Raw genomic sequence first — 57671 nt, forward strand, 5'->3', positions numbered from 1 at the left:
CGTTTCTCCCTGGACCTGTTCCGGCGACATGTAGGCGGCGGTACCGATTGTCGAACCCCGCTCGGTAATACTCTGGCTGCCGCGAAGAGTGGCCAGACCGAAATCCAGCAGTCGGGGACGGAGGTCTGAGTCCAAAACGATATTGGACGGTTTGATATCACGATGGACCACGCCGGCATCGTGCGCCTTGCCCAATCCGTCGCATATCTGAATAGCCAGATCAATAATCCTGTCGGTAGACAGCTTTTCGTCGGCCGTTACCGCAGACAGGGGCCTGCCCTCGACATATTCCATAGCCATGAACGGCCGTCCCCGATGCTCTGAGACTTCATGAACAGTGACTATGCTGGGATGGTTCAACTTGGCGGCGGCCTGAGCTTCCCGTTTGAAACGAGCCGCAAAGTCATCATCGGCGGTTAGGTGGGCCGGCAGGAATTTCAACGCGACTTTGCGATCAAGTTCGGTATCCTCGGCAAGGAACACCTCGCCCATACCACCGGCGCCGATTTTCTCTACGATCCGATAGTGGGCTACCAGCGCACCGGATACCGGCACGAAATGAGTTCGCGTATTGTCATCATGTTTTTCGTCAGACATACATAGTCCTGTACAAACATTGCGGGGTCCGTCGTGGGCGCACGGCCACAGGATACGCATCTATCGATTCGATTGGCAAGACCAAAAGTTCGCACAATCATATCGACGACTGCCGACATCCTGAGGCGCTCGGCCTTGGCGCCTGCGTTTAATTGTAGATACGAATGAGGACGGCCAAGGTTCGGCGGGAATTTTCAAGCCAGAGTTCCGGCCACAAAAAAAGCCCGGCGGGGCGAACCCACCGGGCTTGAATTTTACGAGAGTGTATCCACTACTATGGACATGGCGCCGGGGCCGGACCGGAATTGAACATCCAGTCCACCAGGTATACGAGATCGGCAATGTCGATATCACACTCGGCTTCACAATCCACCATACAACCGTAACTGCCGTTGATATTCCACTCTTCCACGCAACACGGACCGGGACCACTGTTGAACATCCAGTCCACAAAGGCGACCAGATCAGAAATATCGATCACGTCATCACCGTCACAGGCGAAATCGCCGCGCCCGGCACCCTTACAGCATACTTGCGACTCACCGGTGACAACGAATGACAGATCGAGCGAGTCACCGAAGAAACGTGATGGATATAGGTAACATCCCATTGTGTATCCCCCTCCATCGAACATCAATTGAATAAACTCCAAATCCGCGCCGTCTACCTCACAGTCGCTGTTGGCGTCTGCACCGGCATAGAACGGCGGATCGACCCCTGGTACAGTGTAGGGCGGCGGCGGGCCGCCGGTGGACAGAAAGTCAGACAGGTACACAAGATCGGACATATCGACCCAGCCTGAGCCGTCTGCATTGCCGGGGATGTAATCGTAAACAGCCGGCGGCACAGCCAGGCGCAACCAGTTGAACGGTGTATTTTCGGCCGCCATTGAAGCATCACCGGCTTGCAGGGCTGTGGACAGCCATCCCCACTGAGGGTCACCATCGCCGCTCACATAGGCCGACACCGACAGCCAGTATTCTACGCCACAGCCGACTTCGAACCACTGCTCCTGGGCCAACTGAACAATGTATTGAAAGTACTGCGAGTAGTCATCATCGGTGTAGGATTCCTGATATGGCTGGTGCCAGCCGTGTATTGCCGTAGGGTCAATCGTCAAGACTGCCACATTCGCAATTGGAATCACTGTCTCCCACAGTAGGGCGCTGGGCCAATCGTGCAACGACCCGGGATTGTTGCTGAACATACGCAAATGAAACGAGTCAATCTGCCCGGCCGTACCGTTCATCCATGATCCCCAAAACTGGAGTCCTTTGAGATTGCCGTTGACCTGGCTGGTCCAGTCGTCGGTCAGTATGAACGGATGAGTGCCGTTTATGCACCATCCGCTGTCGTCCGGTGTTTGTGGAGTGGCCATAATAGGATCATCCCAAGCCGCTCCACCAGCCAGACAAGAATTGGCTAGTGACAAGCAAATGACTGCTAACGTGGAAATCCTGTTGGAGCCGAGCACTCTGTTCAGCATGTCTCCTCCTCATGGTGACACTTCGTGGTTGCAAATCTCAAGGCGGCAAAGCGACTGCTCCGGATCAACAAAACGCAGAAACGAGAAATCGTGAGAATCACTTCTGCGTACGAAGAAATATACTTGCTAATCCACGATGTGTCAATAAAAACTCAGGGCCCAAGCGAGTCCTCGATAGGATGTCGGAGGTAAGTTTGTCCAGGCCCACACAAAAGAAGCCCGGCGGGGCGAACCCACCGGGCTGTTACTATCGATCTAATTGCTGACTAGCGAGCAGCACCCGTTCGACAGCCGGTCGCAGCAACCGCAGGAACGGCGTGTGAAGACCACTTGCGAACAGTCTCCTTGCCGATCTCTGAGGCGTCACTCGACTTACCACAATCCAGGCAATCACAGCGACATGGCTGCGGACCACCGGTGAACATATAGTCAACAACGTAAACGAGATCACTAATGTCGATTGATCCGTCACAGTTGACATCGACGTCCTCGAAGCAGCATGGCTGCGGGCCACCGGTAAACATGTAGTCTACCAGGTACACGAGGTCGGATATGTCGATACCGAGGAATCCGTCACAGTTGATGTCGCCGCGAATTCTATCCGGAGGCTGGCAGCAGCCACCCGGAGGAATCGGGGTGTGCTGTTTGCGAGTTTGTCCGATTACCGTACCGTTGTGGTCGAAGATCGGCACGATGCGCGGGTCAAAGTATGGGATATCGAACGGCGGGGTGAAGGCACCACCGGAGAACGGATCCCAGTTACCCGCACAGGACAGATGCATCTGGGCCGGATCGCCGAACAACGAGTCCATCGGGAACGGTAGAGTAGTCGTTATGACATAGAAGATGTCAAAGAAACTCTCCGCCCAGTTGTCGTTACAACTGTCGCACATCTGGATGTAACCACCCGATATCAGATTCGGATTGAGATGGATTTCGAACGGTCCACCTAATACCGGATCACTGCCGGCGCCGCTGAACTCGACTACCTGAGTACCCATACGGTAGAATCCAGGTGAGACCAGGAACGGCGCTGTACGCACCACCACCATGTTGTTACCTGTGGCCATCAGGGTAGTCAACAGGATAGTACCGGTGTTGTCGTACAGTTCGATCTCGAAGTCGTGTGTCGGGATCGTATCGACACCCGGTGTCCATCCGGTACCGCATCCGGTGTCACACGGATTCGGGACACAGACCGTGCCGTCACCGTTGTAGACGCCGCCGATAGCTTCACACTCAGCAGCCGTGGCGATAAAGCAGAGGATACCGCCCTGGGGTTCACAACAGGCACCCATCGGGTCTTTATCGACCCGGTGCTTCTTCCAGGTGTAACCGATGAGATTGCCGTCGGCGTCGTAGATCGGCACCTTGCGCGGATCAACATATTGGTGACCGTTCGGAGGTGTGAAGACACCACCAGGGAACGGATCCCACTGTTCCTCGCACGGCAGACGCATCTGGGCGTTGCCCTTCAGGATGTTCTCCGGAGGCGGCAGCGATGTCAGTATCCGGTAGTTGATATCGAAGAAGCTCTCAGCCCAGTTGTCGTTACAACTGTCGCACATCTGGATGAAGCCACCCGAAATCAGATCCGGATCGAGTTGTAAGGTGAAGGCGCCACCTGTAAGCGGACTGATACCATTACCACCGAATTGGAGAATATCGGTGTCCATACGCCATATACCAGAGCCAGGGACCGGCTCATAAGGCACTCCGCGCTGGACGATCATGTTGACTCCAAACGCGGTAAGCGTCCCGAGCGAGACGGTGCTGTCGGTCGGATCAAACAACTCGACCTCGAAGGTTGAGTACAGAATGGTATCGATTCCCGGCGTCCAGCCTGTGCAGATGCACGGGTTGGGGAAGCAGGTCGTGTTGGCGCCCTGCCAGGCTTCGGTTGCGGGATCGCAATCGGCTGCCGTGGTCATACGGCATGCACCGGTAGCCAGGTCACAACATGCGCCTAACTCATCGTCGGCTACATGGTGACGCTTCATGGTGTATCCGATGATCTCGCCGGCCGCGTTCAAGATCGGCACCTTGCGCGGATCATTATAGGTGTGACCGTGCGGAGGCGCGGACGGATCCCATCCTTCGGAGCAAGGCAGCTCCATCTGAGCGTTGCCGAAGAGCAGGTTATTCGGAGGAGCTTGAGTAGTCGAGAGCTGGTAATCGATATCGAAGAAGCTCTCGGCCCAGTTGTCGTTACAACTGTCGCACATCCGAATGTATCCACCCGCGTTCCCGTTGGGATCGAGTCCCACAGTAAACGCACCACTCAGAAGCGGGCTGTTGCCGGAGCCACTGAATTGAAGGATGTCGGTATCCATACGCCAGATACCCGGTGTCTCCAAATACGGGGCGTTGCGCTGGACGATCATCTCGGCGCCAAAGGCGTAAGCGGTACCGAGGTAGATAGTGTTGTCGTTGGGATCGAAGACATCAATCTCGAAGGCCGAGAATAGTATCGTATCGATACCCGGTGTCCAGCCAGTGGGACAGTCGTCGTCACACGGATTAGGAACGCAGGATGTTCCGTCGCCCTGATAGGTACCCTGCGCATCGGCACACTGTTGAGCAGTGGTGATAAAGCATAAACCGGTGCCCTGCTCACAACAAGCGCCCGTCGGTGTAGGCGGATTCACCCAGTGAATCGGCCGGGTCCATCCAAGGGTGTCACCGGCAGGATCTGAGGGATCGACCAAGGGATGCCAGTCGGGGGTAGTCAACTGGTTGTCGACCGGCGGAATCTCATTGATCACCGAAGCCATGCGAATAGGAGCCGGCGAGACTACATGATGTCCCAAACCGACCACCTCGACATCGAAGAAGACATCGAAGAAGGCGTCAGCCGGGAAGTCTGAACTCGGCGACTGAGACCTGATCTCGCCCGGAGACGGCAATGGCAGACTCAGAATGAGGTCACCTAACGATGGGCTGCTGCCGGAAAGGTCCATCGACAGCATCTCGGTCTGCACGGTGCGCTGACCGGTAGCCGGGTCAGTTTGCGGCGCCTGACGCTGGATTATCGCCTGGCCTGTCAATTCAACAGTCTCGTCCGGCGGTTGCGAAGGAGAAGGTTGGACCGGACCCATGATTAGCGGCATAATGCCAATAGTCGGAATTGTATCCGGTGGCGGTGGCGGGTCCGGCGGCGGTGGCAGTACCCAGTGAATAGGTATCACCCATCCGATAATCACGCCTGGACTCTGAGGGTCCTCGACCGGATGCGGTTCACCGTTGGTGGTCAACTGCGTGTTCGGCGGAGGAATTGCCTCAATTTGAGCCTGCATAACCGGTGGCTGCATGGGGATGATCGAATGCCCGAGTTCAGGGAAGAACACTTCATAGTCGACATCGAAGAAGACATCAGCCGGGAACATCTGAGGGCTTGGCAACTGTCCTCTTATCTCACCAGGAGCGGGCTGTGGCAGTTGCAGAATGGTCTGGCCAAACATGGGGCTCTGACCAACCAGATCCATCGAGAGAATCTCGGTCTGAATCGTGCGTTGACCGCTGGCCGGGTCAGTTTGCGGCGGATCGCGCTTAATTATGGCCTGACCTTCAAGCTCAATTACATCGTCGGCAGGCTGACCGGGGACAGGAGGATTAGGGCCAACCCAGACGTTCATTATTCCGGTAGTCGGAACGGTATCATTGGCCGAGTCGGGCGGGTTGACGTTATGTCGGTGCCAAACCCAACCGAGTGTGTCGCCGGTAACGGGATCGATAACCGGGCGTCTCCTCGGGTCCTTATAGACACGACCGTGCGGCGGAATCTGCCAGATCGTATCCACCAGGCGCGGCGGCTCGTCGGGTCTATAGTCTAAAGGAGTGCACTCAAGGGCAAACCAGTACTCATGGTTCTGACCGCAGTTGACCCCAGTGCCGGTATTCGGCGCGGCGAACACCCAGTAGGTGCCCGGTCCGGCTACGCGTGAAGTCGAGATGACATCGCACGCGGCACCGGCCACAGCCGGATCAACCGAGCTGGCCAGAGCGCAATCGGCAGTGTCGACAAAGCCGAGCACAAAATCGAAATCGGCTTGACCGGTAACGGTGATAAACACGGGTCCGGTAAGGGTGAATTCATACCAATCGGTATCACGTGATCCTCCATCGGCCCAGGCCGTGCCACAAATCGTGTCACCACAATCGATCGGTTCAAAAGTGGGTACCGGCATGTTACAGCCGCCGTTATCATCGCCTCCACACGGCTCGAGCTCCGGCTTCCACGATGACGAGCAATCGACGCAGAACGCAGAGCCATCCTTATTGGCTTCATAGGTCCCTGAATGCTCAGTCGAAAAACCGACCGACGTTGCCTTTGACAGCACCGCGGACTGACTCACTGGATCGTATTCCAAACTGCCGCGATACGTTGCTCCATCGTTGGGCCCCTGCCCTGGGCTGGGCGGATTTGGCGCCGAACCGAAAGTGAGCTTGTAATAGACATCAAAAAAGCTCTCGGCCGGGAAATCGACATGGGCCGTGATCTGATGTATCTGCCCGGTCGACAAGGGACCGCTCCGGTCCAGGGTGGCGAATATCGAATCACCCTGAGTGAGACTGAATCCGGCCAGCAACAGCGTATCCATGCGCGTGTCGATGGTCAGAATATCCCCGGCCGCGGTGTATGGATTGCCGCGGAAAATCACCGCGCGACCTTCCATTGCCACGACCTCGACCAAAACATTGGAGTCGGCCGGGTCGTAGATTGACACATCGGCTGTCGTGTTCACGACGTCGAAACCGGACGGCGGGTAGGCATCCTGCGCTACCGCTACCGATCCGACCATGGTACAGACGGCCAGTATCAAGATTGTTAGTTTTGTTTTTGACATTGTTTCCTCTAAATGAAAACTGAGAATTCCGACTTGTATTTTATAAGTCGGTCGAGACCTTGCCGATCCACATAGTCTATTTTGAAATCAGAGAATCGGCTCGGTTCTCGCTGTCTTACTTCCGGCTCAGGCGGAAGTTGTCAGGTTCTAATGGAGGATAGGCGGGGCTCGCCGGCTGGGTATTGTGGCCCAGCGTGGAGTTATCGGCAATACTTGATCGAAAATATTGACACGGCCCAACTCGGCGCGACGCACCGAACTGCGCCTTAGCAGGCGGCGCTGTATGAAGTGAGCCAGCAGGATAACCAAACCGTTGGCCATCAGGATTAAGGCGGACCCTAACAAAACGCCCATAAGCGAACCGAAACCGACCATCAACTCTCCCCCGGTCTGGCCGATCAACAGAGATTCGGACGGTCCGCCAAGTCCGGCCAACAAGAAGCCCAGCGGGAACCAAACCAGGGCGATCACCAGTGGATTGAATCCCATGCGCTTGCTAAGTTGGTTTATAGCCAGGCCGAAGAGGCCAAAGATCAGATTTATAGCCGCCAGTTTGTACACGAAAGCCAACGGCGCTACAGATAGTTCCCCGGCATTGGCCGCGACCATATAAACTGTCGCCAGCATCATACCCAGAAGCGGAGATTGCCCTCGGTTGAGCGACGGCAGCCGCCACAGGAAAGGGACCAGCGCAAACAAGGCCACAAACCATAAATGCGCATGGACATGAGCAAAAGTCAGCATTATGGCCGAACTTCCGGCACAAAGTAGGTTGGTACGAAGTTGGTTGTTGAGGCGCGAATTCATTTATGAACTTCCAAATGTCCTCAAACTGATGCAAAACTGACGGCACAGACAGACCAGTTGTGGTCTGCGTCTATTCCTGTCAATTGTTATCCTGTTGGTCAGCTTGAATATAGCCTACATGGGCCTTTGATGTCAAGGAAAAAATGGGACCGCGCACGTCTTTTTTCGGCTGGTGGCGGGCACAGAAAAGCCCGGTGGGGCGAACCCACCGGGCTTGGATTATCGGACTAAGTTAAGTCTAACGAGCGGCGCCCGTTCGACAGCTTGGCGGTACACTTCGCGGCGTGGTGTGTGAAGACCACTTGCGCAGGGTTTCCAGACCGACCTCGCTGGGGGTCTGGCCTCTCAAGCAGTCAAGACAGTCACAGCGGCATGGCTGCGGCCCACCCGTGAACATGTAATCAACCACGTAGACAAGATCGCTGATATCAATCGAGCCGTCGCAGTTAACATCCGCATCCTCAAAGCAGCATGGCTCTGGACCACCGGTAAACATGTAGTCTACCAGATACACGAGGTCGGAGATATCCATGCCGGGCACTCCATCGCAATTGATGTCGCCACGCATCCTCTCCGGCGGCTGGCAGCAGCCGTCATCCGGACGCGGGGTGTGCAACTTCATGGTAAAGCCGATGAGTTGGCCGTTGTTGTCGAATATCTCCACAAGTCGTGGATCATCGTAAGGCAGATCATACGGCGGCCTGAAGACGCCACCCGGGAACGGATTCCACTGGTGCCCACAGTTCAAGTGCATCTGTGCGGGCAGTCCGTGCAACACATCCATAGGCCAAGGCATCGATGTGGTTATGACCCAGTGTACATCGAAGAAACTCTCGGCCCAGTTGTCGTTGCAGGAATCGCACATCCGAATCCAACCACCCGAAGGTTGCGAAGGATCGAGTTGGATGACAAACGGTCCCAGCAGCACCGGATCATCTCCGGAGCCGTCCAGCTGAAGGATATCGGTATCCATCCGGAATATACCCGGCGACTCCTGGTACGGCGCATTGCGCTGGACAACCATGTTGTTACCGGTAGCGTGAAGCGTCGTTATCAACACACCGGTCGGATCGAACAGGTCGATTTGGAAGTCGTGCAACGGGATTATATCCTGACCCGGCAACCAACCGGTTTCGCAGGTATCACACGGATTCGGATCGCAACCCACATTGTCGCCCTGGTACGTACCACCAGAGGCTTCACAATCGGCCTGAGTCATGATGAAGCAGAGCTCGGTCTGCGCTTCACAACAAGCGCCCATCGGTTCCCTATCGACCTGGTGACGCTTCATGGTGTAGCCGATCACTTCACCGTTCTCGTTAAGTATGGGCACCTTGCGCGGATCAACATAGGTGTGTCCGTTGGGTGGATCGAAGTCTCCGGTACCACCCGAGTACGGATTCCATTGCTGGTCACAATTCAGGTCCATCAGAGCGTTGCCGTAGTAGAAGTTGTTCGGGAACGGCAACGAGGTGAGTATCCGATACTTGATATCGAAGTGACTCTCCGCCCAGAAGTCGTTACAGGAATCGCACATCTGGATATAGCCGGTAGAAGTCTCATTCGGGTCGAGGTCGATACTGAAGGCTCCACCCAAGAGCGGACTGTTGCCGGAGCCGGAGAAGGCCAGGATATCGGTATCCATCCGCCAGATGCCCGGCGAGACCTCGTAAGGCGCATTGCGCTGCACAACCATACCCACACCGAAGGCGTAAGCCGTACCGAGTAAGATAGTGTTGTTGTTCGGATCGTAGATGTCGACCTGGAACGACGTGTACGCAACATTGGAGATTCCTGGCAGCCAGCCGGTACACGGCTGCTCGCATGGGTTGGGCACACAGGTCGTTAAGTCGCCTTGGTATTCACGATTGGACGCTTCACAGTCGGTCTGGGTCGTGATGGCACAGAATCCTGTGTTAGTATCACAGCAGGCGCCCGTCGGAGGCGGCTGCACCCAGTGGACCGGCTGTATCCAACCGATAATACCACCAGTACCCTGCACATCCACTATGGGATGCCAGTCATCGGGCTGGTACTGGTTGTCCGTAGGCGGAATCTCGTTGATCTCAGTCTGCATACGAACCGGGTCTTCCGGCTGGATCACCTGGCCCTGATCGGGCAGTTCGACCTCGTAGTAGACGTCGAAGAACGACTCGGCCGGGAAGTCCGACCCTGGATTGACGGAAGTTATCAGACCAGGCGCGGCCTGCGGCAGCGAGAGAATGACACCACCGAACAGACTGCTTTCACCGGTCAGATCCATCTGGACCATCTCAGTCTGAATCTCGGTCTGGCCCTGATTATTGGTATACGGTGAACCACGCTGAATAACCGCGTCACCGCCCAGGAAGATAGTCTCATCCGGAGTCTGCCCGACAGCGGGCGGATCAGGTCCAACAATAACCGGCATAATACCGATAGTCGGAATCGGATCAGGCGGTGGTGGCGGTGGAGGCTGTACCCAGTGGATAGGCCAGACCCAACCTATGATGACGCCCGGATTCTGAATCTCGTACACCGGCTGCCAACCATCGGTCTCGTACTGCACGTTATTCGGCGGCACTTCGTTGATCTGCGCGTGCATGTGCGGCGGATCACCGTCAGGAGCAATCGTCTGCCCCTGATCGGGCAGTTCGACCTCGTAGTAGACGTCGAAGAACGACTCAGCCGGGAACAGAGGATCGCCGATCTGAGTGGTTATCTGACCCGGCGCCGGGAATGGCAGCGACAGAATTGTCGGGCCGAACAGTGAGCTTTCACCGGTCAGATCCATCTGGAGAATCTCGACTTCGACAATGTGCTGACCACTCGGCGGGTCGTCATATCCAACGCCGCGCTGGAGGATAACATCACCGGACAAATGAATAGTCTCATCCGGCTTCTGATCAGGCGCCGGCTGTGCCGGACCGATAATGACCGGCATAATTCCGATAGTCGGAATCGTATCCGGGTCAGGTGTTGGGTCAGGAGGATCCGGTGGTGGCTGTACCCAGTGAATCGGCAGTACCCAGCCAATAGGCACGCCCGGATTCTGGATATCGTGTATCGGATGCGGTTCGCCGCCCAGGTCGTTATACTGATTGTCGACCGGCGGCAACGCCTCGACTTGTGTTTGCATTCTCGGCGGCTGAATCGGTTCGATTGTTTGACCCTGCGCCGGGAGTTCGACTTGATAGTAAACATCAAAGAACGACTCAGCCGGGAAGTACGGACCGCCCGTATCCACCCCTGTCACCAGACCTGGTGCCGGGAAGGGCAGCGACAGAATCATGGGACCGAGCAGCGAAGACTCACCGGTCAGGTCCATCGAGAGTATCTCTGTCTGGATCGTGTGTCCGTTCTCCCCCTGTTCGACTGGTCCGCGATTGATGATCGCTTCACCGACCAACTCAACGGTCTCATCCGGCGGCTGAGTGCCACCCGGAGGATTGGGACCGACCCAGTAATTCATGATACCGATAGTCGGAACGGTATCCTCACCCGGATCGGGCGGATCAACAATATGCTCATGCCAGACCCAGGCGATAGTGTCGCCGGTAGCAGGATCGATTAATGGCGTCTTCCGAGGGTCGACATAGACACGACCATGTGGCGGAATCTGCCAGATAGTGTCGATCATGTGCGGCGGGTCCTCCGGAGTCGGGTCGCCGCCGAAACAACGAAGCTGGAAGAAATAATCGTTGTTGTCGGCACAGGGATAGTTGTTGTAGTCATTGACGGCCATAAAGACATAGTAGGTCCCTGGTCCCGCGACACGTGACACTGTCTGAGTGTCACAGGCCAGGCCGACCGCCACGGGGTCGACACTCGCTGCCAGAGCACAGTCGGAGGTGTCGACAAAGCCCAACACATACGGGAACTCGGCCGATCCCGTCAGCTCTATTGTCATCGTTGACGCGAGGGTAAACGAGTACCAGTCGGTGTCACGAGAACCACCGTCGGCCCAGGCCGTGCCGCAAACATCCATCCCGCATTGAATCGGCTCAAACTGATTGGGCGTCGAGTTACAACCGCCGTTGTCATCGTTGCCGCACGGTTCCGCCTCTTGATAGGCAGCAGCATCGCAATCGATGACACAGGGCACGCAGTTCTCGGCGTATTCCACCGACAGTTCGTAATCGCCGCAATCGGCGCCATAACCGTCAACGACAATGTAGTAAGTGGCGTTGGCCAAAACCGGCATGCAACTGATTATCGAGGTATAATCCGGACAGGCGTCGTCGTTGCAGGCGTAGGGCGCGCCGGGCGTGTACGTGTTTTCATACACATAGAGTTTGGTGTCAAACCCCCCGGGGAAACAGGTCGACAGGGTTATGAACGTGTCCAACGGCGGGTCGATTACGTAGACCACGTCGGGCGCGGTGCTCCCGGTGTAGGGACAAACCTCATCGTAATCGTTTGTATACCCGCAGGTGGTACCGACAGTCACAGTCGGAATCGTTGGCAGGAACACCGCCGAACCTATGTCCTCTCCCCCCTGGCGGGCGCCTTTGTCAGACGTCTCCTGAGCCGGGCGGGGCGCGGGTAGTTTATTCGTCAGCGGTGCAGCTTTGCCTGAGACTATAGAACCTGATTGGCTCTTTAGATCATAGTTGAAGCTGCCGTGACGAGTAGCATCGTCGTCGGGGCCATCACCCGGACTGGGATTGGCCGGTTCCGAACCGAAGTGCAATTTGTAATATACGTCGAAAAAGCTCTCGGCCGGGAAATCGGTTCCGGCTGTGAGTTGCCAAATCTGACCGGTCGACAACGGGCCGCTACGGTCCAGAACGGCAAATACCGAGTCGCCGAAATTCAGGCTGAAGCCACGTAGCAACAGCGTGTCCATACGGGTGTCGATGGTCATCACGCCGCCACCGGCATCGTAGGGATCACCCCGATAGATAACCGCGCGCCCATCCATTGATACAACCTCCAACAGCACGTTGGGATCAAGCGGATCATAGATGGATATGTTGGCGCTCGTGTTCACCACGTCGTAGCCGGCAGGTGGGTAGGCAAAAGCTACCACCGAACACAACAAGGTTGCCATCGCCGTCATTAGGATTATTGTTTTCACTCTTTGCATTTTTGTCCTCTCAATCAAAAATCTGAGAATACCAATCCATACAGTATGGAATCGGTAAAAATCGACTTAAGAGTAGTAGTTCTGGCCCAAGCTGTTCGGAGCCCTAAAGGCGCTCGATCAGTCAATCTCGGGCAGAGAACATCTTCTCTATGAGAGGCTGGGAGGGGCGCGTCGGCTGGGGATTATGGCCCAGCGCACCGAAAGAGGAAGAACCTGGGCCGGTATATATATCCGCCGAAGGACAGCCCTGCGCACCGAAGGACGGCGGAACAGTTGACGTTTGAAATATCGCGCCAGCAGCAGAATCAGGCCATTGAACAGAACAAATATCGAAGACCACAGCAGAATTCCGGCCAGCGATCCAAATCCGAGCAGGAGTTCAGGTCCAGCCTGCTCAATCAGGAGTAGATCGCCGAGATTGACTACCTGAGCCAATAGCAAACCCAGTGGGAACCAGATCAGAGCAATCAGAACAGGGTTGAAACCCATCCGCACGCTGAGACGATTGATAGCAAAGCCGAAAACTGCAAAAGCAGTATTGAGAGCCGCCAACTCAGACAAGAAAACCAGCGGAGCAACAGGCAGCCGACCGGCCGAAGTAGCGACCAAATAGATTGTAGCCAGCATCATCCCCAGGAGCGGGGCCTGGCGCCGGTCGATGGAACCGAGTCGCCACAAAAACGGGACCAAGGCAAAAAGGGCCAAAAACCACAACTCAGCATGGACGTGGGCAAAGGCCAACATCAAGGCCGAACTGCCGGCACAAAGCAGATTCTTGCGAAGATCGCCACTTAAACTTGTTCTCATCCTGCGTCCCGGATAAGTTTTTGATTTCCTCACTGTCCGGCCGCTTCCCCGAGCAGACCAACGAAGTACCGACCGGGGTAATGGATTACACATTCCATATATCGGTCGGGAGCACAGTCTTTACCACCTCAATAATAATCTGTTTAATCCATATTGTCAAGGCCAATTTACAGGGGAATGCGTTGTAGTAGAACGGTTTTCGTTGATTACACACAAATCCCGGCGGGAACGAATCCCACCGGGGTTGTATTCGAGACAGAAGAGCCCTCAGGTTATCGTTTGCAGGGCGCTGACACTTCCTTGGGAATGACCAGGGCCGACCATTTCATCAGCTCCGGGCCGAACGACCTGGCGCCAAACTTTGGCGGCGTGCACAAAGGTGGGTCGTCACAATCGCACGGACAAGGCGGGGGACTGTCAGGGATAAACATATAATCGACCAGCAAGACAAGGTCGCCGATAGTGACTACCCCATCGCAGTCCACATCCGCTTCCGCCTCGCAAGGCAGGAAGATCGTATCGCCGTTCTCGAACATATATTCAACTAAGAAGATCAGATCGGAAATAGACAATTCATCAGCGAAATCCCAGTCCACATTACCGCGTATCGTGTCTATGCAACAACAGGGGTCCGGCGTACAGGGCTCGTTGTCGCCCTGGTAGACATCGTTGGGACCTGAGCAAAATGCCTCAAGTGTAATCCGGCACGAGTGGGCAATAGTATCGCAACAGGCTCCCGGCACCGCCGGTGGCTGCGCCCAGTGGGTCGGGCGCACCCAGCCGATCACCGCGAGCGGGTCCGACCGTTCGACTATCGCATGCCAAAGGGAGTCTTTGTAGACCACATTGAACGGCGGTAGAGAGTTGATGCCACCCTCTGCCACCATGTGTGGTGGTGCTGCCTCGGGTATAATCTGCCAACCCGAATCGGGGAATTCCACCTGATAGTAGACATCGAGATAACTCTCCATCGGGAATACATCACCCTCGACCGTGCCGGTGCTCACCCCTATCGACTGACCCGGAAGAGGGTCCACCGTGAGAATCGCAGGACCCCAGGGACTGTCGCCGGTCAGGTCCATTTCGACGAGTTGGCTCTGGGACTCAAAGAATCCCTGAGGGTCTTCCACGGGTTCGCTCCACGAGACAACAGCGTCACCGCTCAGGACGATTACTTCGTCGGGCAAGTCACTCGGTCCCGGTGGGACCGGACCTTTGAAGACATCCATAGAGCCCCAGGTCGGGATTGTATCAACGCCGGGGCCCGGAGGTTCCGGACGGTGCTTGTGCCAGATAAAGGCAATGGTATCGCCGGTGAGCGGGTCGATAATAGGAGTCTTGCGCGGGTCCACATAGGAGCCACCCAACGGTGGAATACTGCCGATGGGATCAACCACATGCGGAGGCCAGGCAGGCTCCGTGGTATCCGGCAGGTTGATTACAGACCAGCAATAGGGACCATACCAGGGTGGAGGGATACTCCCTACAACGGCTCCGTAGGCCCACAACCAATGTCCGGACGGCCGATAAAAACTGGAATCTATACAGAGTTCGGTTCCAGCTTGCAGGGTGTCCAACCGGGTTGTTATCGTCATCATCTTTCCAGACGAACCGGAGGGCATTCCGGCTGTCATTCTGACGGCGTTTATACCGATCGTGTCGGCGCCACTACCATCGAGGTTGAATTCGTTAACGGCGCAGTATAGATCGAAATAGGCGCAGAATGTGGAGTCGATTTCGTAAACGGGCGGGGTCCAACTGGCCCCTCCCGGTGAATAAATGCGAAAGCCGTTGGTGACGCCTTTGACGATAGTGTCATGGTAGGCGGAGTAATATATGTTGAAATTGACCTCCGGACCGGCATAGATGCCGCCGCCGGCCGCGCCAAGGCCCGATAATTCAACCGAGACACCGTCTGGCAAAACGGCTCGACCGGCACTTTTGGATGTCGGACCGGACGGTTCCAACTGCCCGGATCGCGAATCAAGATCGTAGTCAAAACCCGCTCGGTGAGTCGCGCCTGATCCGCCGGGCCCGCCACCGGACTTCGGAGGAGAAGGCTCGTCGGTAAAGATGACCTTATAGTTGATATCGAAGTAACTGTCAGCCGGCCAGTCGATGCCTGGGCTCTGCTGAGTAATGGCGCCTTCAGAAAGCTGAGTGCGGTCCAGAACAATGAAAACCGAATCACCGAAGGCGATGCTGTAGCCGCGGAGCAGGAGAGTGTCCATACGCGTGTCGATCCGCAAATAGCCACCTCCGGCATCATACGGATCGCCGCGCCAGACCACAGCGTAGCCGTCCATCTCAAGGATTTCGGTTAGAAGGGTTGAGTCTCCCGGATCGAACACCTCGATTGTCGCCGAAGTGTTGAAGACATCATACCCGGCCGGCGGATAGGCCCACGCAAACTGAGCACCACAGACGACAACGGCTGTGGTCACGAGTATTATAAGCTTTGTACGTAACATTTGGTCCTCCATGTACAAGGGGATTCTCTGCAAGGCCATAAGCCTGTTAAAAGCGCCCTCCGTGGGCGCGAATCCTAACAGTAGGCCATGGGAGGACCACGAAGACCGGGCACCGCCTGCCAAAGGAATTCACAGCGGAAAATGCGGTCAGGAATATTTCTGCGCCTGAAGCCACCAGCTCGTACAGCCCGGCAGCCGGCAGCTTTTCGTTTTACAAGGCGGATCAGTATCAGCATCAGCCAACGACCCAGTAAGGCGGCGCAGCAGGCCAGACCGACGGCGCCGAAGAACCCAGGGTCCGGGTCGCTTCCGAGGACTAAAGAATCACTGAAGCCGACACCGGGAGTCTGCCAACTGAGCGCCGGGCACCAGAGGAAGGCAATGATCCACGGACACAATCTCAAGTATGACCAGAGACGATTGGTGAAAAGGGCGAGGATGGCAAAGCTTGCGTTGAATGCGACCATCCTAAGAAAGAACTCAGATGGTGAAGCCAGCAGACAGCCAAGATAGGTGGAAGTGACAAAGGTCGTAGCCAGAATCAAACCAAGGCTCAGCGCCTGCCGGGCGGAACAACGGTAGAGGCGCCACAGCAAGGGCGCCAATGCAACCAACGACGCTAACCAAAGGTGTGATTGCAAATGCGCAAAACACAACAAGATACCGGCACTACCTGCGCATAAGAGATCCAGCCGAACCTGATTGCCCAATACCCGGTTCACAAAAACGTCACCCCGTTCGCACCCGAAGCGGTCGCGAACAATCTCTCGTCCCAAAGCCAGCCGAGAGATCAGCTACGGTTTTTCCCAAATCAATTGCAGTAAACTCGAAGAAGTCTTGGCCCCGCGATAGTCTAACCGCGAACACCCCTACCCCTCAAGAAAGACTCAGCCCCGCTGTATGTCAAGCTAATTCTTGGGGTCTACTTACCTTGTGATGGTGCCGCCTTGGTGCGCGAGGGCGGCAGAGAGATGCCAAAGCGTCGCATCATCGGCATCAGTCGATTCAAAAACTTGCCCTTGGCAATACTGGCTTGAAAGAGATCGGGCGACGGTGGTTCGTCAAGCGCCCAATATCGGTAGCGTGCCTCGGAAAGGGTGCCGTTCAGGTTGTTGCGAACCGTCACCGCGGCAGGAAACCACACCGAGCCTACTTTGACGGTGTCGACGATACGATATATCTTGATGATCTCACCGGCGGCATCCAGATAGTGAATCCGGTTGATGATACGTCGTGTTCGGTCGATCCAGAGAATCATGCGGTCGAATCCAACGCCCGAGCGTATCTTATCGGTTAGCGGTTCGGCGACCACAATCATTTCCCCGGTCGCCGACACCGAGTCGTTCTCGAAGGAGAACCTATACTTGTCGATGGGGATAAACCCCCGTGCGTCTTCATAAGAGAGAGCCGTACCCGGGACCATAGCGCGGGCCGAACGGATGTCCAGCAGTCTGACTCGCTTGACGAATGAAAGATAAATCCAGGTCGAATCGAGCGCCTCGGGGTCGGCTTTGTCGGCGAACAGCAAAGTGGTCCCGGACATGCGCGGCGGTTCGGTGACGATGTACATCAAGTGAGTATCGACGGTGTCCCCATCCAGCAAACCGAACATAGTGCGGCCCAGAGGTTGGTCGGGACGTTTGTCATAAGTTGTGACAAACTCGATCTTCACCAATCTGGCCTGCTGGCGGAAATCCGATTCCAACTCGATCATCACCTCGCCGGCAGACAGACCATCGGCTTTAGATACCCCGGCGAACGCGCCGGTCGGCAACAGGAATAGCAACAGTGTCGCCAGACCCAGTGAGAGCCGTTTTACCAGGCGGGGCAAAAACAATAACGTCATAACGTAACAGGTCAGAATAGCCGCGGCCAAGAGAATCCCCAAATCGCGATCCGGTTTCAACGCCGAAAATGTCAACGCCATTATACCAAGCACCAGCACCACTGCGTTCCAACGAATCGCCTGGCCGGTGGTTTCCAAAGTAGCCGTCAGAGCAGCTTGTTTATCCAGACCGGCCGTGCGCTCACGTTTGTAGTTGTGCAAAAAGTGCAGCGCAAAATCGATTCCGACACCGATAGTCAAGCTGGCAAACATACTGGTGGCGATCCCCAAAGGCATTCCGAGGTATCCCATCAACGACAGGATGGTCAAAGCTGTTGCCGTCACCGGCACCATTGCCACCAACGCCGCCACACCGCGCGGGAATGTGACCAGCAACAACAGAGCTATACCGGCCAACGTCCAACTGATCGAGCGCATCTGGTTGAGCACGATGGAACGCACGACCTCCAAAGCCACCGGAATGTCGCCGCTCGAGTGCGTGACTACCGAGTATTCCTGCTCAAGCGGGGCACAAAGATCGGTTACAAAGCGGCTAAGGTCTTCCGATCTTTTGTAGTTGGGACTGTTGACGAACACCATAGCCCGCGCCGAAGAACCATCCTCATTGATAAGTTGCATCAAACTCGGATCGCCGGTCATCTCGGCCACGGTGGCGATATCCTGCAGGGTGCCGTCGCCCAACTTATGCAAGTCACCGGTCTCGCTCAATCCCAGCGCAACTTCCCGATAGGGGTTGAGAAAACTAACCACCCCCCCGACATGCGGACCGTCGAGTACATCGGTGGTGAACCGCTGCATCATGGCGGCGCCGTTTGATGAGTAGAAGAACCCGGGCTCACCATCGAACACGACGTCCAGCCGATAGCTCCCCCAGAAACCATCATTGAAATCTCGTTCGGCCGACACCAACGCCGAGTGTGGATCAAAATTGTCCACCCACGAGTCCTGCACCGTCAGCAGATACAGACCGGGAGCACACACGCCGACCGAAATCAGTCCAATAACCAGGGCGGTAGTTGATCGATTGGCCGCCAATCGTTCCATCCACATAAGGTGTACCGGTTGTTTCTTCTTTCGATGACGCACTTTGCGATGGAACCATGCCGGCGGCAGAAGGATGGTCAGACAGGGGATAAAAGTAAAACTCAGTATCATGGCTACCGTAATTCCAAAAGCGGTGAACAAACCGAAATGACGCATCGGCATCATACTGGCCGTGAGGAATGACAAAAAGCCGACCGAAGTGGTCAACGAAGTGATAACGATGGGTCGACCGACATCTTTCAGAGCCAGGAGCGTGGCCAGACCGAGACGTTGGCGTCCGGATATCTTCCTGTCCAGTTTGGCCCGGTCGCCGGCCATGTAGGCCTGCAATCGCTGCAACAGATGGATCTCATCGGTGATGGCCATGGTCATCAGAATTACCGGTAACACCGTGGTTACCAGCGTTACCGGTGCGCCCACCCATCCCATCAAACCGAGCGTCCACACCAGCACCAGCAGCGCTTCGATCAACGGAATCAACAAGCCGCCAATGGTGCGCAGGGTGGCCAGGAGCATAAGAGCAACCACCACTACCATCACCGGTATTAACACCGATAAGTCACGAAGAACGGTGTCGCCCAAACTGGCCTCGGCCACCACCGGCCCGGTGAGACGCATCTCAAAGGGAGCTGTCTCGTAGCCTTGAATCCAGGAGTCGAAGGAGGCCAGTACTTGTCGACGATCCACCGAGTCGGCCAGAGGCAGGTACATCGCAGACAGTCGACCATCTGGAGAGAGATACAAACCATCCACCTGAGGAGCCTGCCGGAACCTTGTCAACAAATCGGCAAAGCCCGAGCTGTCGACCGGAATTGAGTCGAAAAAAGTGGTGATCACGGTGGTTTCGAGGTTGCTGCGAACATCCAACAGCGAGGCCGGCGAATGCACTCCGGCGCCATACACGCCGGGCAAACGCTTGACCGCCTCATGAATCTCCCGGATGAAACGAAAACCTTCGGGCGAGGCCAGGATGGGTCCATCCGCTCGGGCCGATACCAGCAGAATCACCTGAACCGGATCGTTGAATGCGATCCGATCGGTTTCGGCGCGGGCGACGATTTCGTTTTCTTCCGGATAGATAGCAGCCCCATCGGTACGCAATTGAAGTCGGGTCAGTCCGAAACCGAGAAAAAGAGTCAGGACTAACGTGCCGATTAACGACAGGGCGGGGCGTTTGAGTATTTCATCAAGCAGACGTTCCAAATGAGTCTCACCAGTGGGCGGCAATCCATTGCGGCCGAGTCTTACTCAACGTATGCCTCCAAAGCACTCTTCAGTGATTCGGGGATATGGGTCGGAGCCAGACCATCGGGAGTCTGGCGCATGCAGGCCACCTCCTGCTCGCCGCGCGCCACGATCTCCTCACGATCACCGGCAGAGCGAATATAGTCGAACGAGAGGGTCATACGATTTTGCATCATGGAACCCAGCCGCATGCGGATAATCACTTCATCGAAAGCGCCCAACTCGGCCAGATACTCGCATGAGCAACGCAACGTGACCAAACGCAGGTCGGCGGTCAGCGCTTTCAAAACATCGGGGGCGTGTTCTTTGAGGAACATCTCGCGGCAGCGTCCCTGCCACCTGACATGATTGGCGTAATAGACATTGCCGACGAGGTTGGTTTCCTCGAAACCGACTATGTGGCGAAACTCAAACGCTCGCATCATCGCATCGTGCCATTACGGCCAAAGCCAATGGTTCGTCTATTCCGTTAACGGTCTCGATAGTTGTCGCCGCCCTGAAAGCCCCGGAGGCAAAGTGCACCCACCGACGACCTTCGACACTGTCCAGAATGATCGGTGCATCGGCCGGAGCGCCGATTTTGGTGAGACACTCGACCACGGTCCACACGCGGGTGGCTGCTCTTGCCTTGTCTTCACCGGTTTCGCGGGCCACTGTTTCGGCCAAAGCAAACCGGTCGGCTCCAAGCAGGTCCTGCCAATGCGACATGTCACGATCCGACACCGTCTGGGCATCGCAGCCCACCGGGGTCTCGCCCGTCAGAGCCAGTGTTATATTCTCGGCATGGGCCACCGACAGATTGAGGCCGCCCGACAATTCCGGTTTGCCGTCGGGTCGTTTGGTCATATCGACACTCTCTCCGGCCGCACGCTGCACGGCCCGGTCGCGGCGTTGGTTGCGGTCGGAACCGTCACCGTTCTCCACGGCCACTTGGACTCGCGCCGATGGCGCCAGGTCGGTCAGTTTGCGTTCGACATAGGGACCCAACAAGGCCGGGACCCATGCGCCCTTATGTTCGGTACCGGCGATTGTACTCAACTGCAGATTGTGCCAACGCTGTACGATTTGCCCTTGGTGATCGATCACTCTGACATTGTAGGTGTACAGATCACCCTGGTGCGATTGTTCACTGGCGCACACCGTCCAGGGACCTTCAGACTCGGACTTGGCCGTCCAGACACGTTCGACGCCAACCGGCAGCAAGGAAATGTCCGGGACACAAACCTGGATGGCATGTATAGCGGCATCGGCCAGAGCAGGATCGCCCAGCACCAACTGAGATGCCAGGTACTGCCCGAACCATTGCGTACCGCCGTCGGCCGATATCTCGGCTACACAACTTGTGGCCGCCAGTCGGCGATAGCAGTCAAGCCGGCGAAAGCGTCCGCGGTGAAACAGAAGACTGCCGTACAGTTCTCTGGCCGGCTCCAGGGCGACCGACTCACACGGCTGCTCGAGCGTCGGCTCCTCAGCGGGAAAGTCCGACATGGCCTCATCAAAACTGCAAACAGCCCGGAAATGATCGATGGCAAACGAACTTTCTTCACTGCGCAAAGCCACCACAACCTCGCCGCTCTCCTTTCTGAGTGCGGCCAATCGAATAGTCAAGCGACCCTCCTCCGGCAATACCACCGGTCGCTCGAAACGCAGACCGCTCATCACCGGTGGTGTCTTTTTGCCGGCCAAGGCCATGGCCGCCTGAGCCATTGCTTCCATCCCCATCACCGCCGGTAGCAAACGTTGGCCTCTGAAAACATGATCTTTCAGGTAAGGATCAGAGTCCAGCGTCAGTTCGGCATCGGCGATCAGTTCGATCCCTGGATAATGGACCGGAGTTTTTTCCAGAAAACGCAAAAGCGGCGGTTCGGCGTCGTCCATAGCCAGCGTAGGTGGCTGGCCGAAACGTCCCGTGACCACGATACTGGTATCCGGCAGCGTACAAGCCAGCAAATCATCAAGCACGGCCATCCCCTGGTCGGGCGTGATAGCGGTGATGCCGTCACGGGCCAACTCCTGTACGCGACCCAGCCGTTCACCCATGCCGACGCCGGACCAGACCGACCACTCGATGGACAGACAACGGCAGTTCTGTTGCTTGAGAGCGAATCGCGCCACCAGGTCGGATAGCCATTCGTTGGCCACGGCATAGTCGGCCTCGCCGCGCAACCCGGCCCGGGCTATGATGGAACCGAAAGAGATGAACAATCGCAGGCGCCCATGGTTGAGGGCCGACAGAATGTTCTCAGCACCGAACAGCTTGGGCGCCAGGGTGCGAATAAACGATGGTTTGTCCAGTCCCCGTATCAATTGCGGCACGTTAGTACCGGCGGCGTGCAGAAAAGCTGTCACTTCACCATGATCACGTCGTATTTTCTTAATTGTCGCGCCAACAGCGTCGGCATCGGTGACATCGGCAGAGTAGTACTCGAAATTCACGCCGGCCGAGCGGAGCCGCTCCAGATTGGCCGCCAGTTCACTATCGCCACCAGGTTCGGCCCGTCCCAGCAGAGCCAGCCGAACACCACTCTTTTTGGCCCAGGCAAAGGCACACTCGGCGCCTATTCCTTTACCCCCGCCCGAGACCAGCAGGAGATCCCTGGAGGTAAGTTTCATCGGCTGCTGTTTGTCTGAATTCTCAAAGTCCAGTAGTTGTAGTCGCGGCGTTCGCCTTAGACCGTCTGCGTCGTAGGTAGCTTCTGAGAATCCCACCGCCGACTTCACTTCCTGCACCACCCAGGGAAGAGCTTCGACCTTGAGCGGCACATCGACCAAGCAGGTGACCAGGTCGCGCCCCTCCAGATGAATTGTCCGGGCCAGTGAGCTGGCTGAGCGGCCGGCAACGGCGCTATGTTGCACAAAAACCAGATACGAACCGGCCTTGAGATCGACGGCTGCTCTGGCCCCGCGTAACATGAATTCGATATGGTCTTCGTTTACATCGGAGGGCAGACAGATGATCACACCCTGGCCGCCCCATTTTTCAAGCTCGGTCCTCAGCGAGGAAGCAAAGAGATGCTCCGGGTCGCTAAAGAGATGCCATTCTCCCTTCTCAGGCGGAGGTTGCTCAGGCCGTATGGATTGCTCTACTTTCTCCACATGCAGACAGCGCACCCAGGAATCTATCCCCGGCGCTTGCGTGGTGGGCGCAGCTGTTCCGTTGGTACCGGTCTCTTTTATGCGATCCAGCGCCGCGGCCACTTCCGACACGGTGGCGTCGGCGAACTGGTTGGGCGCCGTCAATGGCGGCAAGTTCAAACGCCGAGCCGCTTCAACCACGATGCGACTCACCGTAATCGAGTTCAAGTGCAGATCATCAAGCAATCGACTATCACCACCGATTGCACGCAGCGGCAATTCCGCTTTGGCTGCAACCAATTGGCGAATCAAATCAAGTGTGTCTTCGGGTTGGTCGGCATCCTCCACCGAATCAAATTCACCCGACTCTCCTTCATCCGGGGCCTCTTTGGCCAGACGCTCCAACAACTCGGCCGAGGGTTGCTCATCATCGTCGATAGGCGCCAGTTCGCACGGGTTGACCAGATAACGAGGTTGTCGATCCATATCGAATGGTCGGATAGCCCGGTCGGCAAAGAACACCGACGGCTCCAGATCGGCCCCCAGTGCGAAGGCCGCGGCGACCGCTTCAAGCATTCCGCGCAATTGTTTCCCGGCCGCATCGGTAGCTATCACCAAAGCGTCCACTTGCATGGCAGCCAGGCCGGCCAGGATTCCGCCCGGTCCCAGTTCGATAAACAAATCGGATTCGGCCGCTGCTTGTTCTATAGCATCGGAGAACAGAACCGGCGATTGTACCTGCCGACATAAGAGAGCTTTGAGGTCATCGTCTTGGTTAAGTTCGCGTCCGGCTATGGTCGAAATGACCCGTCCGTTGATAGCTGCAAACGGAACGTCCGACAAATACGCAGCCAGAACCTGCTCAGCCTCAGCCAACAAAGGCGAGTGAAAAGCATGTGACACCGGCAGACGCCTGGACCTCAGCCCGCCGTCCTGAGCGCGGGCTATGATTTCTTCCACAGCTTCTTCACGACCCGAAACCACCATCTGCTCGGGCGCGTTCACGCCGGCCAAGACCACTTCGCTGTCTTCCAGCAGCTTCTCAACCGTGGATCGATCGGCAATCACCGAAGCCATAGCGCCGGCTTCATGGCAATGTTCTGTCATGGCCCGTCCACGGGCCGCCGCCAGTTGCAAATAGGTTGCTTCATCGTAGACACCGGCCCAATGCAGGGCCGTCAACTCACCCAGGCTGTTGCCGATTGCGTTGGTGGCGGAGATTCCCGCCTCGGTCAGAACTTTGAGTATAGCCATCGAAGCGGTGGCAATAGCCGGTTGAGCCACAGCGGTGGCAATGCCGTCGCCTTCCTGGGGTAGCTGCGCCCGGTCGTAGAGTTCATCGACGATCTCGAAGCGCGTTCTGATAGCGCCGCCGTCAAGATTAGCCGGGGCGGCCTGGCCGGAGAAAAGGTAGGTTATCCTGGGCGCACCTTCGGGTGTACCAAGGAAGACTCCGGCCTCAATATCAAGCCTGCTGTCAACACCTTCGGCCAGCCAGGTGGCAAGAGTTTTCAAAGAAGCGGTCAACCTGTCCGGCTGACCGGCCACAACAGCGGCGCGCATTTCTCGTTGGTCAAGATTGTCGGCCAGGGTGGCCGCTAAGTCGGCCATTTCCGCAACCGACAGGCCGGGTGCCAGGTTCGACAGCAGGTCTACCTGGCGGGACAAATCTTCGCGGTCGCGCCCACCCAACAGGAACAGTTCGGCATCCTGAGTAGTGCGCAACAGAGATTGTTCACGCGGCGTGAATGCCGTGCGAGTCATCGCTTGGGGACTCTCCAGGGTAACGTGCACGTTGATGCCACCAAAACCCATGGAACTGACGCCGGCACGCATGGGACGGGTCTGTGTCCATGGCTCGGCTGTCGAGTTCAGACGAAGGGCTGCCGTTTCCGAAGTCAGTTCCGGATGTGGCGTGGTAACACCGGTATTGGGCGGGATAGTCTGTTTATGCAGAGCCAAACTGGCCTTCAGCAACCCAGCCAGTCCGGCCGCAGCTTTGCAGTGCCCGATGTTGGCCTTTACAGAGCCGACAGTAGCCAGACGGTCGGGCGGCGTACCGGCTCGAATCGACTCGCTGAGTGCGGTCAACTCAACCGTGTCGCCGATCTCGGTGCCGGTGCCGTGGCCTTCGAAGTATCCGACCGAATCGGGGCCATAACCGGCCCGATCATAGGCTCGTTTCAAGGCCAGTTTCTGCCCCGGGATTTCCGGACGAGTGAGACCACCTTTGCCGTCGGACGATATTCCCCAGCCGCGAATCAATGCGTATATGCGACGGTTTTGGGCCACCGCTTCATCTTCGCGCATCAGCACCACGAAACCGGCCCCTTCACCCGGTAGGAATCCGGTCGGTCCGGCGTCATACACCCGCATTTCTCCTTTGGCTAAAGCACCCAAGCGGGCGAAACCGACCAGCTCAAACGGGTCCAGACTAAGATCAACGCCGCCAACTATAGCGACATCGATATCACCGACCGTAAGAGCGGAGCAAGCATTGGATAGTGACAAAAGCGAAGAACTACAAGCGCCGTCAACGGTGTAACCACCGCCGTGAAGGTCAAAGTAGTTGCAGATGCGCCCTGCTATAGTGTTGGACAGTCCGCCGGCCAGCGTCTCATCGCCAAGGGCCGGAAAGGGATGCTTGTAACGCGCTTCGAGATCACGCATGAAAGCAGCCCGCCGATCTTTTTCCCAGCCCTCCTCGGCTAACCGAGCGTTGACCACCCGGCGCACATAGGGCCAACGCAGCCTCATCACCGAGGCGCGTGAAAACTCACCGGTCAGGGTATTGCCCACCAGTACCCCGGTGGACTCGTTAGGTAGTCCTTCGCCGTCGGGAAAACCAGCATCGTCCAGAGCCTGAGCAGCCACTTCCAGGGCAAGCCAGTGAGTCGGGTCGGTCGAGCGATAGGTGCTGCCCACTACTCGGAAGCGTTCACGGTCGAACTCCCAACCTTCAATCAGGGCGGCTCGCGCGACATAAGTCTGATCGGTAGCGCGGGGGTTGGAGGATACGTAATCGGCCGCTCGCAGCCGCTCGGGCGGCAAACGCCGGAACGACCGGCGACGAGCCAGTACGTTTTCCCAGAGTTCCGATGGAGTTGCGGCGTCGGGATAGCGACACGCCATACCAACAATGGCCAATGATGACTTCAAGCCGCTATCTCCTGAAATGACAGCGCGTGTGCATGCATGGTATACGCAACATATTCAGTAGTATGTTGAAAAAGTCTTTCCGTTATCGTGGCGCACGAGGACGTACACCACGCACAAGTATTTGCTGACAGCAATCTCACGTAGTTGTTTTCTCCTCGGTCATAATTGTCTGCAGCCGCTGGCGCCAGACTTCGTAGGCTGGGGTGGCATCAGTGCCCTCCGGCAAACCTTTCAGCGCTTCGTCGGTGCAGGCTGAGGCTTCACTTGCAGTCAAACCACACAGTTTCATACAGGCGTTATCGGTATGAGCAGCCGGATTTCGAGCCCGCTGGCGGGCTTTGGCGGCGAAGGCAACCCCTTGCCGGATAGGCAGCAGATACTCAGGCGACAAGGCAAGCCATTTCTGAAAATCGTCCGGTCTCGGTTTCCCCGCATAGGCTGCGGCCAGGCCGATGCCACTGAACAGGTCGGAACGGCGTTTTTCGGGGAAAGTGAGCGCGGTCGCCGTGGCTGTCTCCAGATCGGCGCCGCTCACGAACCAGATGGCCCGACCCAAGCCCTGATCAAAAGCGCGCACCGCATAACCGGTCAGTTTGGACTCGGGCTGACGTTGCTCAATATAGCGAGGCCAGTGGAAATAGCCCTGGTGGAAACCGTAACCGTCCATAACCAGCCAGCGATACAAAGGGTCACACCGTTTCAGGAAGGGCTCAACCGCCCTTCCCATCCGCGCCAGGGCCCAGCCTGCTCCGATATGGACCATATAGAGATGCCTCTCCCCCGGGCCACTCAAAAAGGTCTTCACTCGGTTACGATTCCAGGGTGTCAATATATCCATCAGGGCCAGTGCCATCGAGGCGCCTTCATAGGCAAAACCGACCAGTTCGTCGTCGGTTTGGTCAAGTACTTCAGCCAAATCCGCCTGGGAATCCGCCTCCAGACCGGCTGAGTAGCCTCGGATGAAAGTAACGCCCAGTCCTTCCAAATGTGCCACCATCTCAGTCTCAGCAGGAAATCCGCGACGACCGAACTTTGCCTCGCGCTCTGAGATGCCGAATAACCTTCGGCGGAGTTTTCCCGACAATTTCGACACTGGACGATTCACTTCCATAGTAATTTAGTCTGACAATACCGAAAAAGGTTCTCAATCGAACCAAAAAAAAACAAACCGTCTATCCACCGGACCGGTTTCGAGCCTTCCTTGCTAGCCCGAAAAGTGTTGTACTGTTCAAACAGAGCAGCACACCTTCACCCCAGGTATCGGCCGCTCCTTCCTAAACGATTCGACCCGAATAATATAGACCCAAAGCCGTCAATTGTCAAGAAACGAAACGAGTCCATCCGGAGAATATCTATTAAAAAGGTCCATTTCATAAATGATGCTACCGCAAGTAGTTAGCATGTCGCGGATCGGGCCGACGGCGAAAATAAACCGAAAAATGGCTTGCGATAATAGGTCCTATACGCCATATTTGAGAACCGAGAGCGAATATCTCAGACTAATGTCGTATCAGAAGCGAAAACCTTAGAACATAGGTAGGTCCTAATTATGGTGGAGGAGAACCGTTTGTCGAATCGAAATGTCGGTCCCGAGAGCAAGGCTCGGGAATGGAAATCGCCACTGGCAATACTTGTTGCGGGAGCCTTTCTGTTTTTGGCAATTTCAGGCGTGGCCATTTACTTTTTTGGCTTCAGTGTCACCAACCAGTTTATGGTGCTGTTTCACACCGCCTTGGGGTTGGCCTTTGTCCTGCCGTATATTATTTACCAAATCAGACACTATCTGTATTCGCGGCAATTCAATCTGACCGATGTAAAACTGCTCGGTTACACTTCTTTTGCCGCCGTCGCTGTGTGCTCAGTGAGCGGCTTGGTGCTGACCTGGCAACCGATCTTTGGCACTCGTATCTCCTACCTGTGGGATACCATTCACACCGTTTCCGGACTGGTTTCGATCGCCCTGGTGCTGCTTCACGTGGCCCTGTTGGTAGCCCGCTACTCCGCCCGCACGGCTGAAACCAGCCCGGCCCTGAACGCAGGTATCAAGCGGTTTGTCTCCGGCAGCAGTCTGGTGGCAACGGTTTCGATAGTCCTGGTGGTATTGGCGGTATACGCCTATGTGCCGGTACCCTTCGCCAATGAGTTTCCGGAAGATTATGTTATAGAAGAAGGTAAAACGCCATTTCAACCGTCATTGGCTCTGACGGCCAGCGGGGGCGCCTACGATCCCCGAACCATGGCCGACTCCAAAGACTGCGGCGAGTCCGGCTGCCACGAACAAATCTACCAGGAATGGCTGCCGAGCGCGCATCGGTATGCCTCGATGGACGCCGCCTTCCAGGTGGTTCAGAACGTCATGGCCAAAAACAACGGACCGGTATCGACTCGCTACTGCGGCGGCTGTCATGATCCGATCGCGCTGTTTTCCGGCTCCAAGAACCTCTACACCGATGACCTGTCCTCCTACGGCGCCGATGAAGGTGTCTCATGCGTGGCCTGTCACTCCATCGAGAGCACAGATGTCAAGGGAAATGCGAATTATGTCATCACCCAGCCGGAGCGCTATGTATACGAATTCAAAGAGGGCGCTACCGCCAAGTTTCTGCGCAATTTCCTGATCCGGGCCTATCCGCAGCACCATGTCGAGAGCTTCACGCGTGATCTCTACAAGACGCCTGAGTATTGCGGCGCTTGCCACAAGCAGTTTATCGATGAGGAGATCAACAAAGTTGGCTGGGTCCAGCTTCAAAACCAGTATGACAACTGGAAGAACAGCCGCTGGTACCACGAAGGGGACCCGGAGAAAACAGTGGCCTGCCGTGAATGTCACATGCAGCTTTTGGCTTCGACCGATCCGGCCAGAGGAGATGGTTCAGACTACAATCGGGATGAAAACGATGGCAGCCACCGGTCCCACCGTTTCCTTGGAGCCAACCAGTTCATGCCGCTGGTGTTGAAGCTGCCGGGCGCCGAAGAGCATGTGAAGCTGGTCGAGAGTTGGATGCGAGGCGAGACCGACATCCCGGAAATCGCCGATAAATGGGCGCAGGGCCCCGCAATCCCGGTCGAAGTGATCGTCTCGGAGAAGGCCTCACCGGGTGATACTGTCAGCGTTCAGGTTTCGATGTTGAACAACAAGGCCGGACATGATTTCCCCACCGGACCGCTGGATATCATTCAAGCCTGGGTGGAACTTGATGTTACCGACCAGGAAGGCAACGTGATTTTTACGTCGGGCGAGATGGATGATCGCAATTTCCTGAAAGAAGGGACCTTCATTTTCAAAGCTGAAGGAATCGATCAGTACGGTAACCTGATTGACCGCCATAATCTCTGGGAGATGGTCGGCGCCCGATTCAAGCGCGCCCTCTTCCCCGGCTTCTCCGATGTGGCCGAGTATCGATTCATCTGTCCCTCGACCATAAGGGGCGTCGCCAATGAAGGTGACGGCAACCAGACCTTCGAGTTTGAGGTACCGGCCGAATATGACGGTGCCTTGAAAGTCTCGGCCAGTCTGGCCTATCGCAAGGTCGGTCAATTCCTGATGAATTTCCTGTTCACCGAAGAGGCCGGCCTGACCGCCAGTGTGACTCGGTTGTCCGAGGATTCGAAGACCATTTGGGTCCAAAAATAGGTTGCGTAATCGATCCGTAAGTGGTGTCTTAGCCCAACGTGAGGTCGTGAGTAATCACAGGCCGACGACATGGACGTAAACAACCTCTGATAACAACGATCAGCGGTGCAAACCAGACAACCACCATCGGCCGACCCTCGGCAACGGACGATATGACTCGACGAAAAAGGCAAGTTTACATATATAGCGCCGTGACCATCGGACTGACCGCGCTCGCGGTCTATCTGGTAATGAGTCGAACCAGGGGACCTGCCTCAGGCAAACAATCTGTCCAGGGCGTAACCCAGGCATTGTTGCGCCACCTACCCGAAAACTGTCCGACCGTGCAATTCACCGATGTATCGGATTCATCCGGAGTTGTCTTTCGACATTTCGATGCCGTCCGTTCCACTATGCTGCCGGAGGATATGGGTTCCGGCGCTGCCTGGTCGGACTACGACAACGACGGCGACCTTGATCTGTACGTTGTCAACCTGGCCGGTCCCATTACCTGGTCGCCGGCCCGGATCGCCGAATCGAGAGGTAATGCTCTGTACGCCAATAACGGCGACGGCAGCTTCACCAATGTGGCCAAAGCAGCCGGCGTGGATCACAAAGGCAGAGACATGGGGGCGTTCTGGGGCGACTACGATGGCGACGGCGACCTCGATCTGTACGTGACATCCTATGGACCGAACGTGCTGTACTCAAACAACGGCGACGGAAGCTTTAGCGATGTGACATCCGAAGCGCGAGTGGGTGACAACAGCTTCTCCACCGGCGCGGCCTGGGGTGACTATGATCTTGACGGATACCTTGATCTTTACGTGAGTAACTATGTCGAATTCCGACCCGAAGATACCTCGGTGAAAGAATCTTCGATGCAGTACCAGGCGACGGTTCCCTTCACTCTTAATCCATCGTCCTATACAGCGCAAGCCAACAGGCTGTACCACAACCTCGGCAATGGAAGTTTCGAAGAGGTAGCCGAAGCGGCGGGCGTGGACAATCTGACCGGACGCTCACTGAGTGTGACCTGGTGCGACTTCAACGACGACCGCCGGCCCGATCTGTATATCGCTAACGATGTCTCGGCCAACGGCATGTTTCAGAATGTCGGCAATGGCACTTTCGCCGACATAGGGGCATCATCGTGGGCGGCCGACTATAGGGGGGCAATGGGTCTCGCTATTGGTGATTTCGATCTCGATCTTGATCTCGATATATTCCTGACCCACTGGATCGCCCAGGAAAACGGTCTCTACAGCAACATGCGAACCGAGTTTGAGGACATGGACGCAGATTCGTTACGTTTTCGCGATATCGCCGACGGTGTCGGTCTTGGCGAGATTGCTCTCAACAAGGTGGGTTGGGGCACCGATTTCTTCGATTATGACAACGACGGCTTGCTCGACCTGCTGGTGATCAACGGCAGCACTTTTGAGAACCCCGAAAACACTCGTGAGTTGATCCCCATGAAGAGCATGCTGTTCTGGAATCGCGCCAACAAAGGGTACTTCAACGTTGCCCAAGTGGCCGGAGAAAGCCTGAACCGAAAAATCGTCGGTCGTGGCGCAGCCTTTGCCGATTATGACGACGACGGCGACGTGGATGTTTACGTGGTGGTACACGGCGGCGTGGGAATGCTCTTGCGCAACGACGGCGGCAACGACAATCATTGGCTGAAAGTGCAAACGATCGGTCGCGCCCCCAACACCCGGGCTATCGGCGCCAAACTGCGCCTGGTGTCCGGCGGTGTCTCACAACTGCGTGAAATCGGCGCCGGTAGTTCCTACATTTCGCAGAACAGCCTCGAAGCGGAGTTCGGACTGGGTACATCCACTCTCATCGATTCGCTGGTTGTCACCTGGCCGTCCGGCCTGACCCAGGTCATGACCAGGCTGGATGCCGACCAGACCGTTGTTGTCACCGAAGGAAGCCATTAGCTGCTATGAAAAAGCTCGTACTGGCCGCCGCGCTCGTTCTGCTATCGGCCTTTATCGTCGTTACCGTATTAAGAAAAACGACTACGGATACATCCAACCTTGACAAGGCCGGAGATACCATGGGCTCCAAGGCCAAGTCCGAGATCGATGATTTCTGGGCGGCTTACAACCGGGGCGAAGAATTATTCAGGGCGGGGCAGTTTGATCGATCACTTGATTATTTCCAAAATGCAATCGGGATAGATTCCACCCATGAAAACTCCTGGTATCAACTGGCCAACGTCTATGCCGAGACCGGACGGTACAGCAAAGCGCTTGAATGTTTTGAACACTTGATCGAGATAAACCCGATGAGTTCCCGAGCCCATCGACGCGCCGGTCAGCTCCTGAGTCGCCCTCGTCCGGGCGCGTCCACCGATCAGGACCTCGCCAAGGCTCATTTTGAACAAGCCCAGATGCTCAACCGCGCAGAATCCGGACCCCACTATTCGATGGGACGACTTCTTGCGGCCGGGGGCGAAGCCAAACCGGGACGTGAACTGTTGCAGAAAGCAGCGGCCACCAATCCGAGATTCGTCGAGGCCTTCAGGCTGCTCGGCTATACCGATTTACTGCATGGACGATACGCCCCGGCCATCAGTTCATACATTCGCGCCCTGCAGGCCGGTGGTGTAGAAGATGCACCTGGTGCGCAGCCGGGTGAGGGTGACACCAAACAGTCTCTCAGCCAACAAGGACCATACTCCGGCAAGAACATCGCCGCACTCTATGGACTGGCCATTGCCGCTCAATCCGCCGGCGGATATACCAACGACATTCCTGCAAACTGTCAGGTGGAACTGCCGCCTGTCGATCGCAGACTGACTCCTGTTAACGTCTCATGGACACCGAAACCGCCGACACCAGAAGCAACGACGTGGGCCGACTTGAACGGCGACGGCAAGCCGGAACTCATTACGACAGGAGCCGGTTCACCCCTGCAAATCTGGAAGCAGAACGACTTTCACTTCTCAGACATTAGCGCCGACTTTGGCCTGAACGGTACGACCTTCGGTAGTGATCTTGTGCTGGTAGATTTTGGTCAAGATAAGGACCTGGATATCTTGTTGATCATCGGCACCCGTTACGGTGTCCAACAGTTGACGCTTATGCAAAACGAGGGTGATCACTTTGTCGACGCCACCGAGGAGACCGGACTGTCGCAGATTCCAGCGTTCACAACTTTTGCTTGTGACGACTTTGATAATAATGGTTGGACTGATCTGATCATAATGTCTCCCACCCAGGACACCGGATCACGACTTTTGCTCTATACTGACTTCACCGAAAGCCTCCAGCAACAATGGAGCTGTAATCTGACCGGTCCGGGCTGGCCCATCGATATCACCGTCGGTGACTATGACAATGACGGCTACCGTGATTTGTATATTACCCGGTGGAAAAACCCCGGCCACCTGATGAGAAGTGTTCAGGGGCGGTCTTTTGACGACGTTACCGCTAAGTCGGGTCTGGCGGCTCATACTTTGTCGTTGGCCGCAGAGTTTATTGATTTTAACCACGACGACCACCTCGATTTGTTTGTATCAGAAGTAGCGCCATACGGGGACGCTTTGCGCTCGGTCCTGGATTTGCCGGCGCTTTCTGCAGACTATCGTCCGACGCTTTACACTGGTCGGGCTGATGGAGTTTTTGAAACTATGCCCTTTGACAACGCACTTGGCCACCACTACGGAACCTTGAATGTACATGCCGTTGACTTCGACGCCGATGGATACACCGACATCTATCTCACCAACGGAGGATTTGCCTTCGATCGTTTCGAGCCGGATGCGCTGTTGTTGAACAAGACCGGGAAACAGTTCGACTGTTATTACGCTGAGCCCCGGCTCGGCAAGTCGTTGTCGGTGTCCTCGCATCCGTCGATGGGTGATGGCCGTCCGCCGGTCATGATCGCGCGCGGTGGATTCCATCCGGGTCAGCCGGAGACAGCACCACAACTATTCAACCTAAAGTAAACCAGAACCCCACGGACGGGAGATACAATTGGCCATTCGAACGAACAATTTTCTGCCTGGACTTTCGTGCCTCGGTACACTGATGCTGGTATCGGCAGTAGTCACTGGTGCCGACAATCCCGACCTGATTCGCACCCGCAACCAGGGGGCGGCCTACTATGAGAATCAGGACTACCCGGACGCGGTGCCGCCGTTTGAGAGCTGCGTGGAGTTCGAGGACGCCGTGGCGGCAGATTGGATCAACCTCGGGCTGGCCTACTATCGAACCAAACAATGGGAAGAAGCCGTTGAGGCGCTTGAGACGGCGGACAGTGACGAGGATAGCTATCCGCATATCGCCTACGCACTCGGATTGATCCTCAAAAAGAACGATGCCTTCGAAGCAGCCGCAGAGCGATTTGAAAAAGTCGTCGCCCAGGACCCGGCCGAAGCGCCGGCCTATTACAGTCTGGGTGTCATGTACCAAAAACTGGGTCGTGATGATGATGCTGAGCGAGCCTTTCAAGCGGTCGTGCGCCATGATCCCCAACATGCCAGCGCCCACTACTATTTGTTCAAGTATGCCAAAGCAGCCGGACGACGTGACGAAGCCAAACGAGAGATGCGAATCTTCAGCCGACTGCAACGTGAGATACCGGACAAACAACGCACCGAGGCCGTCTACGAAGAATCGCAATACCTCACGCCCATTATCCCACCCCACCAGAGTTTCATGCCCGCCGATAGCGACCATCGTGGCAGGATCAGGTTCGTGGATGTTACCAAAGAGGCGGGGCTGCATGGACCGTCACCGTTTGACACTGACTCATTAAATTACCCACAAGTCTATCAGATCAGTTCACTTGATGGTAGCACCTGCTTGGTTGACCTTGATGGCGACAATGATCTGGACTTGTACGTCGTTAGGTGCAGTGATGAGCGATCGCCTGGTAATAGGCTGTATCTAAATGACGGATCCGGCCACTTCTCGGACGTCAGCTCCGGATCTGGGGCCGCCAACACAAGTTGCGGCCATTACGCGGTTGCAGGTGATATCGATAACAACGGTACTGTTGATATTGTACTGTTCAATTACCGTGAGATCAAAGTGCTTAGCAACGATGGAACAGCTCACTTCACCGACCTGTCCGATCGAGCAGGTCTTAGAGACTCCACTGTGGTCGGAGATGCCGAGTTGATAGACTACGACCACGACGGAGACCTGGACTTACTTATTGGTGTTTACGGATCACCGGGACAGTCACGCGATGGCTGGATGATGTACGTCGACAAGCCGGAGGTTGGATTTGACCGATGGCGTGATCTTATGCCCGAGACAAATCGTATTTATCGCAATAACGGGGACGGCAGTTTTACAAAAGTCGAAGACAGCGTCTGGGGAAACGAAGTACAGGCATGGACTATCGATGTAGAGTGCGGTGACTTCGATAATGATGATGACACCGATTGGTTATCGGTCAATGTCAACGCTCCTTGTCAGCTTCACCTCAACCTACGGCAGGGGCAATTCGCTACTTCCGAACCACTCGGCGAGGAGGGCGCGGAAAGGGGGACGGCCTGCGACTTTGACAACGATGGCGACCTGGATGTTCTTCTTGTCAGGGCAAAAGGCGCACACCTTTACTTGAACAGCGGTGATGCAACTTTCACAGAGAAGCGTTTGCCGATCCTTACAAAAGCAGTCACCGACGCCAACATTTCCGCGGTTCGGCCGTTTGACTTCGATAACGACGGGCTTATCGACATCACTATGACATACGATAAGGGCGACCCGAGTTTTCATGTCAACCTTGGCCAGAACGAGTTTCAGCTTCTCACTAACGGGCCGGCACTAACCACCGCTTTTTCAGCTTGGGAACCCGATCATCTTACCGTTGGAGACATCGATAACGATGGTGACCTGGATTTGGTTGGACACAACAACCGTATCCTGCCCTTCATTCTCGAAAACCGGGGTGGCGAAAGCGCCAACTGGCTCAAAGTGCAGCCGGTGGGAATACGGGTGCCAAAGCAGGGCATCGGCGCCAAACTTGAAATCAAAGCCGGACCCTACTACCAACGCCGAGACGTTCACCAATGGCCGGTGCATTTTGGACTCGGCGAGGTGGACAAAATCGACGTGCTGCGCATCACCTGGACCAACGGAATCGTGCAAAACATGGTCGACGTGCCCACCAACGAAATCTACAAGGTCGAAGAAATCGTCCGCACCGACGCATCGTGCCCCTTCCTGTTCACGTTCGACGGTGAAAAGTTTAACTACATTAATGACATCCTCGGCGTGTCGGCGATGGGCGTGCCGCTTGACGAAGGGTTCTATCACCACCCCGACCCGGATGAGTATGTCCGTATCGATGGCACCATGCTCGCGCCTTTCGACGGTCGTTACCTGCTCAGGCTGGCCGCCGAATTGAAAGAGACAGTTTACCTCGACCAGGTGAAACTCATTGCCGTAGATCATCCATCGAACGTCGACGTCTACCCCAACGAACGGTTCAGCGAGCCGCCGTTTATGGAACCCGGCTTGCACACCGTGAAAGAAAGACGTCACCCTGTTGCAGCCACCGACTACCAAGGCAACAACATCCTGCCGCTTATTGAGAAAACCGACCACAGGTATCCGTCTAACATTCCAATGAGCAGCTATGACGGATTGGCCCAACGGCACTGGTTCGAATTCGATCTCGGTGACCTGCGCGGGCATGAGACGATCACGATGTTTCTCACCGGATGGATCTACTGGTCGTCGGCCTCGGCCAATGTAGCTATCTCGCAGAACCGTCAGGTTGGTTTTGAAGTTGTCAGCCTGAGTGTCCCGGATGCCGACGGTGAATGGATCACGGTAATCGACGACATCGGCCTGCCAAACGGCAAGAACTCCACTATTCCGGTGCATCTGTCGGGACTCTTTCCCTCTGATGACTTTCGCGTCCGCTTGACCACTAACCTGGTCGTTTACTGGGATGAAGTTTTTTTCACGGTGGGGACCGAAAGCTATCCCGCCGATCAGATCGAATGTAGACTATCGACAGCCGATCTTCACTATCGCGGTTTCTCGAACATGCGACAAGACTCGCTGGGTATGGAGTTTTTTGATTACGCCGCAGTCAACAAGATGGGACCCTGGCGCCAGCACTCAGGGCGATACACACGCTACGGCGAGGTCTCGGAACTTCTCACCGAACCGGATGATCGCTATGTCATCTATGGACCGGGTGAGGAGATATCTTTCGAGTTTGAAGCGCCACCCCTTCCGAAAGACGGCTGGCGGCGCGACTTTTTTCTGTATGCCTTCGGTTGGATCAAGGACGGCGATCCCAACACCGTCCATTCGGTGACTGTCGGACCGCTGCCGTTTATCGATATGCCCGGCTACCCGTATGACTCCAGCCTCTCCGGGCGGGCCGATGAAATCGCCGGCGACCTCGCCGACTGGTTGACCAGAGAACAGGTCCGCACCGTGAGACCGTTGCGTTGATAGGTTCCCCAAACGAAAGGACCGTTGCTTGTGACCAACTCGGATGACAACCTGCGCTACTATGCCGCTGCCTGCCAGACAGATTTCGCCTGCCCCGACACGCGCAAAGGTATCAAAGCCAACGTAGATCAGATGTTGCGCATGATTGACTGGACGGTGGAGGGCTACGGGCCGTTCTTCAACGTGAAGCTGCTGGTCTTCCCGGAGTTTGCCCACACCGCACCGGTTTATGATTCGGTCGACGAGTTACGTCGTAAGCTGACGGTGGAGATACCGAACGAACATACCGAACGCTACTGCCAGACGGCCAGGAAACTCAACCTGTTTATTCAAACCGGGACCTTCCTCGAAGAAGACCCGGCCTTTCCCAACACGGTCTTCAACACCACCTGTTTGATAGGACCCGACGGCATACTGTCCAGGTATCGCAAGGTCAATCCCTGGCTGCCGTGGGAGCTTCACACCAGCCCGGCCGACATTGAGGAGTACGAGCCCGACCTGTTCCCGGTGGTTCAAACCGAGATCGGTAACCTGGGGGTGGCTATTTGCTATGACTGGCTGTTTCCGGAAACGCTCAGGCAACTCAGGCTGCGTGGGGCCGAGGTGCTCATCAGGGTCTCGGCTTACATGGATCCCTGGGGCGCCACCGAGCCGATGGATTGGTGGACGGTGGTCAACAGGTGTCGTGCTTTGGAGAACACTTCCTACGTCGTTGCCTCCAACCAGGCCGCGTCGATCAGGAACTACCCACCCTTTTCATGGCCGGGCGGCAGTATGGTAGTCGATTACGATGGTCGTATTCTGGCTCAGGCTGATCCCGGACCGTTTGAGAAAGTTGTGGTCGCACCGATTGACATTGCCGCCCTGCGGCACACCCGCAAGACTCGAAAGGGACATGATTTCTTGTCGCATCGTCACGCCCGCGCCTACCGGATGACTGAACCCGGCAGGGAGTAAACTTGGAGTCGGCGCATGCAAGGGACGACAAGATCCGTCACTTCTTCTGCTGAAAAACGAATCGCGGCCTGCACACCGCGACAATAGCCGGTAATACTGTCACGCTGACAACAAAGCTGACCAGCATAGCAATGGCGATCAACAGACCAAACCGCACCAACGTGCTGAACTCAGAGACTGCCAACAGCAAGAAACCCAAGGCCACTACAAAGGCAGTGAAAAAGAGTGCACGACCGGTGAAGGCAAGGGCACGTTGTATGGCGCCGGCGTCATCATCGGTATGTGCGCCGGCTTCAAGGCGCAGACGATCCAGCAGGTGTATCGGGAAATTCACGCCCGCTCCGATGGCGATAGATGCGAACATTGATGTACCTACGCCCAAGCCGATGCCACCGATACCCATTACAGCATAGTTGACCAACACCGCCACCGCCACGGTGAATGTACACAGCAATCCGGCGACCATCGAACGGAACATTAGCCCGGTCAACAGCAATACGCACAGGATAGAGAACAGCACGCTGCGTATGTGGGTCTGACGCACCAACCCCAACCAGTGGTAATCGAGATTGGCCCGGCCGGCCAGTCTGATCGTGAGCGCGCCGTCACTGAAGGTGCTGTCGATGAACCCCTGAAGCGCCGTAATGGTCTCACGCTGATGAACGTACTCACTTGAGGTCATGCGAACGATCAGGTTGGCCGAGCCGTAGTCGGCGTCTACCACTTCACTGAGCAGGCGCGACATAGGCGAACTTGGCGCCCTCAGCACGTCGAGATAGAAACCGGTCACCCCTGGGTCGTCAGGGATAGCAAAGAAGTCCGGATCGTCCCGATTCATTTTCTGATGAGCGCGCTTGACCCAACCGACCAGCGAGTGGGTCCCACCCACGAAGGGCAGTTGCTCGGTGAACTCTTCCAACCGAGCGATCTTCTTTAGCGTCTGGGCCTCCAGCATGTATCGAGGTTCAGCGGATGACAGAACTATATTGAGCTGATTGGTACCATCGAATCGTTCATTGAACGCATTGGTCGCCTGAACCATCGGATGGTCGTCCTTAAAAGCCAGCAAGCGTGAATCATTGACGACCAACTTAAGCGATCCAAGGAAGGCTCCTCCTATCAATGCAACCCCGACCACCAAAACGACCTTTCGCCTGCGATGAATCAGCGTACCCAGAACCGACATGAACCTCCCAAGTCGATCCAGAGCGGCAACACCTTCAGCGTGCGATGCTCTTGAGGTAAAGGCGCCACTGGACTTCAAAGGCAGGATGGCCAATCCGGCCGGTATCACGGTGAACGAATATATCAACGCACCGGCGACACCGAAACAGGTGAACAATCCAAAAAAGCGTATGGGCGGCATAACTCCGGTTATGTACAGTGCCAGGAATCCGGCGATGTCGGTCAGAGATGTTATCAGAACCGGATACCAAAGGGCCATACAGGCATCGACAACAATCGTGCGTGTATCTCGACCGCGCATGGCCAATTGTTCCTCGTAATACTGACCGACAAGATGCAGCGAATCGGCCACCCCCAGAGCCATTATGATCACAAAGATACCATTGGTGACGATAAAGACCGGTACGCCAAACACCGACATCAACCCCAGCGCCATAGCCGACGCCCCGCCAATTACACAAAGCGGCAAAACCGTTCCACGCAGCGTTCGGTAGGCCAGAATAATCAAAAGAGCCATCACGATCGGACAAACGAAGTTCATACGTAGCGCGTCGTCGGACACCGCGGTGCCCATATAGGCCCGCACTGCCGGTTCACCGGTGACGATCAGCTGTTCATCGGTCGTTGGAAAACCGTCCAGGAGAAGACTCAGACGATGGTACAACGCTTCAGCCTGGGCGTCATCATCGACTGCGATGATGATTGCGCCGGCGGAACCGTCAGCTGCCACCAACGTCCCCCGATACAATTCGTATGACAGGATGTCGTTTTTCAGAGAGTCCAGCCCGGCTCTTGTTTCCGGCGTATCTCCCAGTAGTAGATCGAATCCCGGTTCACCATCCTCATCAAAGTAGACGCCGGATTCCGTGGCCAGACTCATGACATCGGATGAATCTATCTGCGGCAACTTTTGGATGGCCACGGTCAGGTCACGAATCAACGATATCGTCGACTCGGTAAAGATGCCATGTTTGGCGTCGCGGATGATGCCGACCACCAGTGGCTCGTTCAGATCAAAACGGTGATCGACTTCCAATTTTGCGAGTAAGGCGGGATGATCGGCTGGAATGAATGTGTCGGGATGCGTCTCGCGCGTTAGCCCGAACATGTACAACCCAAGCACACCAGCAATCAATGCCACCACGGCCAGGACCGGGTAAGGATGCTTGGTTACAAACTCAAAGTATCGTCGCATGGTACTGTATTGTTCACCAGAATTCCATTCATGGCATATTGAGAGCCTGTCTGGCCGGCCAGCAAGTGGGGTCCAACTCAAGCGCCCGCTCGGCGTGTTTCTTGAAATCCTTCTGTTTGCCCGGAAGCTGCCGGAAGAAACCGGACAGAACATAATGGGTCCGCGCCCGCAGTGGTCGATGTGAGTAAATGCCCCTGAGCAAGTGTGGATTGGCCCAGCAAGGATCGTACTGGATGCATGGTTCGCTTTTTAGATAGGTCTTAACACTCTCTATGACATCGTCGCTTGGTTCATAAGTCTTCGTGGGCAACCCAACGACCGACAATAGTTCGAGTTCCGGGCATTCACCTGTGACGTCCTCAAGAGTGGCTATCAAACTATCACTAGTTGCAAAGTTCCCCACTCCCAAATGATACTCCGCCAGGAAAAACAGCGCCTCGATGTCCTTCGGATTGTTGTCCAGTATTGAACGATAAACGCCGGACGCATCATGTGTCATGAAACGGAGCCAGGCCAGATTCAGCCTGGCCTCCCGAATACCGCTCTTGCCCGTTTCGGCAAGCACCGAATCCGCCTTACTGCGATCTCCCATTCGCACATAGAGCCCGGCCAGCCGCAGTTGTGCGAGTACGTTTGTGGAATCAAAGGCAACGGCCTTCAGCAACGCCGTCTTCGCTTTCGAAGTATCTTCATCCTTGTATTCATAAATAAACGCCGCTGCAAGATGCCCACGCACCGAGTCGTGTTGCATGATAAAACCAACCTGCTCCCACGCCGTCTTCAGGCTACCGCCCGCCACACCGGGAGCACGCACATGAAACTCGATCAGTCCTTCGCGTGCGTCGAGACTTGAGGAGTCCAGATAGATAGCACGTTCAAACGCCTTCTTACATCTGCGAGCGTTCATCAGCTTGGACCCAAACCACCCGCTCTGTGTTTTCTCACTATAGGCAACGCCCAACCACAGTTGACAAACCGATGCATCCGGTTCCATCTCAACCGCCTTTTTGGCAAACTTGACGGCGTCGTCGAACTTGTCGTTGGCGTAGGCACGGCGGCACGATTCAAGAAAGGCTCGGGCGTCCGGTGACATCGATGTGTCGCCCGCTAACGAATGGACAAAAGCGAGGGTGACAAGGCAGACCAACACGGTGGCTCGTGATCCGGTTCGCACTATTCCCCCTGGTATCCATCGCCCCAAGCAACCGTCTGTAGTGCTCCATTTTCTGACCATTATTTCGGTCTGGCCTACTCTGCCCAGATCATCCACATGTCGGTGTCGATCGGCTTTTTCAGAGAACGGGTGACTTTCACAAACTTCTCAAGTTCCTCATCATCGATGAAGCTCAGCCGCTTGCGCAGCTTGGCGCTTCTGGGAAAAAGCTCCGCCCCCTGCTGCCACACCCGGCGTGCCTCGGCGTGTTTGAGATCCTTCACGTAGGCATCACCTAAACCGATGTAGGTGAGTTCGAAATAGGCTTTAGGTTGGGACAGATTAAGTTCATTTTGCAGTTTTAGGGCTTGCTTGAAATCGGCGATCGATTCCGGCGCGTGTCGCATCATGCGCGGCCAATGCAGGTGATTCATGCCGCGACCGTACCAACCACCCCAGTAGGTGGAGTCCTGTTCAATAATCAGAGTAAGCTGATCCATCGAGAGGTTCGACTGCTGTCCCTGCTGAACCATACCAAGCGTGTACCACGGCATTTTGTCGACATAAGCCAGAGCCAGATGAAATCGAGCGTTTATGGATGTGTGGTTGCGCTCGACAAGGCCCTCGAGGAACTCAATACAGCGATCAAACTCATGCCACCAAATGCAGGCCAGTCGGTAACTGTTGCCATGGATAGGCGCGCCCGGGTTAAGCTCCAGAGCAGCCTCAAAATGGTTCAGGGCCGATTCCCGTTCATCCTGCCGCGACAACAACACAGCCAGCTGGTAGTGCGTGACATCGTCCCCCGGATACTCGGACAACAGTTCCTTAAGCTCTTTTATGGCCATTTCCTCTTCGCTCAGACGTGTTCGTTGAGCCATCAGAGGTGAGACCGCGAGACACAGCAGAACCAAAAGAGACACTGGTATCTGGGCGAACTTGCATCTATTTCGCAAGGTTGTTCTCCTCTTCCAGGGTAAAATCGTATACACCGCCGACCGGACCAACTTCAACCTCCAGCTGGTTCGGACACTGTCAGTACTTGGTTGACTTCTACATTTTCGAGCGTCTGAACTCCACCTGCCGGCCAGCGGATCACAAGTTTTTCAATGACGTCGTGGCTGCCGAGACCAAAGTGCGCACGCCGACTGCTCTGCGATGCGTAGCCGTTACCGGCCACGATTTCGCGAATCATCAGTTGATCGCCGACCGTGAGTTCAAGCCGGGCGCCGACGGCATCTCTGTTGCTCAAGGTGCCGGTGAGATCGACCTCGAACCAATTTGCACGGTTGCCGATTTCGTTTCGGTACATCACACCGGCGGCGTCCTGATTGGCCACATACATATCCAGATCGCCGTCGTTATCATAGTCGGCCACGGCGATTCCCCGACCGTCACGCTTGTCGTCCACACCCGACTCGGCGGCTATCTCGGCAAAGCCATCGAACCCGTCGTTGCGAAACAAGCGACTTGGTTCGTGTCCTGAACAACTCTTGTTACCCATCATCGGCCAGGTGGCAGCATCCTCCGGGTTGCTGTGAATATCGGTGGCGAACACGGCCAGGTCATACCACCATTCCTCCTCACCGGCGCTTACGAATCCGTTAACGGCATATATGTCAAGATCACCGTCGTTATCAAAATCCATGAACTTGCAGCCCCAGCCCCAACCACCGTCCCAGCAATTCGTCTCCACGGCGACATCGACAAAAGACCCATCGCCGAGATTCTCGTGCAGGACGTTGCCTTCCTGGAGAAACTCGTCGGTTGAAATATTGGCCACATAAATATCAAGCCATCCGTCGTTGTTATAGTCGCCAAACTCGGCGTTCATCCCCTTGCGGCTGTCTATCCCAATGGCTTGGTTTGAAATATTGACAAAGCCGTCAGCGCCTCGGTAGGTGAACAACCGATCCGGCCCAAAATCGTTGGCCGTGAAAATCTCCATCGTGCCGTTGTTATCAATGTCACCGCAACCGACATCAAGCGTCCAACCGCTGTCGGCGATTCCGAGACCACCGGCGACATCGGTGAAAGTTGCATCACCGTTATTACGATACAAGACATTGGCCCCGCCATTGACAGCCGTTTCAAAGGCATCGTGCATGATACGAGTATGTTCGAGATTCCACAGATCGACATACGGAAAGTAGTTGCCGACATACAAATCAAGATCGCCGTCGGAATCGTAATCGACAAAGATCACGCCGTTGGCGTTGCCACAGTCGCCGGTGCCGCTCGACTGCGTGACCTCCGTGAACGTTCCGTCGCCATCGGAGTGAAACAGCCGGTTGCATCCCCATTTGATGACATAGAGGTCGAGGTTCCCATCATTGTCATAGTCACCGAACACCGCCCCCATCGAGGCCCCGTGCTCTTCGTTGACCCAGGCAACACCGGCCTGGGCGGCCATATCGGTAAACGTAAAGTCACCGTTGTTGTGGTAGAGCAAGTTCGGCTCACCCATACGGGACTGCGTCACATATATATCGACATAACCATCACCATCGTAATCGGCGGCGGCAGCGGCGGCGCCCACCGAGGCCATCCAGGGCATGATATTGCCCAGCTTTTCATCCAGCACCGGTTTGTGATGCCTGTGAGTGATCCCGGCCTGCCGGGTAACATCCGTAAACGCTCTCTGGACCGATTCTTCAGCATTCAAGACGACAGGCAGGGCGATCAGAAGAAACAACAGTGTCGACCAGCCAAACGCGGCAGAGCATGAGGTGATGAGCCCAAGCCGGCCGCTTTTCTCAAAAACGTCACTGTTCCTTATAGTTGAGTTGGCTGTCTTTTGCATTGTTCTATGTCTTATGGTTGTTCGCAAAAATCAAGATACAAAAACAAACTACCCACCAATCGGCTCAGCGTCAAGCTGAATCATGGGTCGACATTCGAGACTATTACGGCCGTAGAACTAATGATACTTCCTCCGTGCTCCACGGCCGGCACGAATACGGAGTTACTCGGCCGTTCCTCGGAGGGCATCGTAGTCAAGTTCCCAGTCGGGCGGATCGCCCCCGGGTCCTCTGAGGTAATGATCCATCCAGCGAATCAACCGCCGACTGAAGTCATACCGCGCCGCGGCCTTACGATTGCCGTGACCTTCTTTTTTGAAGAAGACCAACCGTACCGGCGCTTTACCCACAGTCTTGAGATAACGATACAGTTCCATCGACTGGCTGGGATGCACTCTCGAATCGTCTTCGCCGTGCATGATCAACAGCGGCGTGTTGGCCTGTTGCGCGTAGTAGATCGGACTCCGTTCCAGATACCACTGCCAATGGTCCCACGGCCAACGTCTGGCGTGTACGAGAAACATCTCCTGCGGAATATCGGTGGTGCCGAACTTTGAAATCAAATCGCTGACCCCGACCGACATGACACCACATGCGAAGTGCTCGGTCAGCGCTGTGGCTCCCCAGGCCGTAGCATAGCCGCCATAGGAGCCCCCGGTGATACCGACCTTGTCGGCGTCAACCAAACCTATCTCGACCAGGTGATCGACCGCATCGACCAGGTCGTTGAACTCACCCCCGGCGTAGTCGGCCTGACTCATTTTTGAGAACTCCACACCGCGCCCCGTGCTGCCTCGATAGTTAGGATAGAATACGACGTATCCCTGAGCCGCCAGCACCTGGCCGGGACTTGAATAATAGGTAAGCCAGCCGTCGCGCCGATGCGACTCCGGTCCACCGTGCACGGCCAACACCAGAGGATACTGTTGGTCTGGTTGCTCGTTTACCGGGTGGATCAGAATCCCCTGCAATCGCAAACCGTCACGAGCGTTATGCTCCACCACTTCCTGCTCGGCAAACTGTATCTCGTCCAACCAGGGGTTACTGTTGCTGATTCTCTCGGCAGCTTTGTCACCCAGTCGGTAACTAAAAAGTTCCGAAGGATGGTCAAAACTGTTGGCCAACAGGGCCAGGCTTCGACCGTCGGCAGCCAGTTTCATTCGCGTAATAACCGGTCGACCGGGTGCGAGAATAGCTCTTTGTTTGGAACCGTCGGTGCGTACCGTCCCGATGAAGTTATGTACTTCTCGCGCCGCCAAGAAGACAATAGTCTGATTATCACCAAAAGCCAGGTCCCAGACGTGGCCGTCGAAATCGGTTATCACCGGTCTGAGTTCATCGCTGTCGACCGAGGCGATCACTACTTCCCCGGCCGAAGGGTCGTGGATATCGGCGCCGGTAATAAAGGCCACCTGGCTGCCGTCGGGACTGAAAGCCAGCGAACCCAGCTTGCCCGGTTTGTCATACGTCCGGATTAACTCACCTGTTCCGGCATCAATCAGCGTGACGCTTCGGTACATGAGCCGGTCATCAACCGACGGCGTCGGCTGCGTCACGACCGCCAATCTCATTCCATCAGGACTCCACCGAACCACCGATACCGTGCCGTCAATATCCAGCGATCGCGGCGACTGCGATGAATCCCGGGGATCGGTCATCCACACTCGCGTGTGACGCCAATCTTCCTCGTACACTTGTTGATTAAAGCCCTTATCGCGAAGTTCCTTCAGCTCAGTCGGCACCGTATCCCGAGCCAAAAAAGCAATTCTACGACTGTCCGGCGCCCAACTGTATCCGGAGATTGAGCTGCCGAATTGCAGAAGCCGTCGTGACTCACCGCCGTCGAGCGGGATTGCATAGAGCGATTTGACGGTATCTTCTCCGCGCTCGGCTAAGTAGGTTATAAAACCGCCGTCGGGTGTAAAGGCCACATTACTGACGCGCACCTTGCCCGTCACAAAGGGCCGCGTGATGCCGTCGTGCCCGGCGACATACAGTTCAACCCAGGCCGAACCGTTATCCTCTGCGAACGGATTGCGAGGCACCGACAAAGTATAGGCCATCGTCTGACCGTCCGGGGCGATAGCTACCTGCCCAACCGTGCGCAGGTTGGCGATGTCTTCCAAAGTCATCGAGCGCTGAGCAGTCGCTACAGCGGCTATGAACACCAGAAGAACAGTGGTACAAGTCATTATCAGACGGCTTGAGGACGCGGGCTTTTTCCGAAACATGTCTATTCTCCTGCGGTTCTTTGTCTTCTTACCTTATGGCAATCCTATACCGGTCAAGTCACTCGATTCTATGTCGACTCATTTCGCTTTTGTACGTCGATAGAGCAGCACTCCCATCAGCCCGAACAAGACAAGGGCCACGATTTCCCCCCACGGTTCCGGCCATGCCCATCCCACGCCGGTCGGTTTGCCCCACTTGTAAGCATAGGCGGCAATGATTACACCCATGAGACCCTCGCCGCCAATCAATCCGGAACAGAAGAGGATACCTCTCTCTTTCCGTTGGGTAAGTTCAGATTCATCGTGGCGCGAGCGTGCTTCCACGATTCTGCGGATGATGCCCCCGAACAAGATCGGCGTCATGGTGGCTACCGGCAAATAGAGACCGACCGCGAAGGGCAGCGAAGGTAACGAGCAAAGTTCGACAATGGCGCCAAGAAAAGCACCTATCAGTACCAACGACCAGGGGATGCCGGACTCCAGAACACCGTCGACCAACGTGCCTATCAGCATGGCCTGTGGCGCGGGCAGATCGACCGAGCCGATTTGATACGTCTTGACCAGCACCATGACCGCCGCGCAGACAGCCAGCGCCGATGTGGCCGCGCCGATTATTTCACCAACCTGCTGACGCCAGGGTGTCGCACCGACCAGAAAACCGGTCTTTAAGTCCTGTGAAGTATCCCCGGCGATAGAAGCTGCCACGCAAACAACGGTACCGACAGTGAGCGCGGTCACCTTGCCCAACATATCGGTCCAGCCAAGCCAGACGAACAGACCGCTCACACCCAATAGCGTAACAATCGTCATCCCCGAGGTCGGATTCGATGACACCCCGATCATCCCTACGATCCGCGATGATACCGACACAAAGAAGAATGCAAAGAGCGCTATGGCCGGTGCCGCCACCAGGCGCATCATGAAACTGGTGCTCAAACCGAGCACACCCGGCAGCACGGCCAGGAGCACCACGACCGCCGCCACTCCGAGGAGCACGTAGCGCATGTTCAGATCACGCTCGGTCCGCAGCAGACCGTTTAGTCCGTGGCTTGCCTTGGCATCCTGGTCACCGAGCCGGGCGCGCATGGCACCGAATGTCATGCGGAACGACTTGAGCATCATCGGGAACGATCGAACAATCGTGATAAGCCCGCCGAAGGCCACCGCCCCGGCGCCGACATAACGTATGTAGCGCGTCCAGATTTCCGACGGACTCATACTGCCGATGGTCTTGATCGCCTCCGGAAAGAGCGGCACCGTGAGATGCTCGCCCAGGTGTCCCATGAGTGGAATCAAAACCACCCACGAAACCAAGCTGCCGGCCACCATGATCGCCGACACGCGGTAACCCAGAATGTATCCCACCCCCATCAACATCGGCGTGGCCACAATGCCGACCTGGGCCTTCTTGACCAACGGCAGATTGATGGATACTTCGCGATCGATTAGCTTCAAGAGGTGATTACAACAACGATAGAGCGCTCCAAGACCAAGGCCGAGGAATAGATTACCCGCACCGGCGCCACCTTTGTCGGCGGTAATCAATACGCGCGCACAGGCCGTGCCTTCCGGGTATGGCAACGACAGGTGTTCATCCTTGATGAGGAACCGACGCAGCGGAATCATGAACAGGACGCCAAGCAGTCCCCCGAACAGCGCCAACCCGGTTAGCTGAAACAAGGTTGGATCGACACCCCAGATGTAGAGGGCCGGAATTGTAAAAATAACACCGGAGGCCAACGATGAACTGGCCGATCCGATTGTCTGCGCCATATTGCTTTCGAGAATCGTAGAACGACCGAAGAGCCGTCCGGTCAAACGGAAGAAACCGACCGTCATGACGGCCACCGGTATCGAAGTCGATACCGTTATACCGGCCAGCAAACCGAGATAAGCGTTGGCGGCGCCAAACAGAACGCCAAACAACACCCCGGCTAATACCGATCTGATTGTAAACTCGGCGATACTCTCCTGAGGCGAGATGTACGGTTTGGGCGGGGGACCGGATTGACCGGCTTGGTTGGTAGCGATCGGTTGTGTCCTCTCTGTGGTTTCGGCTGACCGATTCCTCAGTCTGCACCTTGCGTTCCAATCATAATAACAGCCGCCCACAGATTATACCAAGCGGTTTTTTCATATACGAACACATGCAAGAGAATCAAGCATCTGTTGACAAACCACATTCTCAAGCTGTAATTACTGTCTGCAAGAGATATGCGGTCGGCGCAGACGACCCGACTTTATCGACAAGGAGAGAGCATTGAGACCAACTGTAAGATTCCTCAGCGATGAACTGATCGGCCGCATCCTGTCCGAGGCTCGTGAGCTGATCTGCAAACTGGGTGTTGAGATTCATAACGAGAACGTCCTGGGACTACTCGGTGATCATGGCGCCCGAATCGATTCAAGCAAACATCGCGCCTTTTACACCGACGACATCATCGACCAATCATTGAAAGCGGCGCCGTCGTCGTTTTGTCTGTACGATTCCTCAGGAAATCAAGCCGTCGATCTTTCCGGCATGAATGTCAACTTCACCCCCGGATCGGCGGCCATTAACATTCTGGATTCAGACTCTCTCAAGTCCCGCCGACCGACAACCGCCGACTACGTCAAGTATGCAAGGCTGGTGGGCGGCATGGACCATATCGGTTCTCAGTCAACGGCCCTGGTCGCAGACGACGTCCCCGGCAGAATATCCGACAGCTATCGCCTGTACCTCAGTCTGATGCACTGTCATAAACCTGTCGTGACCGGCGCTTTCACAATCGATGCCTTTGAGATCATGAAAGAGCTTCAGCTCACTGTGCGCGGCTCCGGTCAGGCGCTAAAGGAGAAGCCGCTGGCTGTTTTCTCATGCTGCCCCACTTCGCCCCTGAAATGGTGCGATGTCACCTCGCAGAACGTGGTCGACTGTGCCAAACACTCGATACCGGTCGAGTACATTTCGATGCCGTTGTCCGGATTCATGGCCCCGGTAACCCTGGTCGGTTCGCTGGTGCAACACACGGCTGAAACGTTGAGCGGTCTTGCTATCAGTCAATTGACAAACCCCGGCACTCCGGTGTTGTACGGTGGTTCTCCGGCTGTTTTCGACCTGCGATACGAGACGACGCCGATGGGCGCTATCGGCACCATGATGATCGACTGCGCATACAACGAAATCGGCAAACATCTCGGTCTGCCCACCCAGGCTTACATCGCCCTCAGCGATGCCAAACTGCTCGATGCCCAGGCCGGGCTGGAAACATCGATGGGCGCAACGTTGGCGGCGCTGGCCGGGATCAACAACATCTCAGGCCCGGGCATGCTCGATTTTGAAAGTTGTTTCAGTTTGGAAAAACTTGTCGTTGACAACGAAATCTGTGGCATGGTGCATAGAATGGTCAAAGGTATCGAGCCCAAAGAAGACTTCCCCGCCCTGCCCCGCTTTGAAGAACTGCTGCGCGACGATCACCTGCTGATCTCGCCGCACACGCTCAAGTATCTCAATGAAGAGATCTATCTCCCCGGCCCGGTAATCGACCGCGCCAACCGTTCCCGCTGGGCCGAGGAAGGCAGCCTCACCATTCAGCAACGGGCGGCACAGGAAGTAAAACGAATTCTTTCAGAACAGACCGACTCGCCTCTGCCGCAGGATGTCGGCGACGAATTGACCCGCCAGATGACCGCCGCTGCCCGCACCCATGAGATGGAGCAGTTACCAGAGTACGCTTGATGAAACGCCAGGTTACAATTGAACTCAAGGCCACCGTGCCCTCCTCGGCCGACGTTCTTAACGCCCAGTCTGTCCCCAAAACGGCTCACGATGACAGCTCGTTACAAGCGCTGGCCGAGCAAGGGATAGCTATCTTTCGCAAGCTGGCTCAGCCGATAGGCATGTATGCTCAAGTTGAGTTGCCTGAGTTTGAGAGGATCTACCACGGCGTGGGAGCCAACGACAATGTCGCCCCCTTGCCGCATATTGCGCAGGCATCCGATAAACTGGCCTTGTATTGCGTCACTCTCGGACAGGAAGTCTGCGCCAGGATATCGCAGCTTTTTGACAGCCATGAGTATCCTCTGGCCACCATGCTTGACGCCGCCGCCTCGACCGGCGCGGAACTTGCCGCCGAGGTTGTGCAAAAGGAATTTGAACTGCAATTGGACAGTGATAAACTAAGCAGTGCACAAACCGGCGTGATGCCGTTCAGCCCCGGCTACTGCGGCTGGCATGTGAGCGGGCAGCGCGCCCTTTTTGATTTTCTAAAACCGGAGGAGATCGGTGTAAGTCTGAATGAGAGCTGTTTGATGCAACCATTGAAATCAATCAGCGGCGTCATGGTATCAGGCATCAAAGAGATTTTTTACTTCGAAGATGTTTTTCCGTTTTGCGCCTCTTGCGCCACCCGTTCCTGTCGGGCGCGGATTGCATCGCTTGAAATGTGAACGAACGACCCCAAAGGTACAGGGAGAGATATGAACATACTTGAAGAATTGTCCCAGTCGTTACAAAGAGGTGTGGACAAAGATGTCGTAGCGCACACCCAGAAGGCTATCGACAGCGGCCTGGCCGTTAAGCAGATTCTTGACGACGGCTTGATCGCCGGTATGTCGATCGTTGGTGAACGATTCAAAAAACACGAACTGTTTCTACCCCATGTGCTATTGGCCGCCAAGGCCATGTACGCCGGACTGGACCTCCTGAAGCCGCTGATGCTGAAGGAAGGCATTCCCACGCTGGGAAAAGTCGTGATCGGCACTGTGCATGGCGACCTGCATGACATCGGCAAGAACCTCGTCGGTATCATGCTCAAAGGGGCCGGCTTCGAAATAATCGATTTGGGCAAAGATGTGCCCGCGGAGAACTTCGTCGAGGCCGCCATCGCCGAGAACGCTCAGGTGATCGGCTTGTCGGCGCTGTTGACCACCACCATGCCGACCATGAAGCAAGTAGTCGACCTGGCCACCGAACAAAATGTGCGCGACAAGTTCAAAATCGTTATCGGCGGCGCCCCTTTGTCCGATGAATATGCGCAGGAGATCGGCGCCGATGCCTACTGTTTTGATGCCGTCAGCGCCGTCGACCGCGTCAAGCAGTTTGTCGAGAACTGAACGTGTGCCCACCACTTCTCGAACAGATCAACTCAGGCAGTCTCTTTGTCGGCGACGGCGCTATGGGGACGATGCTGTTTGCGCACGGTTTGCAAACGGGTGACTGCCCCGAGAAGTGGAACCTGGATCATCCGAAGACGCTTGAAGAAATCGCGCGGCTTTATCATCAGGCCGGAGCCGATATCGTCAGCACCAATACGTTCGGGGGATCGGCGCTCAAACTAAAACAGTACGGTCTGGGTGATCGCACCGAAGAGATCAACGCAGCCGCCGTGTGTGCCGTGCGAAATGCTATCGGTGACGAAGCATACCTCTCGGTTTCATGCGGACCGTGCGGACAATTGATCGAACCGCTCGGCGATGTCTCTGAGGACGCTGTGTTCGACAGCTTCCTCAGACAATTGCGCGGCGCAACTCAGACGCCGGTCGATTTGATCTGCGTCGAGACCATGACTGACCTATCCGAAACTAAACTGGCTGCAAAAGCAGCCCAAACCGCCGCACCGGGAGTACCGGTTGCCGTTACCATGACTTTTGATGAAACGCCCAACGGTTTTTACACAATGATGGGCGTGAGTATCGTGCAAGCGGCACAGGAACTATCCGACGCCGGGGTGGACATCATAGGCTCCAACTGTGGCAACGGCATCGAGAACATGATCAAGATTGCGCACGAGTTCAAAGCCTGCTCATCTCTGCCGATAATGATTCAGTCCAACGCCGGGCTACCGGTGCTCAATGGCGACCGGCTCACCTATCCCGAGACACCTGAGTTCATGGCCGATCAGTGCCGCGAACTTGTCGAACTGGGCGTGAGCATCATCGGTGGTTGTTGCGGCACTACGCCCGAGCATATCCGGGCGATACGTGCGATGGTCGACGGACGCGGCGTGGACTAAGAAACACACTCCGCCCCGCCGTCGGCGGGCCATCCCTCTCAAGAGGGGACCCTATAAATGAGTCTTGGCCCTACATGCGCCACCAACCTCATGCTGAGCGGAGTCGAAGCATGACACAGCAGAACCGTGAGTAACCGCGAAATGGCTTTGTTTTGCGGAAAAAAGCTTTTCCCGGGTCCCCCCTCTGAGCAAATGGGTTCGTTTGGTGGGTTTTTGTTTCCCGGTAATAGAATCGATGGTGAATGCGCTGGCCTGAATAGACACTTATGCATCATTGTGGTCCTTTATAGAATGATGAGAACCCGTGATTTGGATTGGGTCGGTAGTGTTTATGTGCGAGGTGTGGAGTCAGCCCTGCAGGTGTCGGCACGGGTGCGAAATGTGATTGCCCACGGGAAGACCATGGAGTACCTTTCGTTGATTTGGAATTGCAACTGTGGTATGTGGGTCTTTGGAGGAGAAGTAGATGGAGGAAATCTATCCCAAACAGCCGTTTGACGATGTCCATCGGTTCATTGGCGAACTCAAAGCTGATGAACACACGGTTGATGGTCTTCAGATCGTCGCCCAATACTCATTGGATAAGCCGGGTCCAATAAGGATAGTCATCGAGGGCGATTCAGAAGTTCGCAAGACGTTAAGAACCGTACTCGACAAGAACCCACACTCGCTGTCAGTAAAGAGCACCGACAAAGACGAAGGTGGAAAGCGCATTCTCATGGATGATGTATGGCTAAAAGACTGGCACAGTTCGGAGTTTCCCGACTTTCTGGGCAGGTTTGGGACCAGATCACCTGACGATCGACTGTTCCGCCCGATTGTGGAACTTAGGGCAAGTAGCCTACTTGCCACCCCTGAAACATTCATGGGTGATTCGGAACGACCTCACATTGAGTACTTCTTCCCAGCGCAACACAATTTCTGGGCGTTGTACGTTTTGGAGGGTCAGCGGGAATCACAGTCCGGGTTGGATCCAGAACGTGGTTGCGAGGTCTTGATTGGCAGAGACCTGCCATTTAGTGCAAAGCTATTGCCGTCTAGACTGGAGAGGTTCGACCAGGCAAGCGGATACATGTGGACCTCCCGGAATCACTCGCTGAAGCTCAAGCTCGATGGCGAAGCTGGGGAGGTCTCTCTTAAGGAGTGTATGCCATACGCAGACGCTGTTTCCCTCGCGGTCTCGGTGGCAACCCGCACTAGAACGGCATGGCTTCGTGCCCACATAGGATTGCGTAAGGAAGTCTCTCGGTTTATGGTTGCACGGCTAGAACTCGAGGAGCGGGGGGTCAGCTATGCCCCGTGGCTCATCGATGTTGGATCATCCTTGAGGATGTACCTTGACACTGCGGTCAATAGAATCCGGGAGTTCAGCAATCAAGGTATAGATCTCCGTGTTGCTCTAGAGTCCTGGCATCAGGCAAGACTTCAGACCAATACTACGAATCAGTTCCTATTGCTCTTTGTGTGTTTGGAGAAGCTAAAGGATCTTTATGCCAGGAAGGCTGGACTGCTACAAATCCAATCAGATGCAGAGTACATAAAGCTCGCATCCGCTATAGACGGTGTGCTCGGAGATTGTATTGCGGAACCAAAGATAAGGCGGCAGGTCAGCTCTAAACTCCGAGAACTAAATCGACCAACTTTTCGCTCAGTGCTGCAGCGAATGCTTGATCACTATAAAGTTCCATGGCGCGATTTGTACCCACCAGATGCAAAACTGGGATTTATTCGGACACGTGATACGTTGTTGCACTCAACCGACCCTGTACCACCTGACAGACTCTACAACGATATGGAGCGGGTACAAGCTATTGTCGATAGGCTATTGCTCAGATTGCTCGGATGGGATGATCTGTCCGCTACGCCTTCTGAATACACGCTGGAGCGTCTATCGAAGGTTCACGACAATGAGGCTTCGTAGTTGAATATGTCGAGACCCGCCCTTTGACTGCGCTCGGGGTGACGGAGTGTCGAAACCTCGCTTCGCGACCCCTTCGGGTCAGGGGTTTCGACCTACAAGACTGTTATCGGCGTCCTGAACAAACAGAGTTCGCAATGTTTTGAGATTGATTCTCTGTTTTGTGACACTTATCCTTAAGAGTCTTTAAGGAATCAAAAAACGTTGTCATGGTATCTACGCGATGAGTGAATTGGCTTATTTACGAGACTTGGTTATCATTCTCAGCTTTGGCGTGATTATCGTTACTCTATTTCATAGGTTGAGACTCCCCTCTATTGCAGGCTTCATTTTTTCCGGGTTACTTGTCGGACCCCATGGTTTTGGATTCATAAGTGATGCTCATCAAATTGAAGTTCTGGCCGAGATCGGAGTTGCCCTGCTCCTATTCGGCATTGGATTGGAACTATCCCTGGACAAACTCAGAAGGCTTTGGAGGTTGATTGTGGTCGGCGGCGCCCTGCAGGTTGGGTTAACCGTTTGCGCTGCCTATGCGATTGCAAGGACGTTTGAGATTCCTGGTCAATCTGCTCTTTTCATCGGATTCGTGCTAGCCTTATCGAGTACCGCAATAGTCATGCGCGGCTTGCAACAAAGAGGCGAACTCGACGCTCCTCATGGTCGCCTGATCCTGGGGATACTGGTGTCTCAGGATTTCAGCGTAGTTCCCATGATGCTCGCTATCCCGATACTGGTCGGAGACGATATTCCGGCCTCTGTCTATTTGAACACAATGTTGCGCGCTGTCGGCATTATCATTGCCGTTCTGGCAGCCGCCCTCCTTATTGTTCCGCGGATACTACGCTTCGTTGCCAGGACCAGGCAGAGACAACTGTTCATACTCACCGTCTTTCTGATATGCATCGGCACGGCTTGGCTGATAACCTGGTCGGGGGCTTCGCTTGCTATCGGCGCGTTTCTGGCCGGACTGGTTGTTGCCGGGAGTGAGTACCGACATCAGGCTCTGGCCGACTTGATCGCGTTCCGTGAGGTGTTTGCAAGCGTGTTTTTTGTATCGATTGGGATGTTACTGGCTCCGTCGCTAATAGTCGAGAACATTGTTTTGGTTCTTGCTCTCCTAATGGCGATTCTGATCGGGAAAGCGGTGATTACGTTTGTCGCTGCCAGGTTACTCCGGATGCCACTTAGAGTTTGCTTGATGACAGCCGTTGCCCTGGCCCAGGTGGGCGAGTTTTCGTTCGTCTTACTGTTCTCGGTTCAGGGCAGCGACCTGATTGATAAGAATCTGGAAAGTTCCTTAGTATCGGCAGCCATTCTCTCCATGTTCGTTACTCCCTTTGCCATGTCATTTGGCCCTCGCCTTGCGGCCGGGCTCGGCAAGCTTCCTCGCCTGAGACGACTGCTCGATGTGGACGTAGCCGAAAACGCGACTGCTTCAGTTGGTGGAATGCGAGATCACGTGATTGTTGGCGGCTACGGTTTTGCAGGAAGGGAGTTGACCAAAGCTCTAAGAGACCATGAAGTACCTTTAGTTGTGGTGGATATAAACATCGACAATGTGAAGAAAGCGTCACAAGAGGGCGCTATCGCTTTTTTCGGCGATATTACCAGTCAGAGTGTCCTCGCCAAGCTGGGGGCTGAGTGTGCGGGGGAGTTGGTACTTCTGGTTAATGACCCCAAAGCGGCTGAGCAGGCTGTACGAGTGGCCAGACGACTTGCTCCCAACCTGCATATAGTGGTGCGAACGCATTACTTGCTCGACATTGAGCCGATTATTTCCGCCGGCGCTAACCAGGTGGTGCCCTCCGAACGTGAAGCTGCTGTTGAGGTCACATCATTGGTGCTCAATCGGCATCAGATAGACAATCGGCGGATTGCCGACCTTAGCAACCGAATCCGTAGTCAATCTGAAGATGATGTTTGATTCGGGCCGGACTGCACAATCTCCCTAAATCTCACCGCACCTGATTCGTGCAATGGTTGACGCGCGGCGCGGACAAAGAAACACACCCCGCCCCGCCGTCGGCGGCCCACCCCTCTCAAGAGGGGAAGAAAAGAAATCTGCGGTACCGGCATTCCATTTCTACTGCAGGACCCTTCTCGATGCGAATACGAACACTCTTGCCGCAAAAGGTGGGGATTTCGTAGTAGTTGACAATCCTGGACTATGACTTGAGGATGATCCTGTCGGCCTTTCATTAATAGAGGGGAAGTCTTGTAGGGCGGGTCCGTCTTCGCCTGCGCGCCGCGGCGTGAACCCGCCATCCGTGAAAGGAGAACAAGGCTCCTAATCTCCAGAAGATGACGCTTGTACAAAGATGGATTCCCGCCTTCGCCGGAATGACAGATAACGCGCCTTTAACCGACAATCCCTGCAAAACCCGCCGGGTCGGTGTCACCTTCGGTGTTGATGACGAGAACGCGGGATGTGGAATCAATGTGCAAAAACTCACGGGCAGGTGTAAACGCAGGATCGTTAACGAGTGTCGTGAGAGCTGCCAAACCGGCCGCGCCTGACTCGCCGGAGATTATCCGTGGGTCATCGTCTGTCGGATAAAAACAGCTCCGCATTGCCTCACGACCGGAGTCGTCACTGATGGACACGAACAGATCATAGCCCTGTTTCACGAAGGGCCAGGCAATCGGCGATGGTGTGCCGCAATTCAACCCGGCCATAATCGATGATGGGTCGCCTGCAATCGTTATTGGTTCACCATCGGTGGTTTGTATCGAC

Annotated in this window: 30 protein-coding genes (2 of these 30 running past the window's edge); 11 read left to right on the forward strand and 19 right to left on the reverse strand. The window is 55.6% G+C overall.

The genetic code is table 11. The features are described from left to right. The 12 genes from OEV49_00555 to OEV49_00610 all read right to left on the reverse strand — a co-directional run. Positions 1 to 597, reverse strand: partial view of a FlgO family outer membrane protein gene (locus OEV49_00555; protein MDH3889546.1) — the 5' portion only. It extends 3093 nt beyond the left edge of the window; the window shows 597 of its 3690 coding nt (coding positions 1-597); its start codon is at positions 595 to 597; its stop codon lies beyond the left edge, outside the window. A gap of 274 nt (positions 598 to 871) precedes the next feature. Then, entirely contained in the window at positions 872 to 2083 is a 1212-nt protein-coding gene (locus OEV49_00560; GenBank protein MDH3889547.1) for a hypothetical protein, read from the reverse strand. Positions 2084 to 2349: 266 nt separating this feature from the next. Continuing rightward, positions 2350 to 6930 (reverse strand): hypothetical protein, encoded by a 4581-nt coding sequence (locus OEV49_00565; protein ID MDH3889548.1) that lies wholly within the window; start codon positions 6928 to 6930, stop codon positions 2350 to 2352. A 147-nt stretch (positions 6931 to 7077) separates the two neighbouring features. After that, complete coding sequence (locus OEV49_00570; protein ID MDH3889549.1) at positions 7078 to 7737, reverse strand: hypothetical protein; 660 nt, start codon at positions 7735 to 7737, stop codon at positions 7078 to 7080. Between the two features lie 238 nt (positions 7738 to 7975). Beyond that, positions 7976 to 12796: a dockerin type I repeat-containing protein gene (locus OEV49_00575; protein ID MDH3889550.1), complete on the reverse strand. Its 4821-nt coding sequence runs from the start codon at positions 12794 to 12796 to the stop codon at positions 7976 to 7978. A gap of 156 nt (positions 12797 to 12952) precedes the next feature. Continuing rightward, on the reverse strand, positions 12953 to 13612 hold the full coding sequence (locus OEV49_00580) for a hypothetical protein (GenBank protein ID MDH3889551.1): 660 nt from the start codon (positions 13610 to 13612) through the stop codon (positions 12953 to 12955). 272 nt (positions 13613 to 13884) lie between these two features. Next, positions 13885 to 16083 carry a hypothetical protein gene (locus OEV49_00585; GenBank protein ID MDH3889552.1) on the reverse strand — a complete coding sequence of 733 codons (2199 nt, stop codon included), beginning with the start codon at positions 16081 to 16083 and terminating at the stop codon, positions 13885 to 13887. A 74-nt stretch (positions 16084 to 16157) separates the two neighbouring features. After that, positions 16158 to 16697 (reverse strand): hypothetical protein, encoded by a 540-nt coding sequence (locus tag OEV49_00590; GenBank protein MDH3889553.1) that lies wholly within the window; start codon positions 16695 to 16697, stop codon positions 16158 to 16160. A 308-nt stretch (positions 16698 to 17005) separates the two neighbouring features. Further along, positions 17006 to 20176, reverse strand: a complete 3171-nt coding sequence (locus OEV49_00595) for an MMPL family transporter (GenBank protein MDH3889554.1) — start codon at positions 20174 to 20176, stop codon at positions 17006 to 17008. A 41-nt stretch (positions 20177 to 20217) separates the two neighbouring features. After that, positions 20218 to 20640, reverse strand: coding sequence for an acyl-CoA thioesterase (locus tag OEV49_00600; GenBank protein ID MDH3889555.1), 423 nt, complete (start codon positions 20638 to 20640; stop codon positions 20218 to 20220). Further along, positions 20627 to 26452: a type I polyketide synthase gene (locus OEV49_00605; GenBank protein ID MDH3889556.1), complete on the reverse strand. Its 5826-nt coding sequence runs from the start codon at positions 26450 to 26452 to the stop codon at positions 20627 to 20629. Before OEV49_00605 ends, OEV49_00600 begins: the two co-directional genes overlap by 14 nt. A gap of 136 nt (positions 26453 to 26588) precedes the next feature. Continuing rightward, entirely contained in the window at positions 26589 to 27563 is a 975-nt protein-coding gene (locus OEV49_00610) for a DUF1702 family protein (GenBank protein MDH3889557.1), read from the reverse strand. 456 nt (positions 27564 to 28019) lie between these two features. Here OEV49_00610 and OEV49_00615 point away from each other — a divergent pair, with 456 nt between their 5' ends. The 5 genes from OEV49_00615 (at position 28020) to OEV49_00635 (ending at position 38461) form a co-directional block, all read left to right on the forward strand. Further along, positions 28020 to 30086, forward strand: a complete 2067-nt coding sequence (locus OEV49_00615; protein MDH3889558.1) for a cytochrome c family protein — start codon at positions 28020 to 28022, stop codon at positions 30084 to 30086. A 152-nt stretch (positions 30087 to 30238) separates the two neighbouring features. Beyond that, positions 30239 to 32011 carry a CRTAC1 family protein gene (locus OEV49_00620; GenBank protein ID MDH3889559.1) on the forward strand — a complete coding sequence of 591 codons (1773 nt, stop codon included), beginning with the start codon at positions 30239 to 30241 and terminating at the stop codon, positions 32009 to 32011. Positions 32012 to 32016: 5 nt separating this feature from the next. Continuing rightward, positions 32017 to 34026 (forward strand): FG-GAP-like repeat-containing protein, encoded by a 2010-nt coding sequence (locus OEV49_00625; GenBank protein ID MDH3889560.1) that lies wholly within the window; start codon positions 32017 to 32019, stop codon positions 34024 to 34026. 28 nt (positions 34027 to 34054) lie between these two features. After that, positions 34055 to 37504, forward strand: a complete 3450-nt coding sequence (locus OEV49_00630) for an FG-GAP-like repeat-containing protein (protein ID MDH3889561.1) — start codon at positions 34055 to 34057, stop codon at positions 37502 to 37504. Between the two features lie 30 nt (positions 37505 to 37534). Beyond that, positions 37535 to 38461, forward strand: a complete 927-nt coding sequence (locus OEV49_00635; GenBank protein MDH3889562.1) for a nitrilase — start codon at positions 37535 to 37537, stop codon at positions 38459 to 38461. A 37-nt stretch (positions 38462 to 38498) separates the two neighbouring features. On the opposite strand, the gene OEV49_00640 is transcribed toward OEV49_00635, so the two are convergent. The 6 genes from OEV49_00640 to OEV49_00665 all read right to left on the reverse strand — a co-directional run bounded on the left by OEV49_00640 (position 38499) and on the right by OEV49_00665 (position 49138). Then, positions 38499 to 40841: an MMPL family transporter gene (locus OEV49_00640; GenBank protein ID MDH3889563.1), complete on the reverse strand. Its 2343-nt coding sequence runs from the start codon at positions 40839 to 40841 to the stop codon at positions 38499 to 38501. A 28-nt stretch (positions 40842 to 40869) separates the two neighbouring features. After that, positions 40870 to 42015 carry a hypothetical protein gene (locus OEV49_00645; GenBank protein ID MDH3889564.1) on the reverse strand — a complete coding sequence of 382 codons (1146 nt, stop codon included), beginning with the start codon at positions 42013 to 42015 and terminating at the stop codon, positions 40870 to 40872. Positions 42016 to 42089: 74 nt separating this feature from the next. Next, complete coding sequence (locus tag OEV49_00650; GenBank protein MDH3889565.1) at positions 42090 to 42875, reverse strand: tetratricopeptide repeat protein; 786 nt, start codon at positions 42873 to 42875, stop codon at positions 42090 to 42092. Between the two features lie 128 nt (positions 42876 to 43003). After that, entirely contained in the window at positions 43004 to 44797 is a 1794-nt protein-coding gene (locus tag OEV49_00655; protein ID MDH3889566.1) for a CRTAC1 family protein, read from the reverse strand. Positions 44798 to 44959: 162 nt separating this feature from the next. Then, on the reverse strand, positions 44960 to 47026 hold the full coding sequence (locus OEV49_00660; protein ID MDH3889567.1) for a S9 family peptidase: 2067 nt from the start codon (positions 47024 to 47026) through the stop codon (positions 44960 to 44962). A 78-nt stretch (positions 47027 to 47104) separates the two neighbouring features. Further along, positions 47105 to 49138: an oligopeptide transporter, OPT family gene (locus OEV49_00665; protein ID MDH3889568.1), complete on the reverse strand. Its 2034-nt coding sequence runs from the start codon at positions 49136 to 49138 to the stop codon at positions 47105 to 47107. Between the two features lie 148 nt (positions 49139 to 49286). Here OEV49_00665 and OEV49_00670 point away from each other — a divergent pair, with 148 nt between their 5' ends. The 6 genes from OEV49_00670 (at position 49287) to OEV49_00695 (ending at position 56861) form a co-directional block, all read left to right on the forward strand. Next, a complete protein-coding gene (locus OEV49_00670; GenBank protein MDH3889569.1) occupies positions 49287 to 50744 on the forward strand; it encodes a trimethylamine methyltransferase family protein in 1458 nt (485 codons plus the stop codon). Further along, a complete protein-coding gene (locus OEV49_00675) occupies positions 50744 to 51454 on the forward strand; it encodes a hypothetical protein (protein ID MDH3889570.1) in 711 nt (236 codons plus the stop codon). The genes OEV49_00670 and OEV49_00675 overlap by 1 nt, the downstream gene beginning before the upstream one ends. A 30-nt stretch (positions 51455 to 51484) precedes the next feature. After that, entirely contained in the window at positions 51485 to 52120 is a 636-nt protein-coding gene (locus OEV49_00680) for a corrinoid protein (protein MDH3889571.1), read from the forward strand. A gap of 2 nt (positions 52121 to 52122) precedes the next feature. Beyond that, positions 52123 to 53019: a homocysteine S-methyltransferase family protein gene (locus tag OEV49_00685; protein ID MDH3889572.1), complete on the forward strand. Its 897-nt coding sequence runs from the start codon at positions 52123 to 52125 to the stop codon at positions 53017 to 53019. 466 nt (positions 53020 to 53485) lie between these two features. Next, positions 53486 to 54940, forward strand: coding sequence for a hypothetical protein (locus OEV49_00690; protein ID MDH3889573.1), 1455 nt, complete (start codon positions 53486 to 53488; stop codon positions 54938 to 54940). Between the two features lie 220 nt (positions 54941 to 55160). After that, a complete protein-coding gene (locus OEV49_00695) occupies positions 55161 to 56861 on the forward strand; it encodes a cation:proton antiporter (protein ID MDH3889574.1) in 1701 nt (566 codons plus the stop codon). 434 nt (positions 56862 to 57295) lie between these two features. On the opposite strand, the gene OEV49_00700 is transcribed toward OEV49_00695, so the two are convergent. Further along, positions 57296 to 57671: the 3' portion of a diaminopropionate ammonia-lyase gene (locus tag OEV49_00700; protein MDH3889575.1), read on the reverse strand. The gene runs 800 nt beyond the window's last position; the window shows 376 of its 1176 coding nt (coding positions 801-1176); the start codon falls outside the window, past its right edge — the gene reads right to left on this strand; it ends in the stop codon at positions 57296 to 57298.

The organism is Candidatus Zixiibacteriota bacterium (genome assembly GCA_029860345.1).
Taxonomy (GTDB): Bacteria; Zixibacteria; MSB-5A5; order GN15; family FEB-12; genus JAJRTA01.

Bases quoted from the DNA above. Each gene is read 5' to 3' on its own strand.
- OEV49_00680 (MDH3889571.1), top strand. From the start codon at position 51,485: ATGAACATACTTGAAGAATTGTCCCAGTCGTTACAAAGAGGTGTGGAC.
- OEV49_00675 (MDH3889570.1), top strand. From the start codon at position 50,744: ATGAAACGCCAGGTTACAATTGAACTCAAGGCCACCGTGCCCTCCTCG.
- OEV49_00650 (MDH3889565.1), bottom strand. From the start codon at position 42,875: ATGGCTCAACGAACACGTCTGAGCGAAGAGGAAATGGCCATAAAAGAG.
- OEV49_00660 (MDH3889567.1), bottom strand. From the start codon at position 47,026: ATGTTTCGGAAAAAGCCCGCGTCCTCAAGCCGTCTGATAATGACTTGT.
- OEV49_00600 (MDH3889555.1), bottom strand. From the start codon at position 20,640: ATGCGAGCGTTTGAGTTTCGCCACATAGTCGGTTTCGAGGAAACCAAC.
- OEV49_00625 (MDH3889560.1), top strand. From the start codon at position 32,017: ATGAAAAAGCTCGTACTGGCCGCCGCGCTCGTTCTGCTATCGGCCTTT.
- OEV49_00565 (MDH3889548.1), bottom strand. From the start codon at position 6,930: ATGTCAAAAACAAAACTAACAATCTTGATACTGGCCGTCTGTACCATG.
- OEV49_00690 (MDH3889573.1), top strand. From the start codon at position 53,486: ATGGAGGAAATCTATCCCAAACAGCCGTTTGACGATGTCCATCGGTTC.
- OEV49_00620 (MDH3889559.1), top strand. From the start codon at position 30,239: ATGACTCGACGAAAAAGGCAAGTTTACATATATAGCGCCGTGACCATC.
- OEV49_00640 (MDH3889563.1), bottom strand. From the start codon at position 40,841: ATGCGACGATACTTTGAGTTTGTAACCAAGCATCCTTACCCGGTCCTG.
- OEV49_00585 (MDH3889552.1), bottom strand. From the start codon at position 16,083: ATGTTACGTACAAAGCTTATAATACTCGTGACCACAGCCGTTGTCGTC.
- OEV49_00655 (MDH3889566.1), bottom strand. From the start codon at position 44,797: ATGCAAAAGACAGCCAACTCAACTATAAGGAACAGTGACGTTTTTGAG.
- OEV49_00695 (MDH3889574.1), top strand. From the start codon at position 55,161: ATGAGTGAATTGGCTTATTTACGAGACTTGGTTATCATTCTCAGCTTT.
- OEV49_00570 (MDH3889549.1), bottom strand. From the start codon at position 7,737: ATGAATTCGCGCCTCAACAACCAACTTCGTACCAACCTACTTTGTGCC.
- OEV49_00580 (MDH3889551.1), bottom strand. From the start codon at position 13,612: ATGAGAACAAGTTTAAGTGGCGATCTTCGCAAGAATCTGCTTTGTGCC.
- OEV49_00610 (MDH3889557.1), bottom strand. From the start codon at position 27,563: ATGGAAGTGAATCGTCCAGTGTCGAAATTGTCGGGAAAACTCCGCCGA.
- OEV49_00560 (MDH3889547.1), bottom strand. From the start codon at position 2,083: ATGCTGAACAGAGTGCTCGGCTCCAACAGGATTTCCACGTTAGCAGTC.